The 55222-nt window shown below is 69.7% G+C and carries 57 protein-coding genes (1 of these 57 cut by a window edge); 22 read left to right on the top strand and 35 right to left on the bottom strand.

Annotated features, from left to right (window positions below; all coding sequences use genetic code 11):
• The first annotated feature begins 65 nt into the window (after positions 1-65).
• The 3 genes from V6S02_RS00805 (at position 66) to V6S02_RS00795 (ending at position 2551) form a co-directional block, all read left to right on the top strand.
• Complete coding sequence (locus V6S02_RS00805) at positions 66-950, top strand: oxidoreductase (protein ID WP_336399467.1); 885 nt, start codon at positions 66-68, stop codon at positions 948-950.
• A gap of 69 nt (positions 951-1019) precedes the next feature.
• The gene (locus V6S02_RS00800) at positions 1020-1880 is read left to right on the top strand and encodes a fumarylacetoacetate hydrolase family protein (protein WP_336399466.1); all 861 of its coding nucleotides are present in this window, start codon (positions 1020-1022) and stop codon (positions 1878-1880) included.
• Positions 1877-2551 (top strand): SDR family NAD(P)-dependent oxidoreductase, encoded by a 675-nt coding sequence (locus V6S02_RS00795; protein WP_336399465.1) that lies wholly within the window; start codon positions 1877-1879, stop codon positions 2549-2551. Before V6S02_RS00800 ends, V6S02_RS00795 begins: the two co-directional genes overlap by 4 nt.
• Here the strand turns inward: V6S02_RS00795 and V6S02_RS00790 are convergent.
• The 5 genes from V6S02_RS00790 to V6S02_RS00770 form a co-directional block, all read right to left on the bottom strand.
• Positions 2545-3345 (bottom strand): IclR family transcriptional regulator, encoded by an 801-nt coding sequence (locus V6S02_RS00790; protein ID WP_336399464.1) that lies wholly within the window; start codon positions 3343-3345, stop codon positions 2545-2547. The two genes, V6S02_RS00795 and V6S02_RS00790, sit on opposite strands and share 7 nt — an antisense overlap.
• A 61-nt stretch (positions 3346-3406) precedes the next feature.
• Positions 3407-4711 (bottom strand): hypothetical protein, encoded by a 1305-nt coding sequence (locus V6S02_RS00785; RefSeq protein ID WP_336399463.1) that lies wholly within the window; start codon positions 4709-4711, stop codon positions 3407-3409.
• Complete coding sequence (locus tag V6S02_RS00780) at positions 4704-7649, bottom strand: glycoside hydrolase family 2 TIM barrel-domain containing protein (protein WP_336399462.1); 2946 nt, start codon at positions 7647-7649, stop codon at positions 4704-4706. Before V6S02_RS00780 ends, V6S02_RS00785 begins: the two co-directional genes overlap by 8 nt.
• Positions 7646-10726, bottom strand: a complete 3081-nt coding sequence (locus V6S02_RS00775) for an alpha-mannosidase (RefSeq protein WP_336399461.1) — start codon at positions 10724-10726, stop codon at positions 7646-7648. The genes V6S02_RS00780 and V6S02_RS00775 overlap by 4 nt, the downstream gene beginning before the upstream one ends.
• A gap of 45 nt (positions 10727-10771) precedes the next feature.
• Positions 10772-12739, bottom strand: a complete 1968-nt coding sequence (locus V6S02_RS00770; RefSeq protein WP_336399460.1) for an alpha-galactosidase — start codon at positions 12737-12739, stop codon at positions 10772-10774.
• A 123-nt stretch (positions 12740-12862) separates the two neighbouring features.
• Between V6S02_RS00770 and V6S02_RS00765 the strand changes: the two genes are divergently transcribed.
• Both V6S02_RS00765 and V6S02_RS00760 read left to right on the top strand, forming a co-directional pair.
• Entirely contained in the window at positions 12863-13954 is a 1092-nt protein-coding gene (locus tag V6S02_RS00765; protein ID WP_336399459.1) for a Gfo/Idh/MocA family protein, read from the top strand.
• Between the two features lie 2 nt (positions 13955-13956).
• Entirely contained in the window at positions 13957-14685 is a 729-nt protein-coding gene (locus V6S02_RS00760) for a ThuA domain-containing protein (protein WP_336400753.1), read from the top strand.
• On the opposite strand, the gene V6S02_RS00755 is transcribed toward V6S02_RS00760, so the two are convergent.
• Genes V6S02_RS00755 through V6S02_RS00745 form a run of 3 tightly spaced genes read right to left on the bottom strand, consistent with a single transcriptional unit; the run spans position 14675 to position 17795 of the window.
• Positions 14675-15517, bottom strand: coding sequence for a carbohydrate ABC transporter permease (locus V6S02_RS00755; RefSeq protein ID WP_336399458.1), 843 nt, complete (start codon positions 15515-15517; stop codon positions 14675-14677). The two genes, V6S02_RS00760 and V6S02_RS00755, sit on opposite strands and share 11 nt — an antisense overlap.
• The gene (locus tag V6S02_RS00750; RefSeq protein WP_336399457.1) at positions 15517-16470 is read right to left on the bottom strand and encodes a carbohydrate ABC transporter permease; all 954 of its coding nucleotides are present in this window, start codon (positions 16468-16470) and stop codon (positions 15517-15519) included. The genes V6S02_RS00755 and V6S02_RS00750 overlap by 1 nt, the downstream gene beginning before the upstream one ends.
• A complete protein-coding gene (locus V6S02_RS00745; protein WP_336399456.1) occupies positions 16467-17795 on the bottom strand; it encodes an ABC transporter substrate-binding protein in 1329 nt (442 codons plus the stop codon). Before V6S02_RS00745 ends, V6S02_RS00750 begins: the two co-directional genes overlap by 4 nt.
• 387 nt (positions 17796-18182) lie before the next feature.
• On the opposite strand from V6S02_RS00745, the gene V6S02_RS00740 reads away from it, so the two are divergent.
• From V6S02_RS00740 to V6S02_RS00725, 4 genes are read left to right on the top strand one after another with little or no spacing between them, the layout of a single operon-like run.
• A complete protein-coding gene (locus V6S02_RS00740; RefSeq protein WP_336399455.1) occupies positions 18183-19397 on the top strand; it encodes a mandelate racemase/muconate lactonizing enzyme family protein in 1215 nt (404 codons plus the stop codon).
• 10 nt (positions 19398-19407) lie between these two features.
• Positions 19408-20166, top strand: coding sequence for a FadR/GntR family transcriptional regulator (locus V6S02_RS00735; protein ID WP_442927883.1), 759 nt, complete (start codon positions 19408-19410; stop codon positions 20164-20166).
• Entirely contained in the window at positions 20163-21083 is a 921-nt protein-coding gene (locus V6S02_RS00730) for a hypothetical protein (protein WP_336399453.1), read from the top strand. Before V6S02_RS00735 ends, V6S02_RS00730 begins: the two co-directional genes overlap by 4 nt.
• Positions 21080-21829, top strand: a complete 750-nt coding sequence (locus tag V6S02_RS00725) for an SDR family NAD(P)-dependent oxidoreductase (RefSeq protein WP_336399452.1) — start codon at positions 21080-21082, stop codon at positions 21827-21829. The genes V6S02_RS00730 and V6S02_RS00725 overlap by 4 nt, the downstream gene beginning before the upstream one ends.
• 107 nt (positions 21830-21936) lie before the next feature.
• On the opposite strand, the gene sufU is transcribed toward V6S02_RS00725, so the two are convergent.
• From sufU to V6S02_RS00710, 3 genes are read right to left on the bottom strand one after another with little or no spacing between them, the layout of a single operon-like run.
• Complete coding sequence (gene sufU / locus V6S02_RS00720; protein ID WP_336399451.1) at positions 21937-22371, bottom strand: Fe-S cluster assembly sulfur transfer protein SufU; 435 nt, start codon at positions 22369-22371, stop codon at positions 21937-21939.
• Positions 22368-23630 carry an aminotransferase class V-fold PLP-dependent enzyme gene (locus V6S02_RS00715; protein ID WP_336399450.1) on the bottom strand — a complete coding sequence of 421 codons (1263 nt, stop codon included), beginning with the start codon at positions 23628-23630 and terminating at the stop codon, positions 22368-22370. The genes sufU and V6S02_RS00715 overlap by 4 nt, the downstream gene beginning before the upstream one ends.
• 41 nt (positions 23631-23671) lie before the next feature.
• A complete protein-coding gene (locus tag V6S02_RS00710) occupies positions 23672-25213 on the bottom strand; it encodes an MFS transporter (RefSeq protein WP_336399449.1) in 1542 nt (513 codons plus the stop codon).
• Positions 25214-25289: 76 nt separating this feature from the next.
• Here V6S02_RS00710 and V6S02_RS00705 point away from each other — a divergent pair, with 76 nt between their 5' ends.
• From V6S02_RS00705 to V6S02_RS00695, 3 genes are all read left to right on the top strand, one after another.
• Positions 25290-25826 carry a MarR family winged helix-turn-helix transcriptional regulator gene (locus V6S02_RS00705; RefSeq protein WP_124291665.1) on the top strand — a complete coding sequence of 179 codons (537 nt, stop codon included), beginning with the start codon at positions 25290-25292 and terminating at the stop codon, positions 25824-25826.
• Positions 25827-25924: 98 nt separating this feature from the next.
• Positions 25925-26875: a cystathionine beta-synthase gene (locus V6S02_RS00700; protein ID WP_124291666.1), complete on the top strand. Its 951-nt coding sequence runs from the start codon at positions 25925-25927 to the stop codon at positions 26873-26875.
• Positions 26872-28038, top strand: a complete 1167-nt coding sequence (locus V6S02_RS00695) for a cystathionine gamma-synthase (protein ID WP_336399448.1) — start codon at positions 26872-26874, stop codon at positions 28036-28038. Before V6S02_RS00700 ends, V6S02_RS00695 begins: the two co-directional genes overlap by 4 nt.
• Before the next feature lies 1 nt (position 28039).
• Here V6S02_RS00695 and V6S02_RS00690 read toward each other — a convergent pair whose 3' ends face one another.
• The 8 genes from V6S02_RS00690 to V6S02_RS00655 form a co-directional block, all read right to left on the bottom strand.
• On the bottom strand, positions 28040-28969 hold the full coding sequence (locus V6S02_RS00690; RefSeq protein ID WP_336399447.1) for a sugar phosphate isomerase/epimerase family protein: 930 nt from the start codon (positions 28967-28969) through the stop codon (positions 28040-28042).
• On the bottom strand, positions 28969-29751 hold the full coding sequence (locus V6S02_RS00685) for an SDR family NAD(P)-dependent oxidoreductase (RefSeq protein WP_336399446.1): 783 nt from the start codon (positions 29749-29751) through the stop codon (positions 28969-28971). Before V6S02_RS00685 ends, V6S02_RS00690 begins: the two co-directional genes overlap by 1 nt.
• 70 nt (positions 29752-29821) lie before the next feature.
• Entirely contained in the window at positions 29822-30829 is a 1008-nt protein-coding gene (locus V6S02_RS00680) for a sugar ABC transporter substrate-binding protein (RefSeq protein WP_336399445.1), read from the bottom strand.
• A 73-nt stretch (positions 30830-30902) separates the two neighbouring features.
• A complete protein-coding gene (locus V6S02_RS00675) occupies positions 30903-31892 on the bottom strand; it encodes an ABC transporter permease (protein WP_336399444.1) in 990 nt (329 codons plus the stop codon).
• Between the two features lies 1 nt (position 31893).
• Positions 31894-33423: a sugar ABC transporter ATP-binding protein gene (locus V6S02_RS00670; RefSeq protein WP_336399443.1), complete on the bottom strand. Its 1530-nt coding sequence runs from the start codon at positions 33421-33423 to the stop codon at positions 31894-31896.
• 5 nt (positions 33424-33428) lie between these two features.
• Positions 33429-34490 carry a zinc-dependent alcohol dehydrogenase gene (locus tag V6S02_RS00665; protein WP_336399442.1) on the bottom strand — a complete coding sequence of 354 codons (1062 nt, stop codon included), beginning with the start codon at positions 34488-34490 and terminating at the stop codon, positions 33429-33431.
• A 17-nt stretch (positions 34491-34507) separates the two neighbouring features.
• Entirely contained in the window at positions 34508-35467 is a 960-nt protein-coding gene (locus V6S02_RS00660) for a transketolase family protein (protein ID WP_336399441.1), read from the bottom strand.
• Positions 35467-36342, bottom strand: a complete 876-nt coding sequence (locus V6S02_RS00655; protein ID WP_336399440.1) for a transketolase — start codon at positions 36340-36342, stop codon at positions 35467-35469. Before V6S02_RS00655 ends, V6S02_RS00660 begins: the two co-directional genes overlap by 1 nt.
• Positions 36343-36588: 246 nt before the next feature.
• Here V6S02_RS00655 and V6S02_RS00650 point away from each other — a divergent pair, with 246 nt between their 5' ends.
• Both V6S02_RS00650 and V6S02_RS00645 read left to right on the top strand, forming a co-directional pair.
• Positions 36589-38085 (top strand): aldehyde dehydrogenase family protein, encoded by a 1497-nt coding sequence (locus V6S02_RS00650; RefSeq protein WP_336399439.1) that lies wholly within the window; start codon positions 36589-36591, stop codon positions 38083-38085.
• Positions 38086-38169: 84 nt separating this feature from the next.
• On the top strand, positions 38170-38715 hold the full coding sequence (locus tag V6S02_RS00645; protein WP_336399438.1) for a MarR family winged helix-turn-helix transcriptional regulator: 546 nt from the start codon (positions 38170-38172) through the stop codon (positions 38713-38715).
• 65 nt (positions 38716-38780) lie between these two features.
• On the opposite strand, the gene V6S02_RS00640 is transcribed toward V6S02_RS00645, so the two are convergent.
• The 7 genes from V6S02_RS00640 to V6S02_RS00610 form a co-directional block, all read right to left on the bottom strand.
• Positions 38781-38951 (bottom strand): CsbD family protein, encoded by a 171-nt coding sequence (locus tag V6S02_RS00640; RefSeq protein WP_124291668.1) that lies wholly within the window; start codon positions 38949-38951, stop codon positions 38781-38783.
• 150 nt (positions 38952-39101) lie between these two features.
• Entirely contained in the window at positions 39102-39275 is a 174-nt protein-coding gene (locus V6S02_RS00635) for a CsbD family protein (protein ID WP_124291669.1), read from the bottom strand.
• Between the two features lie 56 nt (positions 39276-39331).
• Positions 39332-39946, bottom strand: coding sequence for a hypothetical protein (locus tag V6S02_RS00630; RefSeq protein WP_124291670.1), 615 nt, complete (start codon positions 39944-39946; stop codon positions 39332-39334).
• Positions 39943-40533, bottom strand: coding sequence for a DUF6286 domain-containing protein (locus V6S02_RS00625; protein WP_336399437.1), 591 nt, complete (start codon positions 40531-40533; stop codon positions 39943-39945). The genes V6S02_RS00630 and V6S02_RS00625 overlap by 4 nt, the downstream gene beginning before the upstream one ends.
• Complete coding sequence (locus V6S02_RS00620; RefSeq protein WP_336399436.1) at positions 40530-40913, bottom strand: hypothetical protein; 384 nt, start codon at positions 40911-40913, stop codon at positions 40530-40532. Before V6S02_RS00620 ends, V6S02_RS00625 begins: the two co-directional genes overlap by 4 nt.
• Entirely contained in the window at positions 40910-41098 is a 189-nt protein-coding gene (locus tag V6S02_RS00615; protein WP_124291673.1) for a DUF2273 domain-containing protein, read from the bottom strand. The genes V6S02_RS00620 and V6S02_RS00615 overlap by 4 nt, the downstream gene beginning before the upstream one ends.
• A complete protein-coding gene (locus tag V6S02_RS00610) occupies positions 41095-41583 on the bottom strand; it encodes an Asp23/Gls24 family envelope stress response protein (RefSeq protein WP_336399435.1) in 489 nt (162 codons plus the stop codon). The genes V6S02_RS00615 and V6S02_RS00610 overlap by 4 nt, the downstream gene beginning before the upstream one ends.
• Positions 41584-41728: 145 nt before the next feature.
• On the opposite strand from V6S02_RS00610, the gene V6S02_RS00605 reads away from it, so the two are divergent.
• From V6S02_RS00605 to V6S02_RS00595, 3 genes are read left to right on the top strand one after another with little or no spacing between them, the layout of a single operon-like run.
• Positions 41729-42280: an RNA polymerase sigma factor gene (locus V6S02_RS00605; protein ID WP_336399434.1), complete on the top strand. Its 552-nt coding sequence runs from the start codon at positions 41729-41731 to the stop codon at positions 42278-42280.
• Positions 42277-42867 (top strand): Asp23/Gls24 family envelope stress response protein, encoded by a 591-nt coding sequence (locus tag V6S02_RS00600; RefSeq protein WP_336399433.1) that lies wholly within the window; start codon positions 42277-42279, stop codon positions 42865-42867. The genes V6S02_RS00605 and V6S02_RS00600 overlap by 4 nt, the downstream gene beginning before the upstream one ends.
• Positions 42864-43175 (top strand): hypothetical protein, encoded by a 312-nt coding sequence (locus tag V6S02_RS00595; RefSeq protein WP_124291676.1) that lies wholly within the window; start codon positions 42864-42866, stop codon positions 43173-43175. Before V6S02_RS00600 ends, V6S02_RS00595 begins: the two co-directional genes overlap by 4 nt.
• Here the strand turns inward: V6S02_RS00595 and V6S02_RS00590 are convergent.
• The 5 genes from V6S02_RS00590 to V6S02_RS00570 all read right to left on the bottom strand — a co-directional run bounded on the left by V6S02_RS00590 (position 43124) and on the right by V6S02_RS00570 (position 44931).
• A complete protein-coding gene (locus V6S02_RS00590) occupies positions 43124-43336 on the bottom strand; it encodes a hypothetical protein (protein ID WP_336399432.1) in 213 nt (70 codons plus the stop codon). The genes V6S02_RS00595 and V6S02_RS00590 overlap by 52 nt on opposite strands.
• Positions 43333-43611: a hypothetical protein gene (locus V6S02_RS00585; protein WP_336399431.1), complete on the bottom strand. Its 279-nt coding sequence runs from the start codon at positions 43609-43611 to the stop codon at positions 43333-43335. The genes V6S02_RS00590 and V6S02_RS00585 overlap by 4 nt, the downstream gene beginning before the upstream one ends.
• Positions 43612-43694: 83 nt before the next feature.
• On the bottom strand, positions 43695-44078 hold the full coding sequence (locus V6S02_RS00580; protein ID WP_124291678.1) for a PPOX class F420-dependent oxidoreductase: 384 nt from the start codon (positions 44076-44078) through the stop codon (positions 43695-43697).
• On the bottom strand, positions 44075-44377 hold the full coding sequence (locus V6S02_RS00575) for a hypothetical protein (RefSeq protein ID WP_336399430.1): 303 nt from the start codon (positions 44375-44377) through the stop codon (positions 44075-44077). Before V6S02_RS00575 ends, V6S02_RS00580 begins: the two co-directional genes overlap by 4 nt.
• 104 nt (positions 44378-44481) lie before the next feature.
• Complete coding sequence (locus tag V6S02_RS00570) at positions 44482-44931, bottom strand: VanZ family protein (protein ID WP_164478112.1); 450 nt, start codon at positions 44929-44931, stop codon at positions 44482-44484.
• A gap of 105 nt (positions 44932-45036) precedes the next feature.
• On the opposite strand from V6S02_RS00570, the gene V6S02_RS00565 reads away from it, so the two are divergent.
• The 4 genes from V6S02_RS00565 to V6S02_RS00550 are packed head-to-tail and all read left to right on the top strand — an operon-like array spanning position 45037 to position 49947.
• A complete protein-coding gene (locus V6S02_RS00565; protein ID WP_336399429.1) occupies positions 45037-46839 on the top strand; it encodes a DUF4012 domain-containing protein in 1803 nt (600 codons plus the stop codon).
• Between the two features lie 9 nt (positions 46840-46848).
• Complete coding sequence (locus V6S02_RS00560; protein ID WP_336399428.1) at positions 46849-47412, top strand: cell wall protein; 564 nt, start codon at positions 46849-46851, stop codon at positions 47410-47412.
• Between the two features lie 14 nt (positions 47413-47426).
• Positions 47427-48911, top strand: a complete 1485-nt coding sequence (locus V6S02_RS00555; protein ID WP_336399427.1) for a glycosyltransferase — start codon at positions 47427-47429, stop codon at positions 48909-48911.
• Positions 48912-48921: 10 nt separating this feature from the next.
• Positions 48922-49947 carry a glycoside hydrolase family 6 protein gene (locus V6S02_RS00550; RefSeq protein WP_336399426.1) on the top strand — a complete coding sequence of 342 codons (1026 nt, stop codon included), beginning with the start codon at positions 48922-48924 and terminating at the stop codon, positions 49945-49947.
• A gap of 33 nt (positions 49948-49980) precedes the next feature.
• Here the strand turns inward: V6S02_RS00550 and V6S02_RS00545 are convergent, their stop codons facing one another.
• The 3 genes from V6S02_RS00545 to V6S02_RS00535 all read right to left on the bottom strand — a co-directional run bounded on the left by V6S02_RS00545 (position 49981) and on the right by V6S02_RS00535 (position 53529).
• Positions 49981-51057 carry a response regulator transcription factor gene (locus tag V6S02_RS00545; protein WP_336399425.1) on the bottom strand — a complete coding sequence of 359 codons (1077 nt, stop codon included), beginning with the start codon at positions 51055-51057 and terminating at the stop codon, positions 49981-49983.
• 122 nt (positions 51058-51179) lie between these two features.
• Complete coding sequence (locus tag V6S02_RS00540; protein WP_336400752.1) at positions 51180-52613, bottom strand: glycosyltransferase family 2 protein; 1434 nt, start codon at positions 52611-52613, stop codon at positions 51180-51182.
• Positions 52614-52782: 169 nt separating this feature from the next.
• Positions 52783-53529 carry a fructose 1,6-bisphosphatase gene (locus V6S02_RS00535; RefSeq protein WP_336399424.1) on the bottom strand — a complete coding sequence of 249 codons (747 nt, stop codon included), beginning with the start codon at positions 53527-53529 and terminating at the stop codon, positions 52783-52785.
• Positions 53530-53790: 261 nt separating this feature from the next.
• Between V6S02_RS00535 and V6S02_RS00530 the strand changes: the two genes are divergently transcribed.
• Complete coding sequence (locus V6S02_RS00530) at positions 53791-54447, top strand: hypothetical protein (RefSeq protein WP_240638667.1); 657 nt, start codon at positions 53791-53793, stop codon at positions 54445-54447.
• 13 nt (positions 54448-54460) lie between these two features.
• Here the strand turns inward: V6S02_RS00530 and V6S02_RS00525 are convergent, their stop codons facing one another.
• Positions 54461-55222 carry the 3' portion of a hypothetical protein gene (locus tag V6S02_RS00525; RefSeq protein ID WP_336399423.1) on the bottom strand. 384 nt of this gene lie beyond the right edge of the window, so 762 of the gene's 1146 nt are visible here — the last part of the coding sequence; the start codon falls outside the window, past its right edge; the stop codon is at positions 54461-54463.

The following is a 55222-nucleotide window of genomic DNA, read 5'->3' as shown; positions in this document are numbered from 1 at the left end:
CAGGCTAGGCAAACGCACCAGATCCGCGGAGGAGACATGCAGGAGTACCTGGTTTTGTGTTCCCTATGGATTCACGCGTCGCCTTGGTCACCGGAGCATCCTCGGGAATCGGAGAGGCCACCGTCCTCGAACTGATCCGCCGCGGATTCGTCGTCTACGCGGGAGCGAGGCGTGTCGAGCGCATGGCGCACCTCGCCGATCACGGCGCCCGCGTCATCCACCTGGATGTCACCGACGACGAATCGATGACGGCTGCCGTCATCGGCATCCTGAATGATCGAGGGCGCATCGACGTGCTCGTCAACAACGCCGGCTACGGCTCGTACGGGGCGGTCGAAGACGTGCCGATCGACGAGGCGCGACGCCAGTTCGAGGTCAACATCTTCGGGCTCGCGCGGCTCACCCAGCTCGTGCTGCCGACGATGCGGCGCCAGCGCCGGGGCACGATCGTCAACATCTCCTCGATCGGGGGCCGCATCTACGAGCCGCTCGGCGCCTGGTATCACGCGACCAAGTACGCCGTGGAGGGGCTCAGCAACTCGCTGCGGGTCGAGGTCGAGCCGCACGGGGTGCGGGTGGTGCTGATCCGTCCCGGGGCGATCCGCACCGAGTGGAACGAGATCTCGCGGCGGAGCGCCCTCGAGGTCTCGGGCGAGACCGCATACGGCCCGCAGGCGCACGCGCTCGTGCGGGCGCTGAGCGCGGCCGACACCGAGAGGGCGCCGGGGCCGGCGGTCGTCGCCGAGGCGATCGGGCGGGCCGTGGATGCCGCGAAGCCGCGCATCCGGTACACCGTCCCCTTCGCCGCGAAGGCGATCGTGTTCGCCCGCTGGCTGCTGCCCGACCGGGTATTCGACGCCGCGGTGCACCGCGTGTTCGGGGTCACCCCCGCCGATCGTCTGGCCGCGGAGGAGTCGGCCGCGGGCGCGCGGGTGGAGAGCGTGGGCTGACGGAGACTCGGCGTTATTCCAATATTTGGAAACTAGTCTCGGAGAATGGAATAGCCCTACACTCGAGCCATGAAGCTTGCACGGCTCGGCCCTGACGGTTCGGAGAGGCCGGTCGTCTTCGTCGGCGACGAGGAGTACGTCGATGTCTCCGACGCGACGGCGGATGTCGACGAACCTTTCCTTGCGGGCGACGGCATCGCCCGCCTGCGACACGTCGTGGCGGACCGTGTCACGCGCGGCGCGGTGCACCGTCTCGCGGGCGAACGCATCGGCGCCCCCATTGCGCGCCCTCACCAGATCATCTGCGTCGGGCTGAACTTCTCCGACCACGCCGCCGAGACCGGTCAAGCGGTTCCCGCCGAGCCGATCCTCTTCACCAAGTCGCCGAACACCCTCGTCGGGCCGAACGACGACGTGCGGATGCCGCGGGGCGGCGAGAAGCTCGACTGGGAGGTCGAGCTCGGCATCGTCATCGGCACCCGTGCCACCTACCTCGCGAGCCCAGAGGACGCGCGCCGGCACATCGCCGGGTTCACCGTCGTCAATGACGTCAGCGAGCGGGCGTTCCAAATGGAGCGTGGCGGCCAGTGGCTGAAGGGAAAATCGGCCGAGACCTTCAACCCCGCCGGTCCGTGGCTCGTGACCCCCGACGAGATCCCCGACGTCCAGAGCCTCGGCATGCGCCTGGACGTCAACGGCACGCGTCGTCAGGACGGATCGACCGCGACGATGATCTTCGATCCGTTCTTCCTCGTGCACTACATCAGCCAGTTCCTCGTGCTCGAGCCCGGCGACCTCATCAACACCGGCACCCCTCCGGGGGTGGGGATGGGCCACACACCCCCGATCTGGTTGCGCCCGGGAGACGTGATGGACGTCTCGATAGACCGGCTCGGCGCGCAGCGCCAGACCGTGGTGGGGCCGCGATGAGACGCGCCGTGGTCACCGGCGGGGCGCAGGGCCTGGGTGCCGCGACCGCGGAGAGGCTGAGCGCCGACGGCGTCGAGGTCGTCCGGGTCGACCGCGTCGGCGACGTCGACGAGCGTGTGGATGTCACCGACGAAGCCGCGGTCGCCGACCTCGCGCGGCGGATCGGCGCCGTCGACATCCTCATCAATTCGGCCGGGATCGTGGGACCGAACCTCCCCCTCGTGGAGACGGGACTCGACGCGTGGCGGGCGACCTTCGAGGTCAACGTGCTCGGGGTCGTGTCGATGATGCGCGCTTTCATCCCCGGCATGGTGTCGGGCGGCTGGGGCCGCGTGGTGAACTTCGCGAGCATGGCCGGCAAGGACGGCAATCCCAACCTCGCTGCCTACTCCGCGTCCAAAGCCGCCGTGATCGCCCTGACGAAGTCGGCGGGCAAGGAGCTCGCGACCACCGGCGTCCTCGTCAATGCCATCGCCCCCGCAGTCATCGCCACACCGATGAACGCCACGACCGCACCCGACGTGCTGGCCCACATCACCAGTCTCATCCCGATGAAGCGCGTCGGCGAGCCGCGAGAGGTCGCCGAACTCGTGGCGTGGCTCGCGTCCGACCGGGTGAGCTTCTCGACCGGCTCGGTCTACGACATCAGCGGCGGCCGCGCCGTCTACTGAGCGGTCTCGTCCGCGAGGGAGCGCGGGCCGCTGCCGCCGGCGACGATGGCTCGAATCCTCGGCACGGCCGAGACGAGGTCTGCCAGCGACGTGCGAAAGGCCAGGGCGCTGATGCTCACGGCGCCCACCGGCGTTGCCCCGTCGACCGGCGGAAGCGCCACGGCGACGCAGGTGATGCCGAGTTCGTTCTCCTGGTCGTCGACGGCGTAGCCCCGCTCCCGGGTGAGCTCCAGTTCTCGCCAGAGAGCGCCGACGTCGGTGAGGGTGCGGGACGTCCGCGCCTCGAGGGGGCCATCCCCGATGAGAGCGCGGAGGTCCGCCTCACTGCCCACCCGGCCGCTCAGCAGCAACTTCCCGACCGCCGTTCGATAGGCGGGATTGCGTCCGCCGACGACCGAGGTGAGGCGCACCGCCCCGGCGGCCGGGTCGGTCTTCGCCCGGTACACGACCTCCGCTCCGTCGAGGACGGCGTAGTGTGCCGTCTCGCCGAAGGTCGCCGTCAGTTCGTCGAGCACGGGTCTGACCCTGGCGACATCCGGCCGCTCCGCGACGGTCTGGAATGCGATGCGGAGGAGCTCGTCGCCGATCGCATAGACGCCGCGGTCGATCTGCTCGGCGAACCCCGCGCGGCGGAGCGCCGCGAGCGCCCGATGGACGGTGGGCTTGGGGCTGGAGACCTCGTGGCTCAGCTGATCCAGGGTCGCGCCCCGAGGGTGGGATCCCAGCGCGGCGAGCACGGCCAGAACGCGGTCGCTGCCGACGATTCGCGGTTCGTCACCCACGACCTCGGTCATGCGATCCCCCTCCGTCCGCTAGGGGCATCGTAGCCGTGCGTCGTCGCGTGGCCGTGGCCGATCACGTCTCGCGGACGAACTCCACCGCGAAGTCGCACACGTAGTCCGAGTCGGAGTCGGTGATGTCCTTCACGAACAAGCGGGCCTCGCGGCCGAGCCGCACCGAGGTGCGCCGCGCGGCGCGATCCTCCTCGCTGTCGGTCGGCTGCAACGCGGGGTACCACAGGGTGTGCCCCGGGCGGCGCAGGACTTCGACCGGCGGCGACCAGTCCTGGGCGTTCCGCCCCTCACCGAGATCGGCGTTCGGGTTGATGGAGACGAAGATGCTGTCGCCCACCCAGAACGCGCCGTCGACCCTGCCCATGAGCATGACCCAGACGCCGAGGTGCTCGTTCCAGCTGACCGAGGGACCCCAGTAGTAACGTTCGTCGCCCTGCGACACCGCGCCGCCGCCGGCCTGCCGGTCGATCCGGAGTGCGCGGATGGGCTGACCTGCCGCATCCCAGGGCGCCGCGAAGGCCTCGCCGTCCCAGCGACGAGCGGCTCCGGCCGGGTCATTCAGGTCCGCCAGCGCCACGCGGGCGACGCTCACGCACTGCCCGGATGCCTCGACCTGCGCGCTCCACGTCGCCGCATCGAACGGCTCTGGATAGGCGTACTCGCCGAAGAAGACGTAGAGGTGGTCGCCGCTGGCCACGGCGCTCGGGTCCCCCACCCCGCCCGGGAAGCAGTAGTTGCGATTGACGGGCAGACGGATCATCCGCTCGTCGCGGTCCTCCAGCAGGATGCCGCGGTCGTCCCAGCTCTCACCACCGTCGACCGACCGCATGATGCCGATCCGGGGGGCCGCCTGGATGGAGTCATCGCCTTTCAGCCCCGGCGGCCAATCCCGATCGCTCATCCCTTCGCCAGTCGCGGGATCGTACGGCAGCGTCTCGGGGTAGTTCTCGTTGTGGTACAGCGCATAGAGGGTCTTCCCCGAGGCGTCCCGGGGATCCTGGTAAACCGTCTCGAACCAAATCGCGCCGTGGAGGCCGGGCGTGCCGGGCGGTGCGTTGGGCGGGAGGACCGACGTGCGGAAGGCCTCGGGCTCACTGGCGAAGGCCTCGCCCACGCCGGCACCCTCACCGATCTTCAGGTCGTTGGCTTCGCCCCAGACCGGGTCTTCACCGTACTTCCCGGGGAAGATGCGGAACCGGTCCCCCACCCATGCCGCCGCCATGTTGCAGTCGACGAACGACCGGAACGTCACCCGCTCGATCGGCGACAGCCGCAGGACGATGCCGTCGACACCGGTGCGGATGTCGCGGGGTTCGCGATCGTCGACGGGATCCGCCAGGGCCGGGGAGGGATCGGGTTCAGTCATGACGGTCTCCGTTCGCATCGGGGGTGAAGAACACAAGCGACCCGCGCACGGGCTGCGCTTCGAGCCGGTAGGCGGGGAGGACACCCGGACCGCACCGCGCCGTGCCCACCCCCGCGCGCACGAGGTCGAGCACGACATGGGTGCGCCCGTCGGGGATCAGCTCGTCGTCGTGCGCCGCCGCCCAGAGGGCGGCCTCCGACCACGGACGCACGGTGATCGCGGGATCGTTCACCGGCCCGCGTGGCGAGGTGGTGTCCAGCCCGACCTCGAGCGCGCGCCCGCCGGCCTCGACCCGCATCCACGAGGCCGCCCGTGCGCCCGCCTCCTGCGGCCGCACGGTGCGCTCCTGCAGCTCGGCGACGGTACCGGCGAACCATCCCGCCGTCGCCGCCTGTCCGAGGTCGGGGTACGCGGGGCCCGGTCCCCGCCCGCACCACTCCAGCCGGCCCTCGCCGGCGAGCGAGAACCCCACACCCACGCGCGCCCAGTGCGCGGTCCACGCCGGCCAGTGCCCCTCGGGGTCGACGGCGAGGTCGAGACGGATGCCCCCGTCGACGGCCCGCCACCGCCAGCGGCACGACACCCGCGCGTCCACCGCCGGCCCGCCTACGACGGTGCGGACACGGATCTCGCCGTCGGGGCCGTCGACCGATACACGCTCGATCGAGACCAGGCGCGTGCGCAGGTCGTGGAGTCCGAGAAGCCGCCACCGTTCTGCGTACGAGAAGTCGAGAATCTCGTCCCATCCCGCGTGCCGGTCGTTGTCGGTGGGCACGCGGTCGAGCATCACCCGCCAGTCGGTCACCTCCAGGTCGCCGAGGCGCCGCAGCGCACCCGTCGCGGGGTCGAGATCGACGTCGGCGAGGGTGAGACGGCGCGCCGGCGCCGCCCCGCGGCGCCGCGCCGCGATCCCCGCGGGAACGGCGGTCGACACGCGCGAGACGACCCACCCGCCGGGCGCCCAGGCCGTCTCCCCCACCTGGACGACCTCGACGGTGAGCACCGCCGAGGGCGGGACCGGGGGGAGATCGAGCGTCGCCCGGCCCCGCGGCGGAAGCGGCGGCGCGGTGATCGGACCGCTGTCACGCACCCCCGCAGCATCCTCGATCCGGTAGCGGAGGGCGTACCGCGACGAATCCGTGTGGTCCAGGCGCGAGACCACGTGAAGATGTGCGCCGTCGATCGTGACCCGCAGCGGCGCGAAGACCTGGGCGAGATCTGTCAGCTGGGCGCGTGGGTGACGCTCGGCCGACACCAGTCCGTCGATCACGTCGTTGCTGTCGTGGAGCGGTTCGCCGAAGTCGCCGCCGTACCGGGTCACCGGGCCCCGGTCGCTGTCGACCTGCACGCCGTGTTCGAGCCACTCCCAGATGAATCCGCCCATGAGGCGTGGATGGGCGTCGAACAGGTCCTGGTACTCGGTGAGCCCCCCGGGACCCGTGCCCATCGCATGGGCGTACTCGCAGAGGACGAACGGCATCGCCCGGCGCCGCGCGTCGAGCGCGTCGTCGGCGAGCGCGGGCTCGACCCCGATGGCGATCTCGGCGACCTCGTCGGGATGGGCGTACATCCGTGACCACACATCGACGTGGGCGCTGGACTGATCGCCCTCGTAATGGATCGGGCGGCTGTCGTCGCGGGAGCGGAACTCGTCGGCCATCGCGGCGACGTTGCCTCCCTCGCCCGCTTCGTTGCCGAGCGACCACAGGATGACACAGGGATGGTTCTTGTCCCTCTCGACCATGCGGGCCACGCGATCGCGCAGCGCCGGCTCCCAGCGCGGGTCGTCAATCGGGTTGCCACGCCAGTCGATCTCGCCGAATCCGTGCGTCTCGACGTCGCACTCGTCGACGACCCAGAACCCGAGGCGGTCGGCGAGGTCGAGGAAGAGCGGATCGGGCGGATAGTGAGAGGTGCGGACGGCGTTGATGTTGTGCCTCTTCATCATCAGCAGTTCCGCGGTCACCACCTCGGGCGGGACGTGCCGCCCCAGACGGGGATGGTGTTCGTGCCGGTTGACCCCCCGCAGCGACACCGGAACGCCGTTGACCTGGAACACCCCGTCGACGATGCCCACCGTGCGGAAGCCGATCCGGTGCGTCACCGTCTCGGTGGCCGTGCGCACACGGAGGGTGTAGAGCACCGGATCCTCGGCCGACCACGGGAGCGCGTCGGGCACGGGCGTGGGCTGGTCCGCTCGCACCGTCAGTCCCAGCTCGGCGATCTCGATGGCGACATCGGCCCCGGGCTCGAGGGCGGAGTCGAGCTCTGGCAGGACCGTGAGCATCCCTCCTGAGGGTGTCCACTCGGCGCGCACCCGCACGTCGCGGACGCCGCCCACGGGTCGAGCGCGCAGGACCACCGACCGGATGATGCCCGGCAACCACCAGGCATCCTGGTCTTCGAGGTAGGTCGCGGCACTGAACTGATGCACACGCACCTCGAGGAGGTTGTCGGCCTCCAGCAGACCCGACACGTCGAACGCCATCGGCAGACGGCTCCCGCGCGTCGACCCGAGGAGCACGCCGTTCAGCCGGACCTCGGCCGCACCCTCGATGCCGCCGAAGCGCAACTCGGCGCGCGCCGGCGGGTCGGGGAGCGGGAAGCGCCGGCGATACTCCCCGACCGGATTCTCGTCCGGCGGACGCGGCGGATCGATGGGGAACGGGTACCACTTGTTCGTGTAGGCCGGACGGCCGTGGTCGCCCGCGGGAGCGGCGTCGCGGTCGAGGGAGGGCATGACGAAACTCGCCGGAACGGGGATCGATCCCCACGCCTCATTGTGCTGATGCGCCGAGGACGGCGACCACCGGAACTCCCACGTGCCGTCGAGGTTCCACTCGGCGGCATCCGTGGTCCAGCTCGCCACCGTGGGAGCGGTGCCGATCGGCGGACCGGGGTCATCCAGTGCCTGGGGCTGCTCCGGCCGGACGATCATGCGCCCACCCCCGAGAAGCGGAGCGTGCGGAACTGGAAGGGCCGGAAGTCGAGGTCGATCGCGCAGCCGTCGTCGGTGGCGCGCACCGAGCCCACATCGCCGTCGAGTTCGCGTTCGAGGAGATCGGTGAGGTGCACCGAGTCGGATCGCGCATGGAAGCCGATCCGCGTGCGGGCGCGCCTCCCACCCGCCTCGTACACGCGGACGATGACATCGCCGCTGCCGTCCTCGGCCTGCTTGACCGTCTCGACGAGCACCGAGGGCGCGGTCGACGAGACCAGCGGCGCGAAGGGGCGACGCGCCTCGCGAAGCGGGAAGGCGAGGTCGTATCCGAGGGCCACCGCATCCAACACCTCGGCGCCGGGGCGCACCCGGAAGCGCAGCACATGCCGGCCCTGGTCGGCGTCGGGGTCGGGGAAGACCGCGGCGCGCAGGAGCGAGAAACGGACGGATGTCGTCGTCCCGCCGTCGTCGCGGGTCTGGCGCTCGACGTCGTACCCGTATGTAGAGTCGTTGGCCACCGCGACGCCCCAGCCGGGCTCCGCGAGATGGAGGAAGCGGTGCTGGCAGGCCTCGAAGCGCGCGTCGTCCCAGCTGGTGTTGGTGTGGGTGGGGCGAAAGACATGCCCGAATTGGGTCTCGGCGGCGACCCTGTCGGCGTGGACGTCGAACGGCATGGCGAGCTTGAGGATCTTCTCGCGCTCGCGCCAGTCGATCTCGAACGCGAGCTCGAGGTCGGCCGCGCCCGGCCGCAGCAGGATGCGCTCGCGGACCGACGATGCGCCGAAGCGGCGGACCACGACGACCGCGGCACCGCCGTGCGCGTCGCGATCGACCGTGCGCTCTTCGAGCGTGGTCAGCTCGGTGACGGTCCGGCGGTAGTGGGCGTCGAGGTCCCAGGCGTCCCAGAGATTCGGCAGGTCGCGGTGCAGCCGCAGAACACCGAACGCCACACCGGGCGGCACCGCGTCACGACCGTCCGCGTGCGAGACGAGGGAGCGGATGTGTCCGTCCGGGTCGACCACGACCCGCACGAGGCCGTTGTCGAGCACGATGTCGTCATCAGCCCGAGCGGGTCCGGTCACCTCGACCTCGTGGAGCGGCTCCGACGCGACGGCGGCTCCGAGAGCCGGGGTGCCCGCGCGCGGAAACGGGCTGGCGTTCACGCGGACCCTGCCACGATCGTGCGCGCTCGATTCGTCGGCACCGAGCGCGTCGAGGGGATCGAGCGCGTCGAGGGCGTCGGCGATGATCTCCGCGAGCTCGGCCGACACCGCGGCGTGCCGCTCCTCGGCCTCGCGGTGCACCCACGCGATCGCGGAACCCGGGAGGATGTCGTGGAACTGCAGCAGCATGACCGTTTCCCACGCGCGGCGCAGCCGCTGCGCGGGATAGGGATGCCCCCGCCGGACGGAGGCCGTGGTGGCCCACAACTCGGCCTCCCGCAGCAGCGCCTCGTTGCGGCGGTTCCCCTGCTTGGTCCGCAGCTGGGAGGTGAAGACGCCGCGGTGGAGCTCCAGGTACATCTCCCCGGCCCACACCGGCGCATCGGGGTACTCCTCCTCGGCCGCGGCGAAGAAGTCGCGGGGCGCACCGACCGTGACGCGCGGCGACCCCTCCAGGTCGGCGGTGCGCCGGGCGGCGGCCAGCATCTCCCGCGTCGGGCCCCCGCCGCCGTCGCCCCACCCGAACGGCACGAGCGACATCGTCGCGTGGCCCTTCTCGCTGAAGTTCCGCTCCGCGTGGGCGAGCTCCGCGCCCGAGAGCTCGCTGATATAGGTATCCACCGGCGGGAAGTGGGTGAAGACGCGGGTGCCGTCGATGCCCTCCCAGCGGAACGTGTGATGGGGGAAGCGGTTGGTCTGGTTCCACGAGATCTTCTGCGTCAGGAACCACCGCTCCCCGGCGGCGATGACGATCTGGGGCAGCGCGGCGGAGTAGCCGAAGGAGTCGGGGAGCCAGGCCTCCTCGCACTCGATGCCGAACTCCTCCAGGAAGAAGCGCTTGCCGGCGACGAACTGTCGGGCGAGGGCCTCGGACCCGGGCATGTTCGTGTCAGATTCCACCCACATGCCGCCGACCGGGACGAAGGTGCCGGCGGCGACCTTCTCGCGGATGCGCGCGTAGACGCGGGGATGGTGCTCCTTCAGCCAGGCGTACTGCTGGGCGGACGAGCACGAGAAGACGAAGTCGGGATCGTCGTCCATGAGGGCGGTGACGTTGGTGAAGGTGCGCGCGCACTTGCGCACGGTCTCTCGGATGGGCCACAGCCAGGCCGAGTCGATGTGGGCGTGGCCGGTCGCCAGGATGCGGTGAGCCGACGCGCTCGCGGGCGCCGAGAGCACACCACGAAGCATCTGCCGGCCGCTCTCGGCTGTCCCCGCGACGTCGTCGGGGTCGACGGCGTCCATCATCGTCTCGAGCGCACGGAGGATCTCGTGACGCCGTGACGACGAGTCGGGCAGCTGCTCCATGAGCCCGGTGAGGGTCCAGACATCCTGGACCAGCTCCCAGACGGTCTCATCCCTCAGTGCCACCTCGAGTTGACGGAGTTCGTACAGGGGGTCGTCGCCCGCAGCATCCCACTCACCCAGCGGTGTCGGCTCGAAGGTGTACTCGCCTGCGACATCGGGGTTGGCCGCCGCTTCGATGAGAAGGTCGACGTCGCCGTCGGCGGGGTTCCACGCGACCCAGGAGTTCAACGGCGCGATGGCCTTGATCGGCGTGCCGTCCGGCCGGTAGACCAGACCCTCGGCCTGGAAGCCGGAGCGCGAGCGGTTAAAGCCGAAGTCGACGAGGACCTCCACTCTCGTCCCCGCCGGGGCGCCGGCCTTCCACGACGCAGGGAGTGCGCCGGTGATCCGGAACCAGACGGTGGACCAGGCGCGCCCCCACCGCCAGCCGAGCGGAACGGGTTCGAACGACTGCCCGATGGCCTCGTCGAACGGCACGGGCTCCCTCGGCACGCTCCAGGCCGCGGCCTGGAGCGGCTGCGCGTCCCGGTAGATGGAAGGGGTCAGGTGATCGATGGTGAAGCGGCGCAGCCGGGCTTCGACGAGGGCGTGATCGCTGTGCACGGTGACTTCCTGGGAGATCCGGGGCTTTCAGGGCGGGGAAGGGAATCAGGATGCCGGCACGACGGCGAGAAGCCACGACGTCGGGTCGCCGGCGGTGGAGAACGCGACTCCGACATCGACGAGCTCGCGACCGTCAGCCGACGACATCTCGCCCGTGGCGAGATCGGTCACGCGGTAGCGCGTCTCGGGGTCGAGGGCGCGGAGGCGCAGGCGCGTGGGCGGCCGCCCGCCGGACAGCACGAAGGCGGCGACGACGTGACGGTCCTCCCGGTCGGACGAGAGCTGGAACGCCGGTGACCGCTCGCCGAGGCCGCCGCGTCCGGGCGTCGGCGAGAGCGGGCGGAGCACCCCGTCGCGCACGAGGGGCGCGATCTCGGTGCGGAACAGACGCACGTGTTCCTCCAGCACGTCGCGGAGCGCCGGAGCCAGCTCGGTCAGTCGGAGGCTGACGCCGAAGCGGTGCAGCATCGCGGCCCGCAGCATCGTGCGGAACTCCACCGGCGCCACCTCCGTCCACGTCCGCTGCTGCGGCGGATATTCTCCCCGCCACTGCGACTGCGACCAATGCAGGATGCCGAGCGGCGGCAGCATGTGCGACGCGCCGTGCAGCACCTCGAGGTGATGCTCGGTGTAGTCGGGATCGCTCAGGAAGAACGCGTGCACGTGACGGGCGAGTCCGAGGTCGATGCGCAGACCCCCCGACGAGCAGGCCTCCAGGAAGACGTCGGGGTACCTCCCGCGAACCTCGTCGAGAACCCGGTAGAGCCCTTCGTAGTGGCGGAACAGCCCGTCGCCGGCGCCGTGCCCGTGATCGGTGCGGGTGCATCCAGAATCGGGATCGACGTTGAAGTCCAGCTTGATCCACCGCGCACCGACCCGCTCGATGAGATCGCCGAGCGACGACCGGAGGTGCGCCCGCCCCGCGGGGGAGCCGAGACAGACGTAGCCCAGAAATCCCGGATCCTCGGGATCGAGCGACACGGTCATCCGACGATACGACGGGTCGGGCTGCGTGTTCCCGTCGGCAGCGGCGAGGAGATCGGGGTGCTCCGCCCGTACCCGCGCGCTGCGGCCGACCGCCTCGGCCTCGATCCAGATGCCCGGGAGCGCGCCCGCCGCCCTGATGGCGTCGCCGAGCGCAGTCAGGCCCGAGGGGAAGCGCTCGGTGTTGACATCCGTCCAGTCCCCGCGCTGCTCCTGCCAGTCGCTGGCGGCGTCGGACGCGCCGAACCATCCCGCGTCGACGGTCGCGACCTCCAGTCCGATCTCTGCCGCCACGGTCGCGTTGGCAGCGATCACCTCCTCGGTGACTTCGACATCCTCGTACGGCCACCAGTGGTTCCACTCGGTGGGGACCGTGTCGGTGAACGGCGACCGGGCGAGCCAGTGATCGCGCACCGCGCGCTGCAGCTCCACGGCGGCGGCGTCCAGATCCGTCGCGGCGGCGATGACGACCGACGGGGCGGTGACCTGTTGGCCGGGGAGGAGCGTCAGCGAGAATCGCCACGGCGAGATGCCGGCGGTGACAGACCCTCCCGAGAGAGCGGTGATGTGCCAGTTCCCGCTCCAGGCGGGGCAGATGATCACCGCGGCGCGGTCATCCTCCCGCTCGATGCCCAGCCACGGCGTCGAGCCGTGCGAGGATCGTCCTGACCGGACATCGAGGAAAAGGTCGTGACGCGTGGTGCCGTGGCGGGGTCGGAACTCATCCCCCCACGCCGAGCGATACCAGTTCGTCCGCCAGTGGGTGGGATCCGCGCCCATGGCGAGGGCGAGGGCGCAGGAATCCATGCGCGTCACGGTGACCGGCGCGTCGCCGTCGTTGCGAAGCTCGAGGCGCATCTCCCAGACCCCGCCCGACCCGACGCGCAGGAGCGACCAGTCGCGCGTGAGACCGTCGCGATCGGCGACCACCAACCCGCGCTCCAGCCGGGCGATCACCCGCCCGTCCAGGCGGAGCTCGGCGCCGTCGCCGGTGAGTTCGGCAGCGGCCGGTGAGTCTGGGGTCATCATCGTCCTCAGGGTGGCGGGGGTTCTTAGATCATATCTAATGCGACACAGCGCACGTCAAGGATGATCTTGGGGCGCGGAGGACTTGCTTTGGTACGATCAATACATTTCACGGACGGAGCCCCTGTGACCTCTTCTCCCCTGTCGCCCGCATCTCTTCGCGTCGGGATCGTCGGCACCGGATACGCCGGGACCACCGCCGGCGAGGCCTACCGCGCGATCCCCGGCGTAGAGGTCGTCGCCGTCGCCGGCAAGGAGGCCGACCGCCTGGCAGCCCTCTCCGCCGCCTGGGGCGTCGCCGACGTCTATCCCGATTGGGAATCGATCGTCGCCCGGGACGACATCGACATCGTCAGCGTCGCGACACCCAACGCGCTGCACGACGTTATCTCGATCGCGGCGCTGCGCTCGGGCAAGCACGTGTTCTGCGAGAAGCCGCTGGCGATCACTTCCGAGGCCGCGCGGGCGATGGTGGCTGCCGCCACGGAGAACGACCGGGTGCTCGAGGTGGCATTCAACCATCGCCGCCGGGCCGACGTGCAGTGGGCCCATCGCTACCTGGCGGAGACGGGCGTGGGGCGCATCTACCACGCCCGAGCCTCATGGAAGCGGCGTTCGGGCATCCCCGGCCTCACTTCGTGGTTCACCTCGCGCGATCTGGCGGGAGGCGGCGCCCTGATCGACCTCGGCCCGCACGTCATCGACTCCCTGCTGTACCTCATGGGCGAACCTCGCATCGTCGCCGTGAGCGCCGTCGCGCACGGTGAGCTCGGACGCGCCGGTTACGGAGCGATGGACAACCGGGAGCAGATGGCCGGATCGGGCCGCTTCGAAGTGGAGGATCTCGTCTCGGCCCTGCTGCGGCTGGAGAACGGCGCCAGCGTCGCGCTGGAGATCAGCTGGGCCGGCCACACGGCAGACGACGAGGACATCTCGATCGAACTCCTCGGCGTCGATGGCGGCCTCCGCCTCTTCGTTCCCCGATACAAGCCTCGCGACACTCTCTGGGTGTATCGCGAAGAGGCCGGCGCGCCGGTCGCCCTGCGGCCCGACGTCAGCGTCATCGGAGGCGAGCACAGCCTGGTCATCGCCGAGTTCGTCGACGTCGTCCGATCCGGCAACTGGTCGGGACACCACGGTGAGTTCGCGCTGCACCGTACAGAGATCATCGACGCCTGCTACCGGTCCGCCGCTGAGGGGAAAGAGGTGACGCTGTGACCATCCGCGTGACGGTGTGGAACGAGAACCTTCATGAAAGACGAGCGGGGACCCGACCCGCTGAACTGTACCCCGACGGCATCCACGGGGCGATCGCCGCGGGGCTGCGCACCCACCTGGGCGCTGCCGTCGAGGTGTCCACCGCGACGATGGAGCAGCCCGAACACGGCCTTCCCGCCGACGTCGTCGACTCCACCGACGTGATGCTGTGGTGGGGTCACGAAGATCACCCGGGAGTGGATGACGCCGTGGTCGACCGCGTGCATCGGGCGGTGCTGGGAGGCATGGGACTCGTCGTGCTGCATTCCGGGCACTACTCGAAGATCTTCCGCCGCCTGATGGGAACGACGTGTTCGCTGCGCTGGCGCAACGACGGGGAGCGCGAGGTCGTGTGGACGGTCGCTCCCCAGCATCCGATCGCCGACGGTATCCCCGATCCGCTCGTCATCGATGAGCAGGAGATGTACGGGGAGTTCTTCGACATCCCCGTACCGGAGGAGCTGATCTTTCTCTCGACCTTCTCCGGCGGTGAGGTGTTCCGGTCGGGTGCCACCTGGACACGCGGATCGGGTCGGGTCTTCTACTTCTCCCCAGGCGACCAGGAGTACCCGGTCTACCACCACCCCGACGTACAGCGGGTGCTCGCCAACGGCGTGCGCTGGGCCGCCGCAGCGGACCGGACGCTCCCTCTCGACGCCACGCACCACGCGCGCGACTGGTTCACCGGCTGACACCCACCTGGAGCCCCTGCATGATGTAGCGGGACGCGAAGGCGAGCAGCAGCAGGGGAACCGACGCGGTCACGAACAGGCCCGCCGACACCAACGGTTGATCGGTGACGAATCGTTCGCCGATCGTCGCCAACGTGGGCGTGAGGAGCCACATCGACTGGTCCCTGATCAGGATGATCGCGAAGATCAGCTCGTTCCACACCCCGAGGAACTGCAGCACCGCGAGGGTGGCGATGCCGCTGGACCCCATCGGAAGCACGATCGACCACAGGGTCCGGAACAGTCCCACCCCGTCGATGCGCGCCGCTTCCATCACCTCGTCGGGGATGCCGCGAAAGGTCAGGGTGAGGAAGAACGTCGCGAACGGCAGTCCGGTGGCGACGTAGACGAGGATGAGCCCCGTGTAGCCGCTGAGGCCGAGACGGGCGAGCAGCAGATAGATCGGGATGATCAGAACCGGACCGGGGATGAGCATCACGGAGACGAAGGTCGCCGTGATGTACTTCGCTCCCGGCACGGGGAGCTTCGCCAGGGCGTGCCCCGCGATGGTCGCGAGAATCAGGACGATCACCACCGAGACCGTCGTGACGAACATGCTGTTGAGGAACGCTTGACCGAGGCCGTATGAGTTGGCCAGGGTGACGTAGTTCGAGAGGGTCCACTCCCCGGGAAGGCCGAACGGATCACGGAGGTAATCGGCGTTGGGCCGGAGCGACGTGATCACCACGAACCACAGCGGATAGAGGATCGAGACCGCCACCAGGCACAGCGCGATGAAGATCGGCCACCTCGTGCGCCTGCTGCTCAGGCGAGAGCTCACCACCTCGGTCATCAGTCCTCCTCCTGCAGCCGGAACACCCGGTTCTGGATGAGCGTCAGCACGCCGATGAAGAGGAACAGAACGACGGCCAGCGCCGCTCCCGAACCGAGATTGCTGCTGGAGAACGCACGAAGGTAGACCAGGTAGTCGATCGTCGTCGTCTCGAAGCCCGGCCCGCCGGCCGTCATCACGAAGACGAATCCGAACAGTGAAGTGAAGGTGTAGAGCACGTTGATGATGAAGACGAACCCCAGCACCCGGCGGATGTTGGGAAGGGTGATGTACCACAGCCGCTTCCACCAGCCAGCCCCGTCGATAGCTGCGGCCTCGAAAACAGCCGGATTGATCGAGGTGAGTCCCGCCAGCAGCAGGAGCGACTGGTAGCCGAAGCCCGACCAGACGAGGGCCAGGATGATCACGGAGATCGCCAGAGTGCCGTCGGTGAAGAACTGCACCGGCTCCACGCCGAACAGTGCCAGCGCCTGGTTGACGCCACCGTAGTACCCGAAGGCGTTGCGGAACATGATGCCGATGACCGCCACCGACAGCACGTTCGGCAGGAAGAAGATCAGCCGGAAGAACCGCCACCCCCGCACGCGTTCGAACAGCAGCACCGAGACGATGAGCGCGACGAAGATGACCAGCGGCACCGAAATGAGGAACTTCAGGTTGTTCAGGAACACCTGGTGGACGACGGGGTCGGTGAGGAGCGCCGTGTAGTTGGCGAACCAGTTCCACTCGAAGGTGAGCCCGTTGGTCCGGGTGAACGAGATGAAGACCGCGAACGCGACGGGGAAGGCCATGAAGCCGACCACGACGAGAAAGGCGGGGAGCACCGACGCGAGCCCCACGAGGCGGTCGCGCCGGCGCAGGCCCCCGGGCTTGCGGTGCTTCTGGGCGGTGGCCTCGATGATGGGCGCCTCGTCCGAGGCGCCCATCAGCGAGCCTTCGAAGGCGGAAGTCACTGGTTGGCGATCTCCGTGGCGTACGAATCCGCCAGCTGGCGCACGGCATCCTCCGGCGTGATGGTGCCGAGGAAGACGCCGGCGTTCACCCGGTAGAAGAGGTCGATCGTCGCCTGCGGCATCACCGAGTCGAAGGCGAAGACGACGCCGTCGGTGGCCTCCTGGAGCTGCTCGAACTCCTGCTGCAGCAGCGGGTTCTCGATGAGTGAGGCGTCGGCGTCACGGTGGTTGGACGCCTGAGTCTGGTAGAGCTCCACGAACCGGTCCTGATTCTCGGGCTCGGCGAGGAACTGCAGGAACTCGCCCGCGAGCTCCTTCTGGTCGGAGTAGTTCGTGATCGAGATGGAGATCTCCGGGCCGCCCGCAGCCATGTTCGGGTAGGCGGCGTCCTCGAACATGGGGATGAAGAACACGCTCACGTCGTCGCCGAAGGCCTCGTACATGCCGTTGTTCTCCCAGCTGCCGACGATGTAGTACGCGCCGTCGCCACCGACGAAACCCGCGGTGGACTCGCCGTTGGACACCTGGCCGGCGTCGGGATTGGCCAGACCCGACGCTCCGAGCTCGGCGAACGCCTCATAGGCCTTGACCATCGCCGGGTCATCGACGGGGATCTCGCCGGCGTACATCTGAGTGAAGGCCGACTCGCCCAGTTCGCCGCCCACGAGCGCGCTGATGATCCACGCTCCGACGTAGCCCTCGAGATTGGCCATCCAGAACGCGTTGTAGTCGGTGTTCTCGACGATCTGCTCGCCGTTGGCCATCAGCTCCTCCCACGAAGTGGGCGGGTCCTCGGGGTCGAGGCCGGCCTCTTCGATCATGGCGTTGTTCGCGAAGACGGTGAAGAGGTTTCCGGCTCCGTACGGCATGCCGAGGATGGCGCCCTCGGGGTCGAAGTCCTCGCGGTTGACATTGAAACCCGCCATGGAGTCGATGATCTCGGGCGTCAGGTACGGCTCGAGGTCCTCGAAGAACTCCGCGAAGGAGATTGTCGGGCCGCCGGCGTACTGGATCCGGATGTCCGGCCCGTCGCCGGCGATCGAGGCGGCCTGGAACTGCGCGCCGTTCGAGGAGATGTCTCCACCCTGCTGCACCACCGTGACCGTCAGTCCCGGATTCTGCTCCTCGAACTCGGCGGCCATCTGATCGATGAACGAGTTCTCCATATCGGCCTCACCGCTCTCCAGGGTTCGGCCGAGGATGCCGGTGTCCCAGATGACCAGCTCCTGGTCGCCGGACTCACCGCCTCCCGCGGGGGCGCACGCCGCCAACGAGACGACGAGCCCTGAGGCGAGAACGAGCCCGCCGAGCGCGCGTGTGTTCATTGCTGTGTCCTTCCTTGGATGCAACGCGTGGACGGCAGGTGCCGCTCACGGGAGGAGCGCGCGGAAGAGGGCGACGGCGAACATGCAGCGGCGGCGAGGGCCCCCCTGCTCGGGCGTTGCGACATCATCGTCCCATCCACATCGATCAGTCCGCGGGCCGATGGCGCCGCGTGACAGGATTACATCATACGTGACCGACGAAATCCACGAATTTTTAGGCGGGAGATCTCGGACCGTTTGCATTGCAGGGCTCTTTACATATGATGTAACCCTGAGGCGGCAGACCGCAGTGAGGCTGTGTGCGCGCGAGGCCTCCGGTCACTCATCCCCGAGATGCGAAGGCGGCATCACCCTCATGAACATCACCCTCGTGAACACAGACGCCCGATGAACATCGACACCGTCGACTTCTTCTACGCCTCCATGCCCGAGGTCACTCTCGAGGCCGACGGCAGCCAGGATGCGCTCCTGGTCCGCGTGCGCGCCGGCGATCACGAGGGCTGGGGTGAGTGTGAGGCATCCCCGCTGACCTCCATCGCCGCCTTCATCGCCCCTCGCTCGCACGGCGTCTGCCAGCCCGTCGCCGCCAGCGTGATCGGCGAACGCCTCGACGGCCCCGCTGACATCCGACGCATCGCCGCACTGGTCGAGCGCAACAGCATGGACCTTCTCCAAGCCGCCCACACGTGGTCGGGCATCGAGATCGCCCTGTGGGATCTGCTCGGTCGCGCCCGTGACGAACCGGTGTGGCGGATGCTGGGCTACACCTCGTCTCACGGGAAAGTGCCTTATGCCTCCCTCCTCTTCGGCGCCGATCCCGACGCCACAAGAGAACGTGCGCGAGATCAGGTCGCCGCCGGATACCGCGCGGTCAAGTTCGGCTGGGGTTCTTTCGGCACCGACGAGCCGGGGATCGACGGAGATCACCTGGTCGCGGCCCGGGAAGGTCTCGGCGACGACGGCCTCCTCCTCGTCGACGCCGGCCAGATCTGGGGCGATGACGCCGGCCGAGCATCACAGCGCCTCGCTGCGCTGGAACAGGCGCGCGTCACATGGTTGGAGGAGCCGTTCGTGCCTCACGCATTCGCCGCGTACGCCGAACTCGCCGGGCAGGCGGCCACGGTGGGCATCGCCGGCGGCGAAGGGGCGCACACCGTCCACATGGCCACGAACCTCATCGACTACGGGCGTGTGCGCTTCATACAGATCGACGCCGCTCGAATCGGTGGGATCGGACCCGCCCTCGATGTTGCCCGTCATGCGGTGGCGCACGGTGTGACCTTCGTCAACCACACGTTCACCTCGCATCTCGCGCTCTCCGCATCTCTGCAACCATTCGCGGGGCTGGCAGACCACCGGATCGCCGAGTACCCCGTGGAGCCGAAGGCAGTTGCGCTGGCGATTTCGAAGAACCATCTTCGGCCTGACGACAACGGTGAGATCCACGCCCCCGACGCACCGGGCCTCGGTGTCGACGTCGATCTGGAAGGGCTGCGTCCGTATCTGCGCACTGTGGAGATCCTCATCGGCGGAGAGTCGATCTTTCGCAGCCCCACGGCCGACGCCGTCGCACCTAAAGTGAAGGCAACCGTGAAGGCGTGAGGAGATGACGGTGGCCGAGACCCGCGACCCCGAGCAGAGCTCGGGGTACACGATGCGCGGTCTTCAGGGGCGGGTCATCGAGGCTATCGGGCGGGCCATCATCCGTGGCGACTACGCCCCCGGCGAGCTCGTACCCAAGGAGGCTGAGCTCACAGAGGCGTACGGCGTCAGCCGCACGTCGGTCCGCGAGGCGATGCGGGTTCTCGCGGCGAAGGGGCTCGTCGACATCCGGCAGAAGGTCGGCACACGGGTCCGTCGCACCGAGCAGTGGAACGTCTTCGACGCCGACATCCTCCGCTGGCACAGCGATGAGGGACGCGGGGAAAGCATCCTACGGGACCTGGTCGAGGTGCGTCAGATCATGGAGCCCGAGGCGGCGCGGCTCGCGGCGGGCCGGGCGAGCATGGAAGATCTGCGGAGATTGGAGACGGCGCTGGGCGCCATGCGGGCCGCCACCGCCGACCGCGAATCGTACGCGCACGCCGACGTCGACTTTCACGTCGCCGTCTACGGCGCTTCGCACAACGTTTTGCTGCGACAGTTCGGTGCCGTCATCGCCGACTTCATGTATCTCAGCTTCAGCGTCCAGCAGCAGACCGCGTCAGGCGAGGCGGTCTTCGCCGGAGATGTCGAGCAGCACGCTGCGGTGCTTCACGCGATCCACCGCGGGCGCGGCGAACAAGCCGCCGAGGCGATGCTCGACGTGGTGCTCGACGGAAAGACGGCACTGATTCAGGCCCTGAGCGGATCGCACGACGATCGCACGTGAGCGGCATCACCCTTCGGGCCCGCGACACCCGTGCACTCGTTCTCCCTGATGAGGGCGCCTGCGCCGCCGAGCTGACTGTCGGTGGCTTCGATGTGCTGGCGCGCACCCCGTGGGCGCCGAGCGTGCGACCTGCGCCCGCGCCCGCCGACGATGAGGCGACGTGGGTCGCCAGGTGGCGCGGCGGGTGGCACCTCTGTTTCCCCACCGCGGGGGCATCCGACCCCGACGCCCGCCCGATCCAGGGGTTCCACGGCGTCGCTTCGCAGGGCACGTGGACCGTTGAGCATGTCGATGACACCGGCGTCGGACTCAGGTGGGCCGACACGGCCGGTCTGTCCGCGGCTCGCCACTGGACCGTCGATCCCGGAATGCTCAGCGTCGTCACCACTGCTTCCAACAACGGGCGAGTTCCCCGTCAGATCATCGTCGCGGAGCATCTCATCCTGGGGCAGGATGTTTTGGCACAGGTGAGCGAGGGGGACGGCCGCCTCGAAGTGGAAGCGTCGGGGACGCTCGCCGAGCTCGATTACGGCGGAACCCCGACGGGGCGTCTGACCGCCTGGCCCGGCGACGGCTGGGATCGTGTGAGCCGACGTACTCCCCCGCGAGTGGCGGCGCTGCAGCATCCCTCTCCCCGCGTCATCGCAGTGACCGGCCCGCGCCTTCGGGTGACCGTGTCGTGGGAAGGGCTGTCTCATGCCCTGCTGTGGGAGGAGATCGGCGCGAGCACCGGGTCGCCGTGGAAGGGGGCGGTGTTCGCACTGGGAATCGAGCCGACCTCGACGCCGCACGGCGCTGGAACGGCTCACACCGTCGGCGCGATCACGCTTGATCCCGGAGAGAGCATGACGTGGGCGACGCGCCTCGAGGTTCATCCTGTCGAGATCTCCACCCCGACCGAAAGAGAACTCCGATGACCACGTCGCCCACGGAAGCCGGTCCGCTCCGCTGCCTCGTCACGGGCGCGCGTCATGGGATCGGCGCGGCGATCGCTACGCGGCTGGCCGCGTCTGGAAACTCCGTGGTGGGCGTCGACATAGACCCCGCCGTCGACGCGCGCGTCGTCGTCGCGGATCTCGCCGACCCGACCTCCCGCGAGGAGGGATTCGCGCGAGCCGTAGCCGAGCTCGGTGGGCTGGATGTCCTCGTCAATGCGGCAGGAATCTTTCGCGAGGGCGGCGTGCTCACCTCGACGCCCTCAGACTGGGCGCCGGTGTGGGCCATCGATCTCGAAGCCCCCGTCGATCTCATGCGACTTGCGGCAACAGCGATGACTCCGCGCGGTTTCGGTCGGATCGTCAACATCACGAGCGTGCACGCCCGCGTCGGGAGCCGGGAGAGCATCGCCTACGACGTGGCGAAGGCGGGCCTTGAGGCCGCGACGCGCTCGGCCGCGCTCGACCTCGCGCCCCACGGTGTGCTGGTCAACGCGGTGGCGCCGGGGTTCGTGCGCACGCGGATGAGCATGCTCCCCGACGGACGCGACGAAACCGAGACGGCGTCGTTCGTGGCCACCTATGTCGAGGGTGGCCGACTTCCCCTCGGGCGCCCAGCCTCGCCCGCGGAGATCGCCGAAGCGGTGGCCTTCCTCACCGGACGCGACAACACCTACATCACCGGTCAGGTGCTGACCATCGACGGCGGGCTGACGGCGACGTTCTGATCGGCGGCGCCGAGGCGGGGCCCCGCGATCGACGTGTCACAGATTGCCGCCTCGAGTGCTCGAACCCGACCATCCGCGCCACTTCCGCGGCGCGCGGGCGGCCCCGGTCAGTCCGCGGTGGCCCGCAACAGGCACGCCTCGGCGGCGACCCAGCCGAGCATCGCGCACTTCACGCGCATGACGTAGCGGGCGACGCCCTGGAAGGCGGCGGCATCTTCGAGACGCTCGGGCGGCTCGACGCCCGGCGAGCGCAGCATGGTGCGGAAGTCCTCGATGAGCGCCCGCGCCGTGTCGACGTCGGCGCCCGTCAGCAGGCCTGACATCACCGACGCCGATGCCATGGAGATGCTGCAGCCCTGCCCCTCCCAGGCGAGCTCGCTCACGACTCCGTCCTCGACCGCGAGGCCGAGGGTGATCTCGTCGCCGCACGACGGGTTCAGCTCGTGATGGGTCACGGCGAAGCCCGCGACATCGCCTCGGCCCTCGGGGTGACGCGAGTGGTCGAGGATCACCTCGCGGTACAAGCTCTCGAGATCACTCATCGGTCGGCTCCGAAGAAGGGGCGCACCTCGGCGAGCGCGGCGGCGAAGCGCGCGACCTCGGCGGCGTCGGTATAGACGTAGGCGCTCGCGCGCGTGGTCGCCGCCACCCCGAGACGGCGGTGCAGGGGTTGGGCGCAGTGATGCCCGGTGCGCACCGTGATCCCCCGGTCGTCGAGGAACTGCCCGACGTCATGCGCGTGCACGCCGTCGACGACGAAGCTCACCAGCGGCCCCCGCGCGGCCCCGGCAGGCGCGCCGACCAGGCGCACGCCCGGCGTGCCGACGACCGCGTCGACCAGCAGACCGGTCATCTCGTGCTCATGGGCGGCGACAGCCGGCATCCCGATCGCCTGCAGGAAGTCGGATGCCGCAGCGAACCCGACCGCCTGGCTCACCGGCTGTGTGCCCGCCTCGAAGCGGGACGGGGCGGGGAGGAACTGCGCAGACTCCATCGTCACCGTGGTGATCGTCGACCCGCCGGTGCGGGCGGGCGGCAGCAGGTCGAGGAGGTCCTTGCGGCCCCACAGCGCGCCGATGCCGGTGGGACCCAGCATCTTGTGGGCCGAGAACGCCGCGAAGTCGACCCCGAGGGCGGAGAAGTCCACCGGATGATGCGGCACCGACTGACACGCATCGAGCACCGTCAGCGCACCCACGCGCTCGGCGAGGGCGACGACGTCGGCGACGGGGGCGACCATGCCGGTGACATTGGAGACGTGGGCGAAGGCGATGACCCGGGTGCGCGGGGTGACCACGGCCGCGAGCGCATCGACGTTCCAGAGACCGTCATCGTCCGTCGCCGCCCACCGGAGGGTCGCACCGGTTCGTGCCGCGAGGCGCTGCCAGGGGATGAGGTTGGCGTGATGCTCGGCCTCGGTGACGACGATCTCGTCGCCGGGCCCGAGGCCGAACCGGGCCCGGGCGTCGTCGCCGCCGAGGCCCAGCGCGGCATCCGACATGCCCAGAGACACCATGTTGATCGAATCGGTGGCGTTCTCGGTCCACACGATCTCATCGGCCGCCGCCCCCACGAACGAGGCGACCCGCGCGCGGGCGTCTTCGAACGCCTGGGTCGCCGCCCCGGTCGCCATGCTCGAGCCCCGATGGACCGCGGCGTAATCGGCGGCCACGAACGTCGCCTCGGCGTCGATCACCTGCCGCGGGCGCTGCGAGGTCGCCGCGGAGTCGAGGTACGCGCGACCGGGATGCGCGGCGAGGAAGGGGAAGTCGTCGCGCACGCGAGTCGGGATGGTGTTCATCACCCTCCAGTCTCTCGCGGATCGACGCGGCGCGCTCCCGGTCAGGCGGTCGTGGTCGACCGCCGCCGCGGCGGCACGAGGGCGATGCAGACGACGGCGGTCGCGGCCAGCACCGCCGCGGCGACCCAGGATGCCGACCCGAGGCCGATCGCGAAGGCATCGCGCGCAGCCTCGGCGATGGCGTCGCCTGCCGGGCCGAAGGCCTCGGAGGCCCCGATCGCCGCACCGGCCCCCGACTCGATCACCTCCTGGGCCGGCTCGGGCACCCCGTCGAGCACGCCGGCGATCTCGTCGCGATAGCTCGACAGCAGCACGCTGGAGAGCACCGCGATGCCGAGCACCCCACCGACCTCGCGGGTGATGTCGTTCACCGCGCTCGCGATCGACCGACGCTCGGCGGGCAAGCCCTCGATGATCAGCTCGGTGCCCGGGGTGATGCCCATTCCGAACCCGACCCCGAAGACGGCCAGCGCGACGGCGAGCACCCAGATCGAGGCGTCCGTTCCCTCGGCGAGCGTCACGGCGGCCCCGGCGAAGCCGGCCGCCATCAGCACGAGGCCGAGCGCGCCCGGCGTCCCCTGCCCGAACCGCTTGGCCAACGCCACCGATCCGCCGATTCCCGCCCCCACTCCCACCGGAATGACCAGCAGCGACAGCGCCGCCCCGAGAGGAGTGAACTCCTGCACGAGCTGGAGGTACTGCGGCGCCAGAACGAAGAGACCGAGCGAGGCGAAGAACTGGGCGGTGACGATGAGAGACCCGGCCGACAGGCCGCGACTGCGGAACAGTCGCACGTCGAGCGACGGATGCTTCGCCCGCAGCTGATGCACGATGAACGCGCCGACACCGAGGATGCCGACGACGAGCGCCGCGAGCACCAGCGCGTCGTCCCACCCCCGCTTGGGCCCCTCGATGACGGCGAAGACGATGCCGGTGAGCGCGAGAACCGACCAGAGCGCCGCGAGCGGGTCGGCCGACAGGCGCGGGTTGCGGTTCTGCGCCACGAGGATCACCGACGGGATGACGAGAAGCAGCGCCACCCCGCCGAAGAGAAGCTGCACACTCCCCCACCAGAACCACTCCAGGAGCACCCCCGCGACGATCGTCCCGCCGACAGCGCCGGCCGAACTCACCCCCGACCACACGGCGATGGCGAAGGTCCGCCGCTCGGGCGGATAGGCGTCGACGAGCGCCGACAGGGTCACCGGGAAGATGGCGGCGGCGCCCGCCCCCGAGATTGCACGGAGGGCGATGAACCAGGCGGGATCGGGCGCGAAGGCCGAAGCGACGGATGCCGCGCCGAAGACGGCCAAGCCGACGATGATGACCGTCCGCCGACCGATCTTGTCCGCCAACAACCCCGCCGTCAGCAGGAACGCGGCGAAGGTGAGCGCGTAGGCGTCGATGATCCAGGTCAACTCCGACTGATCGGCCTCGAGGTCGGTCGCGATGTCCGGAAGAGCGATCGCGAGGGCGGAGTTCCCCGCGACGACGAGTGCGAGCGCGACGCACAGGCTGATGAGAAGGCCCCGCAGCCGCCCCTCGTACGAGGTGCGGGGCGTGGTGACGCTCTGAGCGGACATGACTTTCCCTTCGGATTCGGAATGATTCGGTTTCCATATTCTTCCGATTCCGCAGAGTTGTCAATAGACTCGGGATATGGCCTCCGCCCCCTCCGACGACCACGCCCAGCCCGACGACTACGACGACATCGAGCACCTGGAACGCGGACGCACCGACGCCCACGAGGTGAGCTGGGCGCTGCGCGACCTCAATCGCGCGACGGCGGATGTGGAGCGGGCACTCGCGGAGCACATGCACCTGCGCCCCATGGACTACGACGCCATCGGACACCTCATGGAATCCGAGCGCTCGCCGCTCGGCACCCTCGAGCTGGCCGCACGCCTGCGCATCAGCCCGGGGTCGGCGACCGAGCTGGTCGACCGCCTCGAGCGGGCGGGTCACGTCGCCCGGGAGCGCAGCCCGCGCGATCGCCGCCGGGTTCAGCTGACGGTGCAGCCGCAGGCGGTCGACCAGGTGATCGGAGGGCTCACACCGCTGTTCCGCACCCTCGACGATCTCGCCGACGAGTACTCCGAGGAGCAGCAGCGGGCGATCGCCGACTACCTCCGGCGGGCCGCCGCGCACACCCGCACGTTCATGGCGGGCCTGGATGCTGATAACCTCCCTTCGTGACCCTGACGTGTCGTTGTTGTGAGTGAGCGCCCCTCGGCGCGCCTTCGACGACCACTCACCTCCGGTTGCCACGAGCAGCCCTTACTCAGGAACACACCGTGCGCTACGCCTCCCACGTCGCCGACCTCGTCGGCCACACTCCCCTCGTCCGCCTGAACCGCGTCGTCGCTGATGTCAAGCCGACCGTGCTGGCGAAGGTCGAGTACTTCAACCCCGGCGGATCGGTCAAGGACCGCATCGCGCGTCGCATGATCGACGCCGCCGAAGAGAGCGGCCAGCTCCAGCCCGGCGGCACGATCGTCGAGGCCACGAGCGGCAACACCGGCGTGGGCCTGGCCCTCGTCGCCCTTCAGCGCGGGTACCGCATGATCTTCGTGGTGCCCGAGAAGTTCTCCGGCGAGAAGACCGCGGTCCTCCGGGCCTACGGCGCCGAGATCGTCACCGTTCCGACGAACGTGCCGCCGGATCATCCCGACTCCTACTATTCGGTCAGCGACCGGCTGGCCGAGGAGATCCCGGGGGCGTTCAAGCCCAACCAGTTCGCCAACATCAACGGGCCGCTCTCGCACTACGAGACCACCGGCCCGGAGATCTGGGACGACACCGAGGGCCGGGTCACCCACCTCGTCGCGGGCATCGGCACCGGGGGCACGATCACCGGCACGGGCAAGTATCTGAAGGATGTCTCCGACGGCCGCGTCACGGTCATCGGCGCCGACCCCGAGGGCTCGATCTACTCCGGCGGCCCGGTGCACGGCTACCTCGTCGAGGGCGTGGGCGAGGACTTCTGGCCCACCACCTTCGATCCGAACGTGGTCGACCGCTATGAGCGGGTGGATGACCGCGAGTCGTTCGAGATGACCCGGCGCCTGGCGCGCGAGGAGGGCCTCCTCGTCGGAGGATCGTGCGGGATGGCGGTCGTCGCCGCCCTTCGCACCGCACGCGATCTCGGCGAGGACGACGTGGTCGTCGTCATCCTTCCCGACTCCGGCCGCGGCTACATCAGCAAGATCTTCGATGACGAATGGATGACGAGGAACCTGCCGTGAGCGTCGACAAGAGCACCCACCGCTTCGACAGCCTCGCCGTCCACGCCGGTCAGGAGTTCGACCCCACCACCGGAGCGGTGATCCCCCCGGTGCATTTCTCCACCACCTTCGCGCAGGACGGCATCGGCGGGCTCCGCCAGGGCTACGAGTACGGCCGGAGCGGCAACCCGACCCGCACGGCCCTACAGCGTCAGCTCGCGGCCCTCGAGGGCGGCGCCCACGCCTTCTCGTTCTCGTCGGGCCTTTCCGCCGAAGACGCGCTGCTGCGCGCGACACTGAAGCCCGGCGACAGCGTGCTGCTCGGCAACGACGTCTACGGCGGCACCCACCGGCTGCTGGCCCGTGTGCTGGCGCCGTGGGGTGTGCAGATGCGCACGGTCGAGATGTCCGACGCCGCGGCGGTCCGCTCCGCCCTCGCCGAGCGCCCCGCGCAGCTGGTGTGGGTCGAGACGCCGTCGAACCCCCTGCTGAAGATCACCGACATCGCCGAGCTCGCCGCGATCGGGCACGAGGCCGGAGCGCTCGTCGTCGTCGACAACACCTTCGCCACCCCAGCGCTGCAGCGTCCCCTCGCCCTCGGCGCCGACGTCGTCGTCCACTCGGTGACGAAGTACCTCGGCGGGCACTCCGATGTCGTCGGCGGCGCGCTCGTGCTCGATGACGACGAGCTCGCCGAGAAGATCGGGTTCCTCCAGTTCGCCGTCGGCGCGGTCTCGGGGCCGATGGACGCGTGGCTGGCCTCACGGGGTATCAAGACCCTCGGAATCCGGATGGCACGCCACAGCGCCAACGCGGCCGCGATCGCCGCCTTCCTCCGAGACCACTCCCACGTTGCGCACGTGTACTACCCCGGGCTGGAAGACCATCCCGGTCATGCCATCGCGGCGCGTCAGATGTCGGACTTCGGCGGCATCGTCTCGGTCGCCTTCGAGTCGGGCGAACTCGCCCGCCGGTTCGCGGAGTCGACGGCGCTCTTCCAGCTCGCCGAGTCGCTCGGCGGCGTGGAGTCGCTCGTGAACTACCCCGACGCGATGACCCACGCCTCGGTGCGGGGTACCGACGCGGCCGTGCCGGTCGAGGTCGTGCGCCTGTCGGTGGGGATCGAAGACCCCGCCGACCTCATCGCCGACATCGAGCAGGCGCTGCGCGCCGCGACCCGCTGAGTCAGACCATCGCCCCGCGGGCGAGGCGGATCTCACGCCGGCCGGCCGTGCTCACCGCCCATCCCGACCGGATGACGCGCAGGGCGTCGCGCATGAGCTCGACCCCGTCGCCATACGGGGCGCGCCAGATCGCCAGCATGTCGGCGACCGGTTCGGCGAGCACCGTGCGCGAGAACGCCTCCACCCCGAACCTGCCGCGGTACCCGTCGTCGAGCGCCTGCCGGACGATCTGCGGAATGTCGACAGCCCCGCCCGAGAGCGCGCCGCGCCCCGACTGACCCAGCTCGAGGTACGACAGGCGCGGCAGCGCGAGACGGATCGCGCCCTCGAGGTCTGACTCCTCCACCGCCATATGGAAGGTGTCGAGGTGGATGCGGAGGTTCTCCGACCCGCTCGCCTCGGCGAACCGCATCGCCTGCGCGGCGGTGTTCACCATCGAGGTCTCGTAGCGGTTGAGCACCTCGAAGGTCATGACGATCCCGAGATCGGCCGCCTCGTCGGCGACCTGTCCGACCAGTCGCGCGGCCTCGTCGACGCGCTGCCGAGGCACGGGAGCCCCCGGCGAGCCGAAGAGCCCGTAGGGGACGCCGTTCATCTGGTCGCCCCCGAGCTCGGCGGTCAGCCGCAGCGCCCGGCGGAGCGCGGCGACGCCCGCGGCACGTTCGTCCAGGTCTGGCGAGGAGACATCGGCACCGGGAGCCTGCCCGGCGATGGTGATCGGCGAGACCTCCCAGCGCTCGAAGGCGTCCCTCATTCTGCGGGCGTCGGTCGCGGCCGGGTCGAGCGGCGGAAGCACAACCCGGTGGATTCCGAGATCGACGAGGGCGGGCAGCGCCTGCTCCAGGCTCTCGGGCGAGGCGTCGGCGACCACCACGTTCAGGTGGCACGCCACGTCGAGGGTCATCGGGATGTCGGCGGCGTGGGCGGTCATCAGAACACCGGGAGGTCCAGCCGCTGCTTGAACACCGAGTAGCCGTCGTCGACGTGCACCACCGTGCCGTTGATGACGTTGGCCTCGTTCGAGGCCAGGAAGGCCACGACGTCGGCGATCTCCGACGGCTGGGTCATCGTGTTGCGCAGCTGCTCCGAGGCGAACACCGTCTTCAGTTCGTCGCTGAACTGGTTGATGATCGCCGTCCCCACCCTTCCGGGCGTGATCGCTACGACCCGGATGTTGTGCTCGGCCAGTTCGTACGCCGCCGAGCGGGTGAAGGAGATCACCGCGGCCTTGGCGGCGCTGTAGCTGAAGGCCAGCTCGGCGGCCTGCTCGCCGTAGATCGAGGAGGTGTTGATGATGACCCCGCCGGTCCCCTGGTCGCGGAACTGGCGGGCCGCGGCGAGGATGCCGTAGTAGACGCCGTCCTGATCGACCCGGATCATCGGCACGTAGTCCTTCGCCGGGTCGTGGTCCAGGAGCGGGGTGCCGCCGGCGATGCCGGCGTTGTTGAAGATGACGTCGAGCTTGCCGAAGGTCGACACTGCGGTGGCGACCATCTGCTCGACCTCGGCGAACTCCGAGACGTCGACCCGGCACGCGGCGGTCATGCCGGGGTGGCCGGCGGCCTCCACCTCGGCGACGGCCCGCTCGGCCGCCTCGAGGGAGATGTCGGCGATGAGCACCTTCGCGCCCTCGCGGACGAACTTGTCGACGGTGGCGCGGCCGATGCCGCTCGCGCCGCCGGTGATGACGGCGACCTTGCCTTCCAGGCGCATGGATACTTCCTTTCCGTGGTGGCCTCGGGGGCGGGCCCCGAGAGAAGAGCCCGCCCCCGAGGAGATCGCGTCAACCGAGCTGGTCGGACGGGGTGATGTCGTCGGCGTTCTCGGGGGTGACCAGCGTCGTGGCCTCCTCCTCGAAGTTGTTCGACGGCGCCGAACCCGACGAACGCCACTGGGCGATCGCCTCCAGGACGGCGTCGTTGATCAGCGGCCAGGGCTGTTCGACCGTGGCGGTCATCGTGCCGGCCTTCACCGCCGCGATCGCCTCGCTCGTGGCATCCACGCCCGTGACGGCGACGTCGGCGCCGGCTTCGGTGACGGCCTGCACGGCACCCAAGGCCGCGTCATCCCAGCCGACCCAGACGGCGTCGAGGCCGTCGGGGTTGGCCGACAGGTAGTCGGCGACCAGGGCCAGGGCCTCGGTGCGACCGGTGGCCGGCGAGACGACCTGCTGGATCTCCCCACCCGCGAGCGTGGCCCCGGCGGCTTCGACCGCTTCGGCCGCGAGCGCGGCACGGGTGCGGATGCCGGCGTGCGGGTCGTGTCCGATCACCATGATGTTCTTGCCCTCGAGCCCGCCGATGGCGTCGGAGATCGCGCCCATGGTCTGGTCGACGATGCCCTGCTGATCCGTGGTGATGTTCAGCGCATAGGCGTCGGTGGGCTCCACGCCGGCGTCGATCGCGAACATCGGGATGCCGGCGTCCTTGACCGCGGTCACGATCGAGCCGATGGAGGCGACGTCGGTGTAGCCGTTGTAGACGAGGTCGGCGCCCTGTCCGATCGCGCTCTCGACGGCGGGGTTCATCTTCTGGAAGTCGAAGTCGCCCTGCACCATCGTGAGCTCCCAGCCGAGCTCGGCGGCCTGCGCCTCGACCTCCTTGACCCACCAGGCGCCGATGGGCGTCTGGTTGCCGGAGGTGAAGGCCACGACGCGCAGCGGCTCGTCACCACCGCCGCCGCCGCCGGCGTCACCTCCGCCTCCGTCCGAGCCGGAGCCACCGGCGCATCCGGCGAGCGCGAGGGCGCTGGCCACGGCGAGGACTGCGAATGCCCTGATTCTGTTACGCACTTCTCTACTCCTTTGTGATGGTTGCGTTTTTCTTGGTGCCCCGGCGCGGGTGTCGCCGGGCTGATGAGAACGCCTAGCGTTCTCGGTTCTTGAACGAGCTGAGGGTGACCGCGGCGATGATGATGATGCCGGTGACCACCTGCTGCACGTAGGCGTTCACGCCCAGGATGTTCAGGCCGTTGCTCATGACGCCGATGATCGCGACGCCGACCATGGTGCCGACGATGTTGGCGGCACCCGAGCGGACGATCGTCATGCCGAGGAACACGGCGGCGACCGAGAACATGAGGTTGTCTTCGCCCTGGATGGCGCTGGCGCTACCCAACCGCGCGGCCAGGAGCACTCCGCCGATGGCGGCGACGAGACCGGCCGCCGAGAAGGCGAGGAATCGTGCCCGCTTGACGTTCACGCCCGACAGGCGCGAGACCTCGGCGTTGCCGCCGATCGCGTACCAGCGACGACCGAGCGTGGTGTAGCGCAGGATGAACCACAGCACCGCCGAGATCGCGATGGCGATGAACACCGGCAGCGGAATCTCGAGGAACCGTCCCTGGCCGAGGGCGTTGAACTCCGGAGGCAGGTTGAACAGCGTCGTCCCCTGCGTCACGAGGAAGGCCAGGCCGATGACGGAGGTCATCGTCGCCAGTGTCGCCACGAACGCCGAGAGATTGAGGAACGCCACCAGCGCCCCGTTGATCATGCCGATGAGCAGCCCGACGAACAGCGCGATCGCGATGGCCGGCATGACCGGTACGCCCTGGAGCATGAGGGATGCCGCGACCGCGCCGGACAGCGCCGAGGTCGCCGCGACCGAGAGGTCGAAGTCGCCGACGACCATGACGAGGGTCTGTGCGCCGGCGATGATCGCCAGGATCGAGACCTGATAGAGGATGTTGCGGACGTTGGTGAAGGTCAGGAAGACATCGGGCCGCATGGCGAAGAAGAAGACGACCAGGAGCACGAGGGCGACGACGGTGCCGCCCTGCATGAGCCGGGTGCCGACGTTGCGGGCGTGACCCGCCACCATCACCGCGCCGGTGCGCTCTTTTTCCGTGGTGGTCATGTCAGACCGCCTTTCCGTAGCAGTAGGACAGGAGGATCTCGTCGTCGGCGCCCTCAGCCGGGACCTCTCCCGAGACGCGACCCTCGTGGAGGATGATGATGCGGTCGCTCATCCCGATGAGTTCCGGGAGTTCGGAACTCACCGCGATGACGGCGGTGCCCTGAGCGGCGAGCTGACGGATGAGCCGGTAGATCTCCGCCTTCGTCCCGACGTCGATGCCGCGGGTGGGTTCGTCCATCAGAAGCACCCGTGGGCTGCGGGCGAGCATCTTGGCGAGCACGACCTTCTGCTGATTGCCGCCGGAGAGCTCACCGACGTGCTGTCGTGGGCTGCGGGCCTTGATCCGGAGGTCGGCGATGCCGCGCTTGGCGATGTCGGCGACGCGGTTCCCGGCGACATAGCCGGCGGAGCTGACGGTGCCGAGATTCGCCAGGGTGATGTTGTCCTGGATCGATGCGCCGAGGATCACTCCCTGGCTGCGGCGCTCCTCGGGGACGAGGGCGATGCCCGCCTCGAGAGCGCGCCCGACCCCGCCCCGGCGAGGCAGGATCGTCTCGCCGACGGCGATCTCGCCGGCGGTGTGGCGCTGTGCACCGGCGATGAGACGCAGGAGCTCGCTGCGTCCCGAGCCCGCGAGACCGCCGATCCCCAGCACCTCCCCGGCGTGCAGGGTGAACGACACGTCCGACACGCGGCGGCCGCTGAGTCTCTCCACGGTCATCACCGGGGTGTCGGTCGTCGTCCCCCGATCGGGGTAGAGGGCATCGGGGGAACGCCCCACCATGAGGGAGATGACCTCGTCGATGTGAGACTCGGCGACCGGCTTGGTGATGATGGTCTCGCCGTTGCGCATGATCGTCAGCCGGTCGCAGAGCTCGAACACCTCCTCGAGGCGGTGGGAGACGTAGACGATCGACACCCCCTCGTCGCGCAGCGACCGGAGCACCGCGAAGAGGTCGCGGATCTCGGTGTCGGTGAGCGAGGCAGTCGGCTCGTCGAGGATCAGCACCCGCGCATCGGTGGCGAGCGCCCGGGCGAAGGCGACCATGGTCTGCTGCACGGGCGAGAGCTCGCCGGCGAGCTTGCCGAGCGGGATCTTCTGGTTGATGCGCTGGAGCTGCTCCTTCGCACGCCGGCGCAGGTGCGCCCAGCGCACCACACCCGCCATGCTCGGGGTCTCCTCCCCCAGCAGGATGTTCTCGGCGACGCTGATGGAGGGGACGATCGAGAGCTCCTGGTAGAGGGCCACGATGCCCGCGCGATTGGCCGCGCGGACGCTGGCGAACTCCACCTCCTCGCCGTTGAGCCGGATCGAACCCGCGTCGGGCTCATGGATGCCGGTGATGATCTTGATGAGGGTCGATTTGCCCGCGCCGTTCTCGCCGAGCAGGGCGTGGATCTCGCCGGGGCGCACCTCCAGTCGCGCGCCATCGAGGGCGTGCACGCCCTCGAAGCGCTTGACGATCCCCTCGACCTGGAGGGTCGGTGTCGGGGTTCCCACCGCCTGCGGACGTTCTTCCACGGTCGTCATGCTCCTCAGCTCCCGTCGGGGATGTCGTTGCACCGGATGAGGACCTTCGGGTGACGTCCACTCAGGTGATCTGCGAAGGCGGCGACCGCGTCGTCGAGGTCGTAGACCGCCCGAAGGAAATCGTCGAGCCGCAGGTGCGGAAGCAGCTGCACGGCGCGCGGGAAGGCGTAGGGCGAGACGAACACACCGGTGAGGGTGAGCTCCTTGAGGTAGAGGTACGACGAGAGGTTCAGCGGCAGCTCGTAGTCGGCCGGATACATCGCGCCGTAGATCACGGTGGCCCCGTGCGCAGCGAGATCCAGCAGCCCCGGTACGGCCCGGGTCGAGCCCGACGCGTCGACGACGACGTCGAAGCCTCTGCCCCCGGTGATCTTCTCCGCCCGGGCGGCCTGGTCTTCGGCGAGCGGATCGATCACGTGATCCGCACCGCCGCGGAGGGCCATCTCACGCCGCTCGGCGATCGGCTCGATCATCGTCAGCGAGGTCGCCCCGTGCAGCTTCAGCACCTGCAGCGCCAGCTGGCCGATGGGACCGCCACCGCAGATCACGACGCGGTCGCCGACGCGCAGGCGGGTCTTGTCGGCGATGCGCACGGCTACCGAGACGGGCTCGAGCAGCGCACCCTGGCGGAGGTTCACCTCGCCGGGCAGTCGGTAGACCTGGGATTCGTGCCAGGTGACGGTCTCGGCCATGCCGGGCCGGTTGTACTCCTGGATGAACTCGCAGAACTGCTGGCGACGGTCCCGACATGGCAGGCAGGTGCCGCAGAACCGGAGGAAGTTGCCCGCCACCCGGTCGCCGACCTCCAGGCCCGTGCGATGCGCTCGCTCGCCGAGCGCCTCGACGACGCCGGAGATCTCGTGACCGAGCCCGATGGGCACCTCGGTGCCGAAGTAGCCCTCGGCGACGTGGGGATCCGACCCGCAGATGCCGGCGTAGGCGACCCTGATGCGGACGTCCTCGGGTCCCAACGGCTGCGCGGGGAAATCCGCGAGACCGATGAGCCCGCGCTCGTCGGCGTCTTCGGCCCGGAGGTCTCCCACGCGGGTGACGGCGACCGTCTTCATGGTGGCGTCCTTCCGCCTCAGGCCGCGTGCGCGCGGCGGATGGCCGCGACGGTCGCGGCGAGCCCGTACCCGTGCTTGTCGCGCAGCTGCTCGTCCTCGCCGAAGCCGGCGTAGACCTGCGGGATGCCCAGCCGCTCGAAGGCGGTCAGGTGCAGGCGGCGATCGGCGATGACGTCGGCGATCCGGCTGGCGAGACCGCCGTACGCGAGGTGGTCCTCGAGCACGACGAAGCGCCCGTCCGTGCGCTCGGCGGAATCGAGGATGAGCTCCTCGTCGATGGGCTTCAGCGTGAACATGTCCACGACCCGCACCGAGATCCCCGCCTCGGCGGCCTGGTCGGCGGCGGCGAGCGCCTGCGCGACGGTGGTGCCGTGGGTGAACAGGGTGAGGTCGGTGCCCTCGCGGGCGATGATGCCCTTGCCGATCCGGATGTCGTGCTGGCCGGGCTCGTAGAGGACCATGTCCTTCTTGCCGACCGCGAGGCGGATGTAGAGGGGCCCCGTCATGCTCATCGACTGACGGATGATCTCGCCGACCATCAGGGGGTCGCCGATCGAGGTCACCGTCATGTTCGTCAGTGCCGACATCAGCGCGAGGTCTTCGACGGCGTAGTGCGTCGAGCCGCCGTTTCCGACGAGACCGCCGTGGGTGCCGATGATCTTCACCGGGAGGTTGGGGTAGCAGATGTCGGTGCGGATCTGCTCGAGCGCCCGCATGCTGAGGAAGGGGAGCATGCCGGAGACGACGGGGATGTTTCCGTCGTAGGCGAGGCCCGCCGCGATCCCGACGCAGGCCTGCTCGGCGAGGCCGACGTCGATGAAACGGTCGGGGAAGCGGTCGCGGAACTCCACGAGGGTGGCCCCGATGTCGGGGGTGAGGACGAAGAGGTTCTCCCGGTCCTCCCCCAACTCCGCGAGGGTCGAGCCGATGACGGATCGGGCTCCGAGGAATTCCCCGAAGGTGAAGGTGACGGGCATCAGACACTCTCCTTCGCGCGGGATGCATCGAGCGCGGCGAGCGCCCGCTCCAGGTCGGCGGCGCCGAGCGAACCGGCGTGCCAGGCGAGGTTGTGCTCCATGAAGTCGACGCCCTTGCCCTTGACGGTGTTGCAGATGACCACGGTCGGCACATCGCTGGCGGGGTCGGGGAGCGCATCGATCGCTGCGACGAGCTCGGCCATGTCGTGACCGTCGACCTCGACGACGTTCCAGCCGAACGCGCGCCATTTGTCGGGATACGGCTCGAACATCACCCGCTCCTCGGCGAAGCTCGTCATGAGCTGCTTGTTGCGGTCGATGAAGGCCACGAGGTTCCCCAGGCGATTGCTGCGCGCCGCCATCACCGCCTCCCACACCGATCCCTCGCCGGTCTCACCGTCACCCAGGAGGGTCACCACACGGTGCGTCTCGCCCCGGTGACGGGCGCCCAGCGCCATCCCGACCGCCAGCGGCAGTCCGTGACCCAGCGAGCCGGTGGAGCACTCGACGCCCGGCAGCTGCACCTTGCACGGGTGCATGCCGTAGGCGCTGTCGAGCTGGCCGTAGGTGGCGACGATGTCGTCGTATTCGAAGAAGCCGCGGATGGCCATGGCGATGTACATGCAGACCGCCGCGTGGCCCTTGCTGAGCACGAAGCGGTCGCGTTCGGGCTCAGCGATGTCGGACGGGTCCACCCGCAGTCCGTAGCTGAAGAGCACGGTCAGGATGTCCGCGGCGGAGAGATCCCCGCCGATGTGGACGGCGCCCTCGTAGGTGCCGCACAGCTGCAGGAGCTTCGATCGCAGCTCGAACGCGAGGTCTTCCAGCTCAGCCACGCTGCGCTCTCGACCGGCTGTCAGGGTCGGCGAACTCACCACATGCCTCCTCATTGAATGACACGGTGTCGATCAGTCGTTGTCGATCAGTCGGCCCTCGTCGGCCGTCTGCGATCCCTCTGCGGGGAGGGATGTCGGCGAAGCTATCACCGACTCATTTACAAGTAAAGAGGGATGCACGTAAACTCGCTGCACGGGTCATCACTCCGGCGACGGCCCGCACGTTCGCCGGCTCATGGACAATGGCCCGGGAACGAAGAACCCACAGAGAGGTGAGTTTCAGCCATGACAGATGTGATGACGTCGGCAGGAGTGTCGACGGGCTTGTTCATCGGCGGGGAGGAGCGGTTCACGGACGACGTGCTGACCGTGGCCGACCCGGCGAAGCCGGGAGCGACGGTCGGCACGGCCGCCGCCGCCTCGGTCCAGGATGTCGCCGATGCCGTCGCGGCGGCGAAGTCGGCGTTCCCCGCGTGGGCAGCGATGGGAGCCGAGGAGCGTGCCCGTCTGATGGCCGAGGCGATCGCCGGCATCGCCGACGACCGTGACGCCGACGCGGCGATCCTCTCCCAGGAGAACGGGAAGATCCGCTTCGAGGCGTGGGTGGACGCCCTCGTGTTCGAGATCCGGTGGAACCTCGCCCTCATGCTCGCCGGCGAGGTCGACAAGGGCCACACCCTCCCTGTGGTGCCGGGCGCGATTCCGGTGAACACCGAGGTCGCCTACCAGCCCCTCGGGGTCGTGACCGTGATCGTGCCCTTCAACTGGCCGATCGCGATCCTGGGCGCCGCCCTGCCGCATGCTCTCCTCGCGGGCAACACCGCGATCGTGAAGCCTCCGCCCTCGGCGCCGCTGGCGACCACCCGTGTCGTCCAGCGTGTGGCCGAGAAGCTGCCGCCGGGTGTGCTGAACGTGATCACCGGCAAAGACGAGAACATGGCGGGCCTCATCCAGAACCCCGACATCGCCAAGGTCTGCTTCACCGGCAGCGTCAACGGCGGCAAGCGGATCATGGAGATGGCGTCGAAGACCCTCACCCGCGTGACACTCGAGCTCGGAGGCAACGACGCGGCGGTGTTCCTCGAGGACGCCATCCTCGACGACACCCACCTCGACCGCCTCTACGCCGCGATCTTCGACACGACCGGCCAGATCTGCATGAATGCCAAGCGCGTGTTCGTCCACCGCTCGCGGATGGACGAACTCGTCGCCGGGCTGTCGGCCCGTCTCGAGAAGGCCGTCATCGGCTACGGCCTCGATGAGGGCACCACGATGGGGCCGCTGCACCAGTCGGCGCAGAAGGCGTTCGTCGAGGAGATCATCCAGGAGGCCAAGGACGCAGGCGCCGACGTCCGCGAGTTCGGGCAGCTGCCCGGCGGCGACCTCGCCGGCGGCAACTTCCTGCGCCCGGCGATCGTCGTCGACCCCGACCCGCAACTGCGCGTGGTCACGCAGGAGCAGTTCGGACCCGTCATCCCGATCCTCCCCTTCGACAGCGAGGAGGAGGCCGTGCGCCTGGCCAACGACACCTGGGGCGGGCTGTGCGGATCGGTCTGGACCAGCGACCCGACGTCGGCGCAGCGCGTGGGCTCGCAGCTGGTCTGCGGCTACGTCTGGGTCAACGACCATGGCGCGACGCGGCTCGACCTGCGCGCACCGTTCGGCGGCATGAAGCAGTCCGGCTTCGGCCGGGAGCAGGGGATCGAAGGGGTGCGGGCGTTCCAGGACACCCGCTCCATCGCTACCATCGACCCCGAAGCGCTCGCCGGAATGGCTCACTGATCGACACGCAGCGGGATCCGGTCCACGAGGACCGGATCCCGTCGCGAACGACCCCGCGCTCCGGCGCCGACGAAGGGACCCCCGATGACCTCCGCTCCGATCGCCGACACCGACGCGGCGGTGACCAGCGACATCGTCGCCGATCCGCTCGAGACGGTCATCGACCCCGACGAGTTCACCCCGCGCCTCCTCGCTCTGCTGTCCAATGCGCTGGTCTACCGTGAGTCCCACGAACTCAGGCGCCAGTTCAAGCTCGGCACGAACGAATGGCGGGTCATCTCCGCACTGTCGATGCGGCCCGGCATGTCAGCGACCGAGGTGTGCGAGTTCCTGGGGATGAACAAGTCCGTCGTGTCGCGCTCGGTGACGAGGCTGCAGCTGCGCAAGCTCATCGTCCTCAGCGACGGTCCGCGCGGCTCCCGCCCGCTCTACCTCACCCGCGCCGGGGCGGAGATGCACGACAAGATGCTTCCAGTGTCTCTGCGCGGTCAGGAGATCATCACCGAGGGGCTCGGGGCGACCGAGGTCGCCGCCCTCAACGAGGTGTTGCGGGGTATGCTCGCGCGGATCCGCAGCGACGCCGCCCTCCAGGGTGCCCCCGGCTCGCCGAGTCAGTACCCGATCGACTGACCAGAGGCGAAACGGCCCCGGCATCCGCAAGGGATGCCGGGGCCGTCGTGTCGTAGGAGGACGTCTTACTTGAAGGCGTCCTTGACGTTCTCGCCGGCCTGCTTGACGTTGGCCTTGGTCTGGTCGCGCTCGCCTTCTGCCTCGAGACGCTCGTTGTCGGTGGCCTTGCCGAAGGCCTCCTTGGCCTTGCCCGTGGCTTCTTCGGCGGCGTTCTTGATCTTGTCGTCGAGTCCCATGATGGTTCTCCTTTCGATCGGCTGTCGTCGACGCTACGCCGACCGGCGTGAACGGGAAGGGACTTGCCAAGCCGTTGCGGGTGCGTTACACCGCGGAAAAGGTGAACGCCCCGACCGCTGTGGGACGGTCGGGGCGTTCGAGGGGCCGGCTTACTTCTTGAAGGCGTCCTTGACGTCTTCGCCGGCCTGCTTCATGTTCGCCTTGGACTGGTCGGCCTTGCCCTCGGCAGCGAGCTTGTCGTTGTCGGTCGCGTTGCCGATGACCTCCTTGGCCTTCCCGGCGATCTCCTGCGCGGCGTTCTTGATCTTGTCGTCGAGTCCCATGGGGGTCTCCTTTCTGTGTGTGTTTCTTCGGATGGGAGGGAACGTGAGGGGCCGGCTCAGGCGAGTCGGCGGTGGTCTGCGGCGAGCTTGGCCCGCAATCCCGAGTGCACCGAGATGTACGTGGGGATCTGCTGCCCGGTGACGATGGCGAGATTCGCCACGAGCCGATCGACGTCTTCGGCCAGCGCCCGCGGATCGGTGTTCTGGCGGGGCGTGACCGCCACGTGCATGACCGGCTGCCGACGAATGTCGGCGGCCGACACCGACACCGACAGCACGTCGGGCCTGGTCGACAGTGCGTTCTTGAGCGCGTCGGAGGCGAACCCCTCCCGCACGACCACGCGGCCGAGAGGCGTCTCGGACGCAGCCGATCGCAACACCACTCGGGAGCGCCCGCCTCCCACGCGGGTGAGGAGGAAGATCAGCAGGGCGACGGCGAGGACGATCACGGCGACCCCGCCGACGGCGACCCACGAGGCCGTGGTGGCACCGATGGCGGTGGCCTCCGCTGCACCCGCGAGCCAGGAGTCGCCGGCCCCGGTCGCCGCCGACCACGCGTCCCGCGCGGGGTTCCAGGCGGTGGCGAGGACGGCTACGGCACCCAGAGCGATGAGCACGAGGCCCACCACGAACAGCACGACGCGGTTCAGCACGCGATTGGTGTCGTTCATCGGAAATCGTCCTCCTGTCGGGCCTGCTCGATACGCGCCCGGACCTTGACCCGGGGCACCAGGCGGTAGGCGTCCAGCGCTTCGGTGGCGGCACGGCGAACGCTCTCGCGCTCGATCTCCACCCCGGGATCGGGACGAACGGTCACGTCGACCGTGCGGTGCGCGACCCCGACGGTCACCCGGTCGCGGGCGACACCGGAATCGGCGCTGACCTTCTGGGCGACCGCTGCGGCGATCACGCCGTTGTCGACGACGACGGCGCGCTCGGAACCGTCGAAGGCGAGCTCGTGCTTGGACAGCCGTCCCGGGGTCACCGCCAGGATGACGAACACCAGGCCGAGGATGGCCACGATGACGCCGCCGACGATGACCAGCGGGGTGGGCTGGTCGCCGGGAAGGGCCACCAGCCACTGCGCGATCGCCCCCGGTGCGGCCACGAGCGCCGGCTGCGCGAGCAGCGACAGCACCAGTTCCACACCGACGTAGATCAGAGCGAGGATCAGCAGGATGACCGCGACGAACATCGCCACGGTGCGCGGCGAGTGCGTCTCACGACGCACGACGCGCGACAGCGCCCGATCGGTCATCTCACTCTCCTTCGTTCGGGGGTCACCGCTCCGGTGACCGTGATGTCGATTCGTGTGATGTCCCGGCCGGTGAGGCGTGACAGGCGCTCCTGCAGGTGTTCCTGCAGAGCCCTGCTGCGCTCGATCACTCCGGGCATGGCCCGGACGGCATCGGGATCATCGAGAGGGGGTACGGGGAGGGGTGTCGCCAGGCGCACGGCCAGACCGCCGCGGTATCCGGCGACCTCCGCCCTGAGGGCATCGCGTTCGATCCCGATCAGTTCGGCGGAGGCCGCCCGTACCACCTTGGTGAAGACGCGCTCCGTGACGTCGACCCGGCCGGCGGGGGTGGCCGTCTGCCGGCCGCCCACCGCCTGTCCCACCGAGTCGGCCAGGGTCATGACGTCCGCCTCCCGCTGAATGCTCCGGCGACGGCCCGGAGGTCGAGCTGGCCCGAGGCCACGCGCGCGACCCCCGCGCCGATCGCCATGAACAGGGCGACGAGGAGGAATCCCCAGAACCCGAACAGCAGAGCGGCGAAGGCGAGCACCGCCCCGACGAGTACTCCGGTCATCGTGGCACTCATGAGACGCGCGACTCCTCGGCGCTGTCGTCGTCGTCACCGGGCAGGTGCACGTCGTTGACCTCGACGTTGACCTCGACGACCTCGAGTCCGACCAGGCGCGTGATGGCGCCGGCGACGGCGGTGCGGACGTTGGAGGCGACCTCCTGGATGGGCGCCGGGTACTCCACCACGATGGTGAGGTCGGCGGCAGCCTGGGTCTCACCAACCTCGACCTTCACGCCCTGCGTGAGGTCGGTGGCGTTGATGGCGTCGCGGATCGCACCGAAGGCACGCGAGGCTCCGCCGCCGAGGGCGTAGACGCCCGAGACCTCGCGAGCGGCGATGCCGGCCACCTTGGCGACCACGTTGTCCGCGATCACGGTGCGACCGCCGGCGGAGCTGTCCGCGCCCGTCAGAGAGCTCGAGACGGAGCGGTCGACGCGCGACGCGACCTTGGGCGCGGCGGGGGCGGCGGGGGTGGTGGGGTTCTGGTCCGAAGTGGCCATGAGAAGTCCTTTCACTATCTGATCGTTCCGGGGTGCGCAAGAGCATGCGCTCCGGCACCGAAGCAGTACGTTCGCTTCAGAGATAAGAGGGTCGTCGGAGCGGATTCGTCACGAATTCGTCGCAAGATTTTTCTGAGAGGTCGCTGTGAGCCAAGCGCTCGTCGAGGTGTCCGACGCGATGCTCGTCGCGCGCTCGCTCGACCAGGACACCGTCGCCTTCGGCGAGCTGGTGCGTCGCCACTCGGGACTCATGCGCGCCTACGTCATCCGGATGGTCGGATCGCGCAGTGAAGCCGACGACGTGGTGCAGGAGGCGTTCGTCACCGCGTGGCGCCAGCTGCCGAGCCTGCGCGACCACTCGGCCGTGCGGGCCTGGCTCATGCGGATCGCCAGCCGCGAGGCATCCGCGTACCTCCGCCGGCGCCCGAGGGACGCCGACATCGCCGATTTCGACGCACCGCGAAGCGCCGACACTCAGCCCGAGAATGTCGCGATGCGCCACGCGCAGCTGACCGCGCTGTCGGCAGCGCTCGACACACTGCCCTCCGATCAGCGACGATGTTGGCTACTGCGTGAGGTCGCCGAGCTCAGTTACGACGAGATCGCCGACGAGATGCAGATGCCGGTGAGTACCGTGCGGGGCACCCTCGCCCGTGCGAGAGCGCGGATCACCGCGCAGATGGAGGGATGGCGATGAGCGAGGACGATCGGGTGGTTCTCGACTGCGGGAAGACGATCGAGGAACTGAGCGAGTACCTCGATGCCGACCGCGCGCCCTACGACGCCGACATCGAGACGTGCCCCGAGTGCCTCAACGCCCTCGACGCGCTCGCGCGCGTCGGGGCGCTCTCGCGCGACCTCGTCGCCGACGACGCCTCACGCCTCCCCCCACCCCCGGACAGCTGGTTCGACGCCCTCTTCGCCACGATCCAGGCCGAGCTGAAGGCGGGGCGGAGCTTCCCGATCCACCACCCCGACCCGCGGGTGAAGATCACGGTCTCGGAGGGGGCGGTGCGCACGCTGCTGCGGGCGACCGGCGACGCCCTGGACGGCGTGGTGGTGGGCCGGACGCAGATCGTCGGCGACGCCGAGATCCCCGGCGCCCCCGTGGAGATCAACATCAGCGCCTCGGTGGCCTACGGTGAGCCCTTCGCCACTGTGGCGGGCACCCTCCGTTCCCTCGTCTACGACGCCCTCACCCGCCACACCGAGCTGAACGTCGCCGCCGTCAACGTCACGGTGGATGATGTGCACGGGAGCCGTTCCTCGAAGGAGAAGCGATGAGCACACCTCTCACCAGCACCGGGCTCTCGCCGATCGTCCGCGGCGTCGCGGGCGTCACCGACGCGTACTCGCCGAGACCCGCTCTCACCCAAGTCGCCGACATGGCCACCGCCGCCCTGCGCGGCGCCGCGGTTCCGCCACCCGAGGTCGTCGTCGAGACCGCGGGCGACGTGGTGTCGGTGTCGACGCGGATCGCGGTCGACCGGGCGGCGAGCGCCGCGGATGTCGCGCGGGGCGTGGCCGACGCGCTGCTGGATCAGCTTCCGGACGGAGCCACGGTGTCGGTGGACGTCGGACGCATCAGCTGAGCATCCTCCTCGACCACCCGAGGGGCGAGGTCGGGAAGGAACACCAGCCCGCACGCCGGACAGCGGTACCCCCGGCGGATGTCACGGAGCGCCGTGCCGCATTCCGGACACGCCGGCTGGGCGAGCGCGTCGAGGCCGTCCAGGTCGTCGCGAGCGGTCATCGCGGCACCGGACGCCGACCCCAGTCGGCGATCGCCCCACCGCCGGGCCCGTGGGCGCGCAGGTACGCGCGGTGGATCTGCTCGCACGCCAGTCGCAGGGTGGTCGACCATCCCAGGATCTCGCCGCGATACATCGCCCGGTACCGCACGTCCGCACCGTTCATCACCCGTCGAATCTCCACCGTTCCGTATTCGTCGCCGGCCGGATCGACCATCCGCCACGTTCCGGTCGGGCCCTCGACCGCGGCGAGGATCGGGTTCCATCCTTCGGCCATGGGAGTCCTCTCTCCGGCCGATGACCACAGGGTACTCCGACGCGCCGACACCGCCCAGTGGCGGTCGCCGGTGCGCTGCGCGGTCAGCGGGACAGGAGCCCTGACGAGGCGAGGAATCGGTCGGGATCGATCCGGATGACCACCCGTCGCGGATTCTCCCGGGGCGTCCGGTAGCGCTCGGCATAGAGACGCTCGGCCCATCGCACCGCGTCGGGGTCGCGCTCGATGCGCGCGGAGCCGGCGATGCTCAGCCATCGTGCGCCCTCGACCTGAGCGACCGTGGCGCGGGCGTCGCGCTCGACGTTGCGCACCTTCTGCGTCCCCTCGGTGGTGATCACGCGCACGACACCGTCGACGAGGGTGAACCCCACCGCCACGACGTGGATCCCGCCGTGCGGCCCGATGGTGGAGAGGGTGGCCAGATGCCGGTCGGCGACGAACCGCTCTCCCTCGGGGCTGAGACTCACGAGGCGGGCCCGAGGTAGCGGCGGAGGGTGACCTCGACGGTCGAGAACGCCCGGCGGATCCGCACCTGCGAGACGCCGAGCGCGAGAAGCGACCGCGCCGTGTCGGGGTCGAGACGCTGATCCTTCACCGGCTCCCACCCGCGCATGCCGTGGTATTCGGCGATGATCTTCGGGGTCGCGTCGACAGCCCCCAGCTTCTTCCGCCGGTAGACCGCGGTCGCGCCGTCCGGCGCACCGGCGGACGGACGCGACGAGGTCGAGGTTCGCCGCCGCCGAGGCGGCTCATCGACGTCGGACATGGGTCTCCTCACTTCGCCCGCAGCTTCGGGTGATGCGGACCTTCGTCATTGTGCTCCTGCCCCCGAGGGGGCCGCCAATCGAATCGCCCGCTGTAACGAGATGTTCACGGTTCATGCGCCGGAATACGTCGAGGACGACGGCGGCGGCGTTCGAGAACGGTCACGATCCCCCAGCCCACGAGACCGCCGAGAGTGTTGGCCACGACGTCGCGGAGCGTGGCGGTGCGTTCGGGAAGGAGGAGCTGTCCGCCCTCCACGAAGAGGGTGGTGGCGAGGATCACCGGGAGCATCAGCGGGCGCTCGGCGCGAAGGATCAGCGCCAGCAGCACCCCGAGCGGCACGAAGAGCAGGATGTTGGCACTGAACTCGATCACGTCGTACGTCAGCCACGGAAGCGCCCTCGTGAGCCCGCGCAGCAACGGGCCCGCTCCCCGATCGACCGGGGTCGGCCAGAAGGCGATCACGAGGAGGGCGAGTCCGTACGCGCCCAGCAGGAGAACCGCACCGAGGCGCGGGGCGCGGGGGCGAACAGGAGACGTCGGATGTGCGGTCACGCGGTCCCTTCGGGTCCGGCGCCGCGACCCTGCCGCGCGATGATGGGTGCGAGCATACCCCCTCGTGGACCGGTGCGCGCGGACAAGACCGCTTAGGGTGATCGGGTGAGCGAATCGGCCAACCCCCGCGCCCTCCGCCAGGCCGGCACCGTCTTCGCCTGGGTCGTCGCCGCCTTCCTCATCGCGCTGGTCTTCCTCGCCGGCTGGGTGGGGGTGCGCGGGTTCCTCGCCTCCCAGCACCTCATCGACGCGCAGGCGACGGCCACCGCGGTGCGCGAAGACCTGACCGACCCGGCGCTCGCGTCCGCGGCGATCGCCGATGTCGCGGCCGACACCGCCGCCGCCCGTGCTCTCACCTCCGACCCGCTCTGGCAGGTCGCCGAAGCCCTTCCCTGGGCGGGGCCGCAGCTGTCGGCGGTCTCGACCGTCGCGGCCGCCGTCGACGACGTCGCGGGGTCGGCCCTGGCTCCTCTCGCCGATGTCGCGAGCGGGTTCGACCTCGCCGCCCTCCGTCCCCAGGACGGCAGGATCGATCTGGCACCGTTCACCGACATCCGAGAGGCCGCCGCCACCGGCGCCGCATCGATCGGCGGCGCAGCCGAGGCGGTCGCCGCGATCGACCGGGCCCCCCTGATCCGCCCGCTGCGCGAGGCCGTCGACGAGGTCGGCGCCCTCCTCGACGAGACCGAGACCGCCACCGGCGCGCTGACCCGCGCGGCGACCCTGCTGCCGGCGATGCTCGGCGCCGATGGACCGCGGTCCTACCTCGTGCTGTTCCAGAACAACGCCGAGTGGCGCTCGCTCGGTGGCATCCCGGGCGCGACCGCGCTCGTGCGCACGGACGGCGGAGCGATCTCGCTGGCCGAGCAGGCGTCATCCTCCGACTTCCCCCGCTACGACGAATCGGTGCTGCCGCTCGGCTCGGATGTCGAGGGGATCTTCTCGGCACGACCCGGACGATTCATCCAGAACGTCACCCAGATCCCCGACTTCGCCGTCTCCGGCGCCCTCGCCCGCGAGATGTGGGCGCGTGAGCGCGGCGGCGAGCAGGTCGACGGGGTGATCGCGATCGATCCCGTGGCGCTGTCGTATCTCCTCGCCGCCACCGGGCCTGTGACCCTCCCCACCGGCGACGTGATCACGGCGGAGAACGCGGTGCCGCTGCTGCTGAACGAGGTGTACTTCCGCTACGAGGACCCCGCCGACCAGGACGCCTTCTTCGCCGCCGCGGCAGCCTCGGTCTTCAGCGCGCTCACGGCGGGCGGCACCGACCCCACCGCGCTCGTGGACGCTCTGACGCGTGCGGGCGACGAGCGACGGCTGCTGCTGTGGAGCGCCCGCGAGGACGAGCAGGCCCTCCTCGCCGGCACGTCCCTCGCGGGGCCCCTGCCCGAGACCGATGACGACATCGCCCGGTTCGGGGTCTACCTCAACGACGGTACGGGCTCGAAGATGGACTACTACGTCAGCGCGACTCCCACCCTCACCTGGGACTCCTGCGTCACCGGGGGCTCCGCGGCCTCGCCCACGGCGTCGGGCACGGCCACCCTCACCGTCACGCTGACCAACAACGCGCCCGCCGACGCGGCCACCTCGCTCCCCCGCTACATCACCGGCGGCGGCGCGTTCGACGTCGATCCCGGCATCGCGCGGACCGTCGGCTACGTGTACCTGCCCGAGGGCTTCGAGCTGCAGGATGCCACCATCACCGGCGACGTCGGATTCGGCGGCGGCACCCACGACGGGCGGCGGGTGCTGAGCTTCGCCGTCGACGTGGCACCCGGGGCATCGGCGACGGCGACGGTCACGGTCACCGCCCCGGAGGGCTCGGCTCCGCAACTGGAGCTGGTGTCAACCCCCACGCTGGTTTCGCCTCCCGACCTCGTCGCCGTCTGCGAGCCCGCCTAGACTCGAGGCGTGTCCCGCCGCTCCCCCCGCGTCGCGCTCATCGCCCTCCTGGCGATGGCGGCTGTCGGCGCGCCGGGCGCCGCGCACGCGGCATCCCCTGCCGACGCCTCATCGATCTACCCGCCCTCGGGGTCGTGCACGACGAGCCCCGCGACCGTCGAGCCGGGCGGGGGCTTCGCCTTCCAGTGCGCGCCGGCGACATTCTCCAGCGCCGAGCAGGTGACCATCACCGTCACCGGCGAGAACGGCGCCGGTGCCGACATCGGCATGGTCCGCTTCGCCATCACCACCGCCAGCGGCACGACGACCTCGGCCGACGATGGTTCGATCGCCCCGGTGCGCATCACCCTCCCGCAGAACGCCTCGGGCACGTACAACATCGCCGCGGTGTCGTCGACCTCGGCGGGCAGCACGGCCGCGGTGACGGTGACCGCTCCGGACGGGGCGCTCCCGGTCTCGGGGATGGATTCCGGCTCGCTCATCGGCCTCTTCGTCGGCGGTGGTGCGCTGGTGCTGGCCGGCGTCGCCCTCGCCGCGGCAGCGCTCCTCCGACGCGGGCGCGCGCGCCGATAGGGTCGGGACCCTCGGTGCTCACCGCCCCTCTCCCGACCGGTCTGCACTTCGCCGTGACCTGGTCGATCCCGGACGACTTCGGAGGGATGACCGGCGCCCTCCTCCATCGTTCCCGGGGCTTCCGACGCGAGGCCGGCGTCGCCGTGACGGTCCTCACCCTGGATGACCGCATCGACTACGCCGACGTCGCGTCGCGCCTCCGGGACGCGGGGGAGCTGATCGACGGGGTGTCGCTGCTGAACCTCTACGACTGGCTCCGCACCCATCCCCTCCCCGGCGAGCGGGGATCCGGCGCGCGTCATCCCTTCCGTCCCCTTCGCCCGGACGACCCCGACCTCGTCAGCCTGTCGCATGACGGCAGGGTGTTGCGCCGAGAACGGCGGGGCCCAGCCGGCGAGATACTGCAGGTCGACCACTACCGCCAGGACGGATCGCTCGTCGTCTCCGATCGACGTGACCTCGACAGACGCGGCGGGTCGGCGAAGCGATCGGTCGTGGTCTGCGATCAGCGCGGTCAGCCGCATCGCTCCTGGTCCCACATCTCAGGGCTCTACGCGGCATGGATCGACGCCCTCGTCGCCGGATCGAGGGCGTGGCTCGTCATCGACAGCAAGACCGCGGCCCGAAGCCTGCTCGGCTACCGCAGACGCGGGACGGTCGTCGTGCACGTCGTACACGGCGCGCACGTGTCGTCCTCGCCAGGTTCCGACGTGATTCCGTCACGTCGGAAGGTGTTCTCACGACTGGACGCGTTCGATGCCGTGGTCTTCCTCACCCGTCGACAGCGCGACCACGCCGCGCGGCTGACCGCCCACCGCGGCCGGCTGGTGACCATTCCGCTCGGGATCGCCCTCCCCCCTTCGAACCCCCCTGCCGAAAGCGAACGAGCGGGAGCGGTGGTGCTCGCCCGGCTGTCCGCCCTGAAACGGGTGGACCACGCGATCGCCGCGATCGAGCGAGTCAATGCCGTCGTCACACCGCCCCTGACCCTCGACATCTGGGGCGACGGCTCACGCCGCGCCGCCCTGATGCGAAGGATCGACGGCGACCCGGTGCTCACCCTGCATCATCATGATCCGGCCGCCAGAGGCGTGCTGCGAGAGGCCTCCGTCCTCCTCGTGACGAGCCGGTCCGAAGGATTCGGATTGGCGATCCTCGAGGCCATGGCGGCGGGATGCATCCCCGTCGCCTACGACGTTCCCTATGGCCCCGGGGAGATCATCCGGCACGGACGGAACGGGATGCTGGTGGCGGACGGCGATGTCGATGCCTTGGCCGACGCCGTCCGAAGCGTGATCGCGCAACCCCCGGCCGCACGCGACGCGCAACGCCGCGCGGCTCGCGAACGGGCGGCGCAGTTCTCCGACGATCGCGTGACCCGGCTGTGGGGACGGGCACTGCGGCGCGCGCGACGTCGCGGCATGTCGCGACGCACGGTCGAGGGCGTGACCTGGCGCGCACGCCGCTGGGCGCGCGTGCTGACTCGCCGGCGCCGATAGCATCACTCTCGTGGCCACTGCCCCCGCACCCGTGCGTCGTCGCCGCCGCGGGTTACCGCGGTGGCTCATCATCGCGTTCGTCGTGCTGGCCGCCTCGGGGCTGCTGGCCATCCTCGCGGCGATCGGCTGGGTCGCCACCTGGGGGTTCCAGATGCTCAGCGCCCGTCCTCCCGCCCTCGGCACGACGATCGTCGTGCCCGACGAGTCGAAGGCGGCCAAGGCCCTTGCCGCCGAAGATCCCGGCACCGACGCGTACGCCGCGACGGAGTACCTCGCCGCGCAGCCCACCGCGTACTGGCTCACCCCCGAGGAAGACCCGATCGGCGAGGTGTTCGGCCGCATGACGCACCTCGCCGAGGAGGCGCGCGCTCAGGACGCCTCGATCGCCGTCGTGGTCTACGGCCTTCCCGGACGAGACTGCGGCAACTTCTCCGCCGGGGGCTTGGACGAACCCGACTACGTCACGTGGACCGAGGAGATCGCCGCGGGCCTGCGCGCGGCGGGCGACCTGCAGAAGATCGTCGTCCTCGAGCCCGACAGCCTGGCCCTCGCCCCCGAGTGCGGGAACGTCGCCGAGCGGATCGCGCAGCTGCGCGGGGCCATCGATCGCCTCGCGGGCCCGAACACCTGGATCTACGTCGACGGCGGCCATTCCACCTGGCTTCCGCCTGAGGAGATGGCCGGCCTCATCTCGCAGCTCGATCGCACCGGCAGCATCCGGGGATTCGCCACCAACGTCTCCAACTACAACCACGCCACCGAGGAGTTCGCCTACGCCCGGCAGCTGTCGGGTCTGCTCGGCGGCGCGAAGGCCGTCGTCGACACGTCGCGCAGCGGCGCCGGTTCCAACGGCGAATGGTGCAACCCCCGCGGCCGCCTCATCGGCGAGCCCGGCGGCACCCTCGCCGACGACGTGGTGGACACCAACCTCTGGATCAAGCCTCCCGGCGAGTCCGACGGCGAATGCAACGGCGGCCCGGCCGCGGGGGTGTGGTGGCCGAAGGCCGCCATCGAACTGACCCGCGAGGTGGAGTGATCCCAGGCCCGGCCGCGGTCGGTCCGACCCGGGTCAGGCGCCGGCGACGAGCTCCGAGGTGAGGCGATAGCCCACGCCGCGCACCGTCTCGATGTACCGGGGGTTGGTGGGGTTGTCGCCGAGCTTGCGGCGCAGGTTCGTCATGTGCGCCTCGATCGCGCGCTTGTCGGCTTCGCCGACGAAGTACGAGGTGACGTACGACTCTCCTCGGAGGACCAGCGTCAGGTCGGCCTTGCTGCGGACGCGGCGCTTGGACTCCATGAGGGTCGCCAGCAGGTCGAACTCGGTGCGGGTGAGATCGAGGGTGTCGCCGGCGACCATGACGATCCGCGTGTCGGGGTCCAGCTGGAGGTCGCGGTGAGCGAGCACATTCACGCCGGCGAGCTCGCGCGGCCCCTGGTCGGCGGGCACGAGGTCGGTGCCGGCGTTCGGATCTGCGACGGGGTCGTCCGAGGATGCCGACTGCGCGGCCATGATGATCGGCTCGAGCGGCGATCCCGGACCGGTCTGCGGCGCCGGCTGCCCGGGGTGCCCGCCCTGTTCGCCGGTGTAACCGGGGAAGGGCATCGCGGGACCGCTCGGCATCTGCGGCATCCCGGGCATGCCCTCGTAGGGATACGGGTAGGGCGCCGGAGCCTGAGGATCGTACGGACGCTGCGCGATCGGGCGGGCGCCGGGGAAGGATGGACCGACGCTGTCCTGGCGCGGCGCATGAGCGACCTGCTGGGTGCGGGGACGGCGCAGCAGCGCGTCGATGCGGGCACGCAGCTCGCGCGGGCGGAACGGCTTGACGATGTACTCGTCGGCGCCGGCGCCGAGCCCGAGCACGACGTCGGCCTCGTCCTCGAGGCCCGTGAGCATGATGATGTAGGTGTCGGACTGCGCGCGGATGCGGCGTGCCGCCTCGAACCCGTCCATGCCGGGCATGTTGACATCGAGCGTGGTGATCAGCGGCTGGTAGGACACCACCGCGCGGACCCCGTCGATCCCGTTGCCGACCGAGACCGTCGAGAACCCCGCCGCCTCGAGCACCTCGACGAGGAGGTGACGGATGTCGGGATCGTCTTCGACGATGACGGCCGTCCGCAGAGCCATCGAGGGGTCGCTCATCGGCGGTTGCTCCCAAAAGTCGAAGAAGGGCGAAGGTGCCACGGCGGTCCGCCGTGCGTAAGCGCTGTCCACGGTCATGCTACACATCTCCCGTCCTGCGAGGCCGTCACGGCCGCTCGAGGTCAGACCTTGTATCCCTGGTAGCGGCGGATGAGCTTGAAGAACATCAGCAGCGTCTGGAGCACCGTGACGACGCCGACGATGGGCCACCCGATCCACAGGATGGTGGACTGCACCATGGGTCCGAGCATGGTCCAGATGACCGCCATGGCCACCAGCACCGCGACCAGGAGAACCAGCGGGAGCCAGTGGGCGCTTCCGCCGCCCTTCTCGGCCTTGGCCTGCATCGCCCAGTTGTCGACCTTCTTGCGCGAGAGGAACCGCGTCCACGACCGCAGGAAGTGGCTGAGGCGGATCCACATGAAGATCTCGGCGGGGAACATCAGGCCCGCGAACAGCAGGTCGCGCGAGTTGTGGCTCTTCATGGTGCGCGCGATCCGCAGGTTCAGCAGCGTCGCCACGACCGGCGGGATCAGCCACCACGGCGAGAAGATGAACGCGCCGATCGAGAGTGACCCGGCGAGGAGGATGAGGAAGGCGACGCGCACGAAGAGGTTCGTCAGCATGCCGAAGTTCTCGAACCACCGCAGCCGCAGGTTCGGGTGCAGGGGCTGTCCCTTGGTGTCGCCCCGCTGCCCCGGCCACATCAGCTCGATGGCGCCGTACGTCCACTTCACCTGCTGGGCGTCGTAACCCTTCAGCGTGGTCATGCCACCGACATCCGCACGGGCATAGGGGCTGATCTTGGTGAGGTACCCGGCGCTCTTGATCTGCAGCGACAGCAGCGAGTCCTCCACCTCGCTGTCGCGCACCCACGGCGTGGACTGGTGGTTCTGGCGCATGACGTCGCGGAGGGCGTTGGTGGAGAAGATCGAGAACTGCCCGCCCAGCACCGCCATGTTGCGTCCGCGCAGCAGGTTCTGCAGGTTGAACGCCGCGAACTGCGTGCGCTGACCGGCGATGAGGAACTTGCCGACGAGACCCTTGATCGGCCGGTCGTCGATGGAGTAGATGGCCGAGATGCCGCCGATGCGCGAGTCCGAGACCGCCTCGGTCTCGAGGAACTCGACAGCCTTCGGATCGGCCATGGTGTCGCCGTCGACGCCCAGGAGGTAGTCGTAGCCCTCGACCAGCGAGTAGCCGTAGTTGAGCGCCCCGACCTTCTTGTCGGGGTTCTTGCCGATGTCGTGGACGAAGACCTCGGTGAACTGCTCACCCAGGTCGTTGGTGATCTGGTGTGGGCCGGCGAACTCCGAGGCGACCTTGACGGTGGCGTCGGAGGAGTTGTTGACCACGACGTGGATGACGTCGGGCACCCGGGTCTGACCGAGGAGGGACTCGATGACCCCGGCGATCGACTCCTCCTCGTTGTAGGCGGGGATGATGCAGCCGATCGTGGAGCGGTGCCCGGTGAGGTTCTCCAGCACCGAGGAGAAGTCGTCGGCGAACCCCGGCTCCAGCGGCACATCGGCCGGGGGACGGGGCACGGCCGACATGGGCGCGGTGCGGGGAAGGGCGACGGGGGAGTTCTGCTCGGTCATCGTGACATCCTGTGTCGTTCAGAGCGGCCTGCTTCTGCCGGGTGGCGTCCTGCCGCTGAGACCACAGTGCCCGCCCGACCGCGACATCAGGCCGAGGTCTCACCAAGCGCCCCGCAAGGTTGCCTCAAGGCTGGGTGGGGGGACCCGCCACCGCGGCGGAGCCGTCGGGGTAGATGGCGACCGGAAGGTACTGGTAGACCGTCTGCTGCGAGAAGGAGTTCTCGTCGTTGGCGTTGCCCTCGACCCAGACGGTGAGGGCGAACTCCAGCGTGATGCCGTAGGTGTCGCCGGGGAGCTGGCTGATCGTCGTCTCGGGGACGAGGAGGCCGCCCTGGAAGCTGTTGAGCAGCAGGCCGCGGTCCGAGCGCAGGGTGTCCGTCGGAACGAGCGTGCGGGGGTCGGCGCTGAACTGGAAGGGACTCTGCACCTGACCGCTCGTCTGAGCGGTCTGGGAGGTCACCGAGACCGAGGAGAGGTAGACGCGACGCTTGTCGGTGAGCACGGCCTTCTCATCCACGCGGTGATCGTGGACGTTCACAGCGAAGCCGAGCGTCTTCGCTCGTGTCGGGGTCCACTCCTGCGTGCGCTTCGGGTCGGCGGCCCACACATCCAGGCGCACTTCGAGCTGATCGGCCACCTCGGTGGACAGCGCGACCGAGCCGTCGTAGGTGAACTGCGAGTCGAAGTCCATCGACGGCGAGGCGAGCGGTGTCGGAGTCGCCGCCGCGGCCGGTGCGCCCGCGGATTGCTGGAACTGGTTGAACGCATCGGCGACCTGGGCGCACCCCGTCATCGCCACGGCGAGCGCGCCGGCGACGGCGACGACGAGGAGTCGCCGGGGGCGGCGGGTACGGGGGGCTGAGATACGCACGGCGGGACTCCTGACGGGCCGGAGGTGACGGGGTGGGGGCCGGTCGATTCCGCGAACTGTGGGCACACCGCCCGGTTCGGGTTCGAGCGGTCTGCGGAAGCAACCGGTCCCACCCCTCGCCGGTTACACAATCACGCCGATCGGCGATCTTGAGGATCTTGAGGTGATCTTGCGTCAGCCTTGCGCTGGGAGGTCCGTAGACTGACGCCACTGTCTTCCCCGCCGGAAGGCTTTCGCACTCATCCGCCTCCGGGAGGTTCCATGGGCACCCATCGTCGTGCCGCCGCGGGCGCTGCGGGAATCGCCTTCACCCTGTCGCTCGGTCTCGTCCTGACCGGCTGCGGGCCCGCGCCCTGGGACTTCGGCGCCGAGCCGACTCCCTCCGCCTCCACCAGCTCGACCCCGACCGAGGCCCCCACGCCGGTGCCCAACGACCTCTCCAGCGGGTCGACCGCCCGCGAGCTCGTCGCGGGCGCGGTCGCCGCGTCGGTGGATTACTGGTCGACGCTGTCGATGGATCGGTGGACCGCCGAGGCTCTCAAGCCCGTCAACCTGTCGATGACCACGACCGTCACTCCCGACGACGGCCAGAAGGTCTATCTCCAGCGTGCGGTCATGGTGGCGGTGCCGCAGGGACCGGATGGCGCGATGGCGCCGTTGGAGGCCCAGGTCGACCAGTCCTCGGTCGCCCCGGGGTATCTGGTGCTCTCGCCGTACAGCTACTCGCAGACGTTCAACGTGGGTTCGGTGCCCGCCGATGCGACGCACGTCCAGCTGCAGTTCAGCTACGACTTCCTCGTGCAGACCACCCCCACCTCGAGCGAGTTCGCCAAGCAGACCGCGAGCGACACCGTCACGGTGGCGATCGCCGCGGCGCCGGACTCCGCCGACGACGCCGGGTCGGAGTCGGACGGCTGAGACGTCTCCGACGTCAGACGCCGACCCGCTCCCACCGGTCGCCGCCGGCGCGGCTCGCCGTTTCGGCGGCTGCCTCGGCGCGGTCCAGGAGCGCTTCGACATCGCCCTCGGCGACGCTGTCGGGGTCCACCGCGACCCAGCCGACGCTGGCGGAGACCTGGATCTCCATGCCGCCGGCGTTCTCCATCCGCCCGACCCGCCCGAGCGCGCCGCGCAGAGCGGCGCGCAGCACCGGCTCGGGGCGGGAGACGAGCACCACCACCGTGCCCGGACGCCGTTCGGCGACGTCGGCGTCGGCGGGGAGGGCGACCAGGATCTCCTGCGCGAAACTCTCGCAGACCGCGTCGAACCCGGCCACGCCCACCGCATCCCGCACGTCGGCCTCGTCATCGAGCCGGAAGACCAGGAGCGCCCAGGAGCGCTCCCCCCGCCGGGCGGCGCGGGCGATGCGGTCGCGGCATCCCGAGGCGAACTCCTCCCACGGGGTGCGCTCCCCGGGACCGACCACCCGCTCACGGCGGGTGGCGAATCCCACCAGCGACACCAGTGCGCACACCATGTACACGATGAACCCGAGCTGGTTGACGGAGCGGACGAACTGCAGATCATCGCCGCTGGACGCGGGGAAGACGAAGCCTGCGATGGCGACGAAGGCGGCCAGCGCGGAGTTCAGCACCGAGATCACCACGAGGGGGTAGAGCACCGCGTCGCCGCGGTCGGGGAGACGCAGCCACTCGACCAGGAGGAGGAAGGCGAAGACCGCTGAGAGGAAGAA

Source organism: Microbacterium sp. CCNWLW134 (assembly GCF_037083565.1).
In the GTDB taxonomy this organism is placed as follows: Bacteria; Actinomycetota; Actinomycetes; order Actinomycetales; family Microbacteriaceae; genus Microbacterium.
Note: the sequence above shows the minus strand (reverse complement) of the source record. Positions and strands in the feature narration are given on the sequence as shown.

Coding starts and splice junctions, on each gene's coding strand:
- V6S02_RS00615 (WP_124291673.1), bottom strand. CDS start 41,098: ATGAGTGCCACGATGACCGGAGTACTCGTCGGGGCGGTGCTCGCCTTC.
- sufU (WP_336399451.1), bottom strand. CDS start 22,371: ATGAGTGATCTCGAGAGCTTGTACCGCGAGGTGATCCTCGACCACTCG.
- V6S02_RS00795 (WP_336399465.1), top strand. CDS start 1,877: ATGAGACGCGCCGTGGTCACCGGCGGGGCGCAGGGCCTGGGTGCCGCG.
- V6S02_RS00620 (WP_336399436.1), bottom strand. CDS start 40,913: ATGACCCTGGCCGACTCGGTGGGACAGGCGGTGGGCGGCCGGCAGACG.
- V6S02_RS00705 (WP_124291665.1), top strand. CDS start 25,290: ATGGCCTCCGCCCCCTCCGACGACCACGCCCAGCCCGACGACTACGAC.
- V6S02_RS00640 (WP_124291668.1), bottom strand. CDS start 38,951: ATGGGACTCGACGACAAGATCAAGAACGCCGCCGAAGAAGCCACGGGC.
- V6S02_RS00530 (WP_240638667.1), top strand. CDS start 53,791: ATGGGCACCCATCGTCGTGCCGCCGCGGGCGCTGCGGGAATCGCCTTC.
- V6S02_RS00630 (WP_124291670.1), bottom strand. CDS start 39,946: ATGAACGACACCAATCGCGTGCTGAACCGCGTCGTGCTGTTCGTGGTG.
- V6S02_RS00575 (WP_336399430.1), bottom strand. CDS start 44,377: ATGTCCGACGTCGATGAGCCGCCTCGGCGGCGGCGAACCTCGACCTCG.
- V6S02_RS00645 (WP_336399438.1), top strand. CDS start 38,170: ATGACCTCCGCTCCGATCGCCGACACCGACGCGGCGGTGACCAGCGAC.
- V6S02_RS00790 (WP_336399464.1), bottom strand. CDS start 3,345: ATGACCGAGGTCGTGGGTGACGAACCGCGAATCGTCGGCAGCGACCGC.
- V6S02_RS00785 (WP_336399463.1), bottom strand. CDS start 4,711: ATGACTGAACCCGATCCCTCCCCGGCCCTGGCGGATCCCGTCGACGAT.
- V6S02_RS00635 (WP_124291669.1), bottom strand. CDS start 39,275: ATGGGACTCGACGACAAGATCAAGAACGCCGCGCAGGAGATCGCCGGG.
- V6S02_RS00545 (WP_336399425.1), bottom strand. CDS start 51,057: ATGAGCGACCCCTCGATGGCTCTGCGGACGGCCGTCATCGTCGAAGAC.
- V6S02_RS00540 (WP_336400752.1), bottom strand. CDS start 52,613: ATGTCGGCCGTGCCCCGTCCCCCGGCCGATGTGCCGCTGGAGCCGGGG.
- V6S02_RS00770 (WP_336399460.1), bottom strand. CDS start 12,739: ATGATGACCCCAGACTCACCGGCCGCTGCCGAACTCACCGGCGACGGC.
- V6S02_RS00670 (WP_336399443.1), bottom strand. CDS start 33,423: ATGACGACCGTGGAAGAACGTCCGCAGGCGGTGGGAACCCCGACACCG.
- V6S02_RS00715 (WP_336399450.1), bottom strand. CDS start 23,630: ATGAACACCATCCCGACTCGCGTGCGCGACGACTTCCCCTTCCTCGCC.
- V6S02_RS00725 (WP_336399452.1), top strand. CDS start 21,080: ATGACCACGTCGCCCACGGAAGCCGGTCCGCTCCGCTGCCTCGTCACG.
- V6S02_RS00625 (WP_336399437.1), bottom strand. CDS start 40,533: ATGACCGATCGGGCGCTGTCGCGCGTCGTGCGTCGTGAGACGCACTCG.
- V6S02_RS00650 (WP_336399439.1), top strand. CDS start 36,589: ATGACAGATGTGATGACGTCGGCAGGAGTGTCGACGGGCTTGTTCATC.
- V6S02_RS00745 (WP_336399456.1), bottom strand. CDS start 17,795: ATGAACACACGCGCGCTCGGCGGGCTCGTTCTCGCCTCAGGGCTCGTC.
- V6S02_RS00755 (WP_336399458.1), bottom strand. CDS start 15,517: ATGACCGAGGTGGTGAGCTCTCGCCTGAGCAGCAGGCGCACGAGGTGG.
- V6S02_RS00805 (WP_336399467.1), top strand. CDS start 66: ATGGATTCACGCGTCGCCTTGGTCACCGGAGCATCCTCGGGAATCGGA.
- V6S02_RS00685 (WP_336399446.1), bottom strand. CDS start 29,751: ATGCGCCTGGAAGGCAAGGTCGCCGTCATCACCGGCGGCGCGAGCGGC.
- V6S02_RS00710 (WP_336399449.1), bottom strand. CDS start 25,213: ATGTCCGCTCAGAGCGTCACCACGCCCCGCACCTCGTACGAGGGGCGG.
- V6S02_RS00660 (WP_336399441.1), bottom strand. CDS start 35,467: ATGCCCGTCACCTTCACCTTCGGGGAATTCCTCGGAGCCCGATCCGTC.
- V6S02_RS00610 (WP_336399435.1), bottom strand. CDS start 41,583: ATGGCCACTTCGGACCAGAACCCCACCACCCCCGCCGCCCCCGCCGCG.
- V6S02_RS00675 (WP_336399444.1), bottom strand. CDS start 31,892: ATGACCACCACGGAAAAAGAGCGCACCGGCGCGGTGATGGTGGCGGGT.
- V6S02_RS00800 (WP_336399466.1), top strand. CDS start 1,020: ATGAAGCTTGCACGGCTCGGCCCTGACGGTTCGGAGAGGCCGGTCGTC.
- V6S02_RS00600 (WP_336399433.1), top strand. CDS start 42,277: ATGAGCGAGGACGATCGGGTGGTTCTCGACTGCGGGAAGACGATCGAG.
- V6S02_RS00585 (WP_336399431.1), bottom strand. CDS start 43,611: ATGGCCGAAGGATGGAACCCGATCCTCGCCGCGGTCGAGGGCCCGACC.
- V6S02_RS00595 (WP_124291676.1), top strand. CDS start 42,864: ATGAGCACACCTCTCACCAGCACCGGGCTCTCGCCGATCGTCCGCGGC.
- V6S02_RS00590 (WP_336399432.1), bottom strand. CDS start 43,336: ATGACCGCTCGCGACGACCTGGACGGCCTCGACGCGCTCGCCCAGCCG.
- V6S02_RS00665 (WP_336399442.1), bottom strand. CDS start 34,490: ATGAAGACGGTCGCCGTCACCCGCGTGGGAGACCTCCGGGCCGAAGAC.
- V6S02_RS00780 (WP_336399462.1), bottom strand. CDS start 7,649: ATGATCGTCCGGCCGGAGCAGCCCCAGGCACTGGATGACCCCGGTCCG.
- V6S02_RS00740 (WP_336399455.1), top strand. CDS start 18,183: ATGAACATCGACACCGTCGACTTCTTCTACGCCTCCATGCCCGAGGTC.
- V6S02_RS00690 (WP_336399447.1), bottom strand. CDS start 28,969: ATGACCGCCCACGCCGCCGACATCCCGATGACCCTCGACGTGGCGTGC.